Raw genomic sequence first — 49800 nt, forward strand, 5'->3', positions numbered from 1 at the left:
CGTCTTTCAACGAAACGTCATGCGACATTTCGTGTTATCCGGTATTAGCACCGATTTCTCGGTGTTATCCCCGTCTACAGGGCAGGTTGCCCACGTGTTACTCACCCGTCCGCCGCTAACCAAATAGAAGCAAGCTTCTATTTGATCCGCTCGACTTGCATGTATTAGGCACGCCGCCAGCGTTCGTCCTGAGCCAGGATCAAACTCTCCATAGAAAAGTTATCCTTAGCTTTCGTACGCTTTTCGCTTCGTTCAGTTTTCAAGGAACATCTCTGCCGCTCTTTGAGCGACTTTTTTAATATATCATTTACTATTTTTCTTGTCAACAACTTTTTTATTTTTTATTTTTACATGTTACCTTTAATACGGACGCTTAGTAATATATCACATTCCATCATCTTTAAGCAAGATGTTTTTTTATTTTTTTAAGAAAAACTGAGTAAGGAAAAATACCTCACTCAGTTTTTCTCAAAATTATTTATGACGCATTTGAGGGAACAACAATACATCGCGGATCGATGGTGAGTTCGTTAACAACATAACAAGACGATCAATACCAATCCCTAATCCGCCTGTTGGTGGCATTCCATATTCTAATGCTTCAATAAAATCTTCGTCCATCTCATGCGCCTCGTCATTTCCTTGTTCTTTTTCTTTCAATTGCGCCTCAAATCGTTCACGTTGATCGATTGGGTCATTTAGTTCTGTAAACGCATTTGCATGTTCACGCGCAACAATAAATAATTCAAATCGATCTGTGAAGCGTGGATCTTCTGGATTTTTCTTCGCTAAAGGCGAAATTTCAACCGGATGACCATAAATAAATGTTGGTTGAATAAGATGTTTTTCTACTTTTTGTTCGAAAAATTCGTTTACGATATGACCAAATGTCATATGTGGGGCTACTTCCACTCCATGTTCTTTCGCTAATTGACGTGCTTCTTCATCACTCATATGCTTCCAAAAATCAACGCCCACATACTCTTTGATCGCATCAACCATATGGAGTCGTTTCCATGATGGTGTTAAATCTACTTCATGCTCTCCGTATTGAATTTTTGTCGTTCCAAGCACTTCTTGGGCAATGTGCGCGATCATATCTTCTGTTAATTTCATAATATCTGTATAATCAGCATATGCCTCATAAAGCTCAAGCATTGTAAACTCTGGATTATGGCGCGTTGAAATACCCTCATTTCGGAACACACGACCAATTTCATATACTTTTTCTAATCCACCAACAATTAAACGTTTTAGGTGTAGCTCAATTGCAATACGCATATACAACGTCATATCTAAAGCGTTGTGATGCGTAATAAATGGACGAGCGGCCGCTCCCCCAGCAATGGAATGCATCATTGGCGTCTCCACTTCTAAATATCCTTTTTGATCTAAATAGCGACGCATCGATTGAATAATTAAACTGCGTGTAATAAATGTTTTTTTACTTTCTGGATTCATAATTAAATCGAGGTAACGTTGGCGATAGCGTTGTTCGATATCTTTAAGCCCGTGATATTTTTCAGGGAGTGGTCGCAACGATTTTGTCAACATTTCATACGAATGTGCCTTAATAGACAATTCCCCTACTTTTGTTTTGAATACGGTTCCTTGGACACCGACAATATCGCCCAAATCTGATGTATCAAAAATTTCATACTGCTCTTCACCAACGTCATCTTTGCGCACATAAATTTGAATTTGTCCTGTTAAATCTTGAATATGCGCAAATCCCGCTTTCCCTTTGCCACGCTTAGTCATAATGCGACCAGCGATAGAAACATGAATTTGCTTTTCTTCCAACTCTTCTTTTGATAAATGACCGTATAACGTAAACAATTCTTCTGCGTGATGCGTACGCTCGAATCGTTTTCCAAATGGATCGATCCCTTTTTCGCGTAACTTATGTAACTTTTCACGACGAACCAACAGCTGATCATTTAATTCTTCATGCGACATAAGAATTCACTCCAATAACCGTTTATTTTTTAAGAAATACTGCCAGCATAAGCTGCTGACAGTATGTTTTACGATTCTATTGCAACATGATGTTCTTTGGATTCAACTTCTTCGACAAAATTCATCAACAACGTCACAAGTTCATCACGCGTCTGGCATTCATTTATCGCATTGCGAACTTTGGCATTTCCACGAATGCCTTTTAAATACCATGCCGCGTGTTTACGCATCTCTTTTACAGCAATGTATTCATTTTTCAAAGCAATTAAACGATCTAAATGCAAAATACACACTTCGATTTTTTCACGCACAGACGGTTCCGGAATGAGCTCACCTGTTTCCAAATAACGAACAGTACGATAAATCATCCATGGATTACCGAGGGCAGCACGCCCAATCATCACTCCATCGACACCTGTTTGTTCTAACATTCGTTTGGCATCTTGAGGAGTCTGCACATCACCGTTACCGATAACAGGAATGTTAACCGCTTCTTTTACTTGTTTAATGACGTTCCAGTCCGCTTTTCCTTCATACATTTGTACGCGCGTTCGTCCATGAACAGCAACTGCTTGTCCACCTGCCCGTTCTACTGCCTGAGCATTTTCGACAGCATAAATATGATTTTCATCCCAACCGATTCGCATTTTTACTGTGACTGGCTTCTCTACTGCATCAACAACGGCTGCTACCATATCGTAAATTTTATTTGGATCTAATAGCCATTTTGCTCCTGCATCACATTTTGTAATTTTCGGTACGGGACACCCCATATTAATATCGATAATATCGGCGTTTGTATGTTGATCTACATATTTAGCTGCTTGTACAAGCGTTTCTTTTTCCCCACCAAAGATTTGTAAGCTTAATGGCTTTTCACGTTCATCGATATAAAGCATACCCATCGTTTTTGGGTTATTAAATAAGATCGCTTTGTCGCTCACCATCTCCGCACAAACAAGTCCAGCACCGAACTCTTTTACAGTTAGACGAAAAGCCGAATTACATACTCCTGCCATCGGTGCAAGCACGACAGGGTTATTGATTTGTACATTCCCAATCTTGAACATTAACCCCCCTCCTTTCCTGAAGGCATAAATAGTTCCGCTACTGCTTCTCGACTCTTCCATATACGAACTCCTTGATCGGATAACTGTTCAACATACGAACGTAAAGGACGTTGAACAGATGGAATAATTAAAGATTCATCTATTTCAAACAACGGGATGAGTACAAACGCCCGTTCAAGCATACGCGGATGTGGAATAATAAGTTGCTCTGTTTCAATATTTTCATGATTATATAGCAAAATGTCAAGGTCTAACGTGCGTGGACCCCAATGCACTTCCCGCTTGCGACCAAACTGTTTTTCAATGTCCATCGCGGCTGCCAACAAAGCAAATGGAGATAACGACGTAACCACCTTGACAACCATATTTAAAAAGCAAGCTTGGTCAACATATCCAACGGGATCTGTTTCATAAATTGAGGATGTCGCTAAAACGGAAATATGTGTATGATCACGTAACGCCATTACCGCTTTGCGCAAATATTCAAAACGGTCACCGATATTCGAACCTAATGCAATATAAGAAATATGTTCCATTTATTAACGTCCTCTCGTAATTTCAACCGCCACATATGCATAGTGACCTTTAATTGGCGGATTTGGTTTCGTTACTTTGACAGTGCACGATGACACCGTTGCATACGTGGATAAAATTTGCTCAGCAATGCGTTCCGCCACAGCCTCAATTAATTTAAATGGCTTTCCTTCAACAATACTTTGACATATGTCGTATATATGTGCATAGTTCACTGTTTTATTTAAATCATCGGTTATGCCTGCTTGTTTTAAATTTGTTTCGATGATGACATCAACATAAAAACGTTGGCCGAGTTTATTTTCCTCTGGGAACACTCCGTGATAACCATAAAATTCCATTTGTTGAACGTAAATTTTATCCCTCATGCTCCACCCCTTTTCCTAGCATCGCATCCATCATTTTAGCCATTCTAGCAATCGGTAAAACATCATGTACCCGAACGATGTGCGCCCCTTTTGCAATACCGAGGCAAACCGTCGCTCCCGTTCCCTCTAATCGATCATATACCGGCAAGTCGAGTACATGCCCGATAAATGATTTTCGCGATGTCCCTAACAAAATGGGATAATGGAGAACTGCAAGTTCATCTAACCGACGCATCACTTCCAAATTATGCTCTACTGTTTTGGCAAACCCGATCCCTGGATCAATAATAATTTGTTCATCTTTCACACCAGCTTGTTTAACTATATGGATACTTTCTTTTAAATCGTTAATCATATCGGAAATGATATCTTTATAGTTCCGATCGTGACGATTGTGCATTAATACAATTGGCACACCGTAATGAACAGCTACTTGAGCCATATTCGAGTCCGCTTTCGCTCCCCAAACATCATTAATTATCGTCGCCCCAGCTTCGATGGCTTGTTTGGCTACTTCCGCCTTATACGTATCAATTGAAATTGGCACATCCACCGCTTTAGCGACTGCTTCTACAATTGGAATGACGCGACGCAACTCCTCTTCAAGTGATACTTTTTCAGCTCCAGGACGAGTCGATTCTCCCCCAATATCAATGATGTGCGCTCCTTCAACTACAAGTTGCTTGGCACGTTCAACAGCTTGCTCTACATGATTATACTTTCCTCCATCAGAAAAAGAGTCGGGGGTAGCATTTAAAATTCCCATGATGATCGTTTGTTTTCTCAAATCAAGTTTATGCTTTCCGCAATAAATAATATCGCTCAATTGACGTACCCATCCTTTCTTTCATACCTTGTCCATAAATGTGTAGTAAAAGAGGCATACGCACGTTGGAGACGACTCGTCATTTCCCCACATTTCCCGGGATATACATCACCATCTAGCCGACAAACGGGCACGATTTCTTGAATGGAATTTGTTAAAAATATTTCATCTGCTTCTTTGAGTTGTTGCAGTGAATAATATCCTTCTTGTACATCGACTCCCCATGAACGCAACAAGTCGATGATAAACAATCGTGTTACACCGTTTAAAATACCTGTTTCTAGCGAAGGAGTGTACACGGTGCCGTCTTTTGCCCAAAAAATGTTCGAGACAATACCTTCTGCTACAAATCCTTCTTTTGTAAGAAAAATACCTTCTACATTTGGTTGATGACCAATTTCTTGTTTACCTAAAATATTGTTTAAATAATGGTGAGACTTTAAACGAATCGGGCCTTCCGGTGTATTCCGTCTCACTTGTAATGTTTTACACACTTTTTCTTCTGAAAACGTCGGAATCGGTTTCATATACATAATAATCGTTGGATCTGTATACGGTTCTACTTGCAGTCCAACGTCTCCGATTCCAGCAGATATATTTAGGCGAACATACGCATCACGATAACCGTTAGCCTTTAACAGTTGAGAAAGAATTGGCAACACATCATTTCGGGTGATGGAAAATGAAATATTTAACATATCAAGCCCATTTTGAATACGTGTCAAATGATCGTCAAGTAAAAACGGATGTCCATCGTATATACGAAACGTTTCAAACACTCCAAGCCCATACATAAACCCGTGATCAAACGGAGAAATGCGTGCATCTTCTTTTTTTACGATTTGTCCGTTTACATAAATAAACATATATCATCACTTTCATCTGTATAATGTAATAAAGTTTTTAAGCATTTCTAACCCATGCTCCGTCATAATTGATTCTGGGTGAAATTGAACCCCTTCAATTGGCAATGTTTTATGACGAATAGCCATAATCTCTCCTTCTTCTGTCCATGCAGAAATTTCAAAGCAATCTGGTAACGTCTCTTTTTTTACAATTAACGAGTGATAACGAGTAGCGACAAACGGATTAGGGATGTGAGTAAAAATCGTTTTTCCGTCATGAAAAATCGATGATGTTTTGCCATGCATTAAGCGTTCAGCGCGGACAACTTCCCCCCCAAACACTTGTGCAATCGACTGATGACCAAGACATACACCAAAAATCGGAATCTTCCCAGCGAAATATTCAATAGCTTCCATGCTAATACCCGCTTCGTTCGGACTGCATGGGCCAGGTGAAATCATTAAAAAATGCGGTTGAAGTTGTTCAATTTGCTCAATCATCACTTCATCATTTCGTTTGACAATTAGCTCTTCTCCTAATTGCCCTAAATATTGAACGAGGTTATACGTAAAGGAATCATAATTATCAATCATTAAAATCATTTGGCTCACCTCATGCTTAATTGTACGTGCTCTTCTTCGCTCAGCTCTTTTGCCTTCCATAAGGCAAATGCTTTCTTTAAACATTCTTTATACTCGTGTTGCGGTTGTGAATCAATGACAATTCCTGCTCCTGCTTGCACATACGCAAGACCGTCTTTCGCGATCATGGTCCGAATCGCAATATTTAACTCCATATCACCATTAAATCCGATCCAACCGATGGAACCTGTATAAATGCCGCGGCGAACAGGTTCAAGCTCCTCGATAATTTCCATCGTTCTCACTTTTGGAGCTCCCGTAATCGTTCCGCCTGGGAAAGTAGCTGATATGACATCGAATGCATCTTTTCCGGCTGCAAGCTGACCAGAAACATGAGAGACGAGGTGCATGACATGGGAATATTTTTCAATGACCATAAACTCATCTACTTTCACCGTTCCGTACGCACATACACGCCCAAGGTCATTCCGTTCTAAATCAACGAGCATTAAATGTTCCGCGCGTTCTTTTTCATTTGCTAATAGTGACTGCGCAATTTGTTCATCTTCTTGAATCGTTTTACCACGTGAACGTGTTCCTGCAATCGGGCGCGTACTTACATACTCACCTTTCTTTTTCACAAGTAGCTCCGGAGAACCGCTTACGATTTGAAATTCAGGGAAATGCATATATGCCATATACGGCGATGGATTTAATGTGCGTAATTTCTCATAAATCGTAAACGGATGTGTGAGTAATCGTTTCGATTGTCGTACAGACAAGTTCACTTGAAAAACATCACCTTGCGCAATATATGACCGCACTTTTTCGACAGCTTTCATAAACTGTTCTTCGCTCATTGAAACTGTTTCTTCTTTTTCGTAGTTCGGAATAAACGGACGTGGAACGTCGGAAACGTCGGTTGTCCATAGTTGCTCGTATCGCTCGAGACGTTCGCTTGCTTGTTGTTCTTCCCCTTCTACATAATGAGTAATGAAATAAAGGGAAGATTCACAATGATCATATACGAACACATCATCAAATACTAAAAAATATAAGTCCGGCATATTCAAGTCATCACATGCAATAGAAGGAAGATTTTCAATATAACGAGCACAATCGTAACTAATGTAGCCAATGGCTCCCCCTTGAAAATCAGGTCCTTCTTCTAACTTGTCTGTTTTCCATTGATTGAACCATTTTTTCAACGATTGCAATATGTTCCCGTCAAATGTTTCGGTACGATGCTTTTGCCATACTGTCAGTTTGTCGTCTTTGCCAATGATCACTGCAAATGGTTGCAAACCGACTATGCTATATCGGCCGTCTCGCCCGCTTTCAAGCAAGACATGATGCAACTGTTGCCGCGATAAATCTTTATATTGCGAAAACCAATCGCGTTGTGCGTATGTGACTTTTTTGATCATTGCTCTTCGCCTTTGCTTGCTCAAAGATGCCACTCCTCTCCATCAGTCCATACGCTTATTGTACAACGAACATATAGAAACAATCACGAAAAAAAATTCGGCAAGAATGTCCTTGCCGAATTACTCCTCAAACTGATACAATGGTGTGCTTAAATAACGTTCACCGTTACTCGGGATAATAGCTAATACTTTCTTTCCTTTTCCTAATTTTTTCGCTACTTGCAATGCGACATGAATGGCTGCGCCTGATGAAATCCCTCCTAAAATACCTTCTTGGCGAGCGGCTAGACGAGCGGCAGCAAATGCTTCTTCTGTCTTTACAGTAACGACTTCATCGTAAATGGATGTATTTAAAATATCAGGAACGAAACCTGCTCCAATTCCTTGAATTTTATGTGGACCTGGCTTTCCACCAGAGAGCACAGGAGAATCGGCTGGTTCAACAGCATAAATTTTAATGTTTGGATACGCTTGACGCAACACTTCTCCAGCCCCTGTAATTGTTCCGCCTGTTCCGATTCCAGCTACAAATGCATCTAGTTGATCACCCATTTGCTCAACGATCTCTTTTCCTGTTGTTAAGCGATGCACTTCTGGGTTTGCTTCATTTTTAAATTGTTGCGGCATAAAATATCCGTGCTCTTGTGCGAGCTGTTCCGCTTTTTGAATCGCTCCACGCATTCCTTCGCTTCCTGGCGTTAAAACAAGTTCTGCCCCGTAAGCACGAAGTAAGTTACGACGCTCTAAACTCATCGTATCAGGCATAACGAAAATGGCTTTATATCCTTTTGCAGCAGCAACCATTGCCAAACCAATTCCCGTATTTCCACTCGTCGGTTCAATAATTGTGTCACCAGGCTGAATTTTTCCTGCTTTCTCGGCTGCTTCAATCATCGCCAACGCAATACGGTCTTTCACGCTGCTTCCTGGATTCATAAACTCCAGCTTTAAGTATACATCTGCACTATCTTCATCAACGATGCGATTTAACTTTACTACCGGTGTTTGACCAATTAACTCTGTAATAGATTGTACTACACGTGCCATCTCATCCACCTCTAATCCCGAGTATTTTTATAGAATTTGTAACCAATTTATCAGTTATTTTCGAAATTGTCAATCATTTATTTTTGTTTTGCTAACTTTTTTAATTCTTCGAGATCTTCAGCTGAAAATGCATATGTTTCATTACAGAAATGACAAGACGCCTCGGCTTTTCCTTCTTCATCAATCATTTGTTGAATTTCTTCCGCCCCTAAGCTAATGATCGCATCAGCTACACGCTCACGCGAGCAACGACAAACGAATGAAACCGGCATTGTTTCAAGAATTTTTACATTTTGCTCGCCGCCAAGCAATGCATATAAAATTTGTTCCGGTGTTAAGCCACTTTCAATCATTTTTGAAATTGGTGGGATGGTAGCTAAATTTTTTTCAATATGTGCAATTGTTTTTTCTTCTGTACCCGGCATGAGTTGTAAAATAAAACCACCAGCCGCTAATATCGTATAATCTGGATTGACTAGTACACCAACCCCAACCGATGATGGCGTTTGTTCAGAGGAAACGAAATAGTATGTAAAATCCTCACCAAGCTCCCCAGATACAAGCGGAACTTGTCCTGTAAAATAGTCACGTAATCCTAAATCTTTTACAACAGTTAACGTTCCATTCGTTCCAACTGCCCGAGCAACATCAAGCTTTCCGTTTGCATTTAATTCAAAATGAACATGCGGATTAGATACATAACCACGTACATGGCCTTTGGCGTTACTATCAACGAGAATGTGTCCAATAGGTCCGCCACCTTCAATTTTAATTGTAATTTGGCTATCTCCTTTTAACATCGCCCCCATCATCACACCTGCTGTCATCGCACGACCAAGTGCTGCAGATGCTGTGGGCCATGTTTGATGTCTTCTCTGCGCCTCCCGTACTGTTTCTGTTGTTCGCACGGCATATGCACGCACTTGACCACCGTATGCTAGCGCTTTTACTAAATAATCTGCCATCGCTGTCACTCACCTTTCTTGTTTCGCTCATATAACAACTGTAATCCTTTTAACGTCAAAAATGGATCGACGATATCAATGACATTCGATTCATGAGCAATTAAAGATGCTAATCCACCTGTCGCAATAACTTTTGGAGGAATGACACTTTTTTCTTTCATTCGCGACACAATTCCTTCCACTTGTCCGACATATCCATATAAAATGCCTGCTTGCATCGCACTGACTGTATTTTTTCCAATAATGTCATCCGGACGGGCAATTTCAATACGCGGAAGTTTAGCGGCTCGAGAATAGAGCGCTTCTGTAGAAATCGTAATCCCTGGCGCAATAGCCCCTCCCATATATTGCTTATGTTCATTAATATAGCAATATGTTGTCGCAGTACCGAAATCGACAATAATGAGCGGCGCACCGTACAAATGAATGCCTGCTACCGCATTAACGATTCGGTCCGCTCCGACTTCTTTCGGGTTGTCGTACTTAATGTTCAACCCCGTTTTAATGCCAGGACCTACAATAAGCGGCTTAATATGAAAATATTTTGTGCACATGCGCTCTAATGCAAACATAATCGGGGGAACAACAGAAGAAATAATAATGCCATCAATGTCAGAAAAGCGCAAGCCGACATCTTGCAATAACATTTTGATCATCATTCCATATTCATCTTCTGTTTTGCTTCGGCTCGTTTCAATGCGCCAATGAAACTTGAGCTCATCCCCATCATATACACCTAATACTGTGTTTGTGTTTCCAACGTCTAATACAAAAATCATCACTCATCCCCACTTTTTCACAATTTGTTCCTTTTTTCATCATATCATAATCGTTTAACCCGACGGTAAAAAAAGATGCCTCTTATAAAAAGAGACACCTTTATTCTTCTTTTTTCGTTTGAATATTTACTTTTACTTCTTCTTGTTTATTGTCATTTCGATTTGGTAACGTACCATGTTCGAACAAATGTTTAATTTGCTCGGCATCAAGTGTTTCCACTTCAAGTAATGTATTGGCAATCAATTCTAATTTGTCACGGTTTTCCGTTAGTAAGCGTCTCGCCTTTTCGTAACATTCTTTAATAATGCGTTGCATCTCAAGATCAATTTCATATGCGATTTGGTCACTATAATTTTGCTCATTATGCAAATCACGACCTAAGAACACTTGACCATGAGACTGACCAAACTGCATTGGTCCAAGCTTATCGCTCATTCCAAACTCTGTAACCATACGGCGAGCAATACTTGTTGCGCGTTGGAAGTCATTATGCGCTCCTGTGCTGACTTCGCCAAATACGATTTCCTCAGCCACCCGTCCGCCAAGAAGCCCTGTAATTTTATCAAGCAACTCTGGTTTCGTCATAAAATAACGATCTTCTTTCGGCAACATGACCGCATATCCACCAGCTTGACCGCGTGGCACAATCGTTACTTTGTGGACCATTTCCGCATCCGCAAGCACCATACCAATGACAGTATGACCCGCTTCATGATAAGCGACAATTTTTCGCTCTTTTTCAGAAATAACGCGACTTTTCTTAGCAGGACCAGCAATGACGCGATCCGTTGCTTCATCAATATCGCTCATATCAATTTTTTTCTTGTTCCGTCGAGCAGCAACGAGTGCAGCCTCATTTAATAAGTTTTCTAAATCAGCACCAGAAAAACCAGGCGTACGCATCGCAATCGCTTTTAAATCGACTGACTCATCGAGTGGCTTATTGCGTGCATGCACGCGAAGGACAGCTTCGCGACCTTTCACATCTGGGCGATCGACCGTAATTTGTCGGTCAAAACGACCTGGGCGTAAAAGGGCAGGGTCTAAAATGTCAGGACGGTTTGTCGCAGCGATAATGATAATTCCTTCGTTTCCACTGAATCCATCCATTTCAACAAGCAATTGGTTTAATGTTTGCTCCCGCTCATCGTGGCCTCCACCTAAACCAGCACCACGTTGACGTCCAACTGCATCAATTTCATCAATAAAAATAATACAAGGAGCGTTTTTCTTCGCTGTTTCAAATAAATCACGTACACGCGAAGCACCGACACCGACAAACATTTCAACAAAATCTGAACCACTGATGGAGAAAAACGGAACACCAGCTTCTCCAGCAACCGCCCTCGCTAGTAACGTTTTTCCCGTTCCAGGCGGTCCGACGAGAAGAACGCCTTTTGGAATGCGAGCCCCGAGTTCGACAAATTTACGAGGATCTTTTAGAAACTCGACAATTTCAACAAGTTCTTGTTTTTCTTCATCCGCACCAGCAACATCTTTAAAGCGAACACGTTTCTTATCTTCGTTATACAGTTTCGCACGGCTTTTGCCAAAATTCATGACCCGACTGCCGCCGCCTTGCGCTTGGTTTAGTAAAAAGAAGAACAAAATAAAAATAATGATAAACGGAATAATGGACGTAAAAAACGTCACCCATCCGCTCGTTTCATCCGCAGGCAACACTTCTACTTTTGCCTGTTTTGCCGCCTCATCAATTCGCTGAAGAACTTGCGGGCTGTTGGCTACGTAAGTTGTAAAAAACTGTCCTTCTGCGTACGTTTTGAGTTGTCCACGAATTTCATAAACTCCTCGCTCTGGCTTCAACGAGACATACTTTACATCACCGTTTTCTAAATGGGTAATGAACGCATCGTACGTCATCCGCTCCGCCCGTTGATTGCCGCCATTCAAAAAGCTAACAACACCAATGACGACAAGAAAAATAAGTAAGTAAAAGATTGTATTACGGAAAATGCGGTTCATCTCCTACCTCCTCCCACACTTAAAACACGCTATAGTCAATAGTATCATAGAAAAACGTTCCAAAACAAACGATGTGCATGAAAAAATTATTTGCTGTACACTTCTGGTTTTAACACACCGATGTACGGAAGATTTCGGTATTTCTCACAATAGTCTAACCCATAACCGACAACGAATTCATCCGGAACGATAAAACCGACATAATCCGCCTCAATATTCGCTTTTCGACCAGACGGTTTATCAAGCAAAGTTACAATTTTAATCGATTTTGCTTTGCGATAACGGAATAAATCGGCTAAATAGCTTAACGTTAAGCCGCTATCAATAATATCTTCAATAATGAGTACGTCGCGCCCTTCAACCGATGTGTTTAAATCTTTTAAAATTTTGACTTCTCCTGATGATACCGTTGCATTTCCATAGCTTGATACATCCATAAAATCAATTTCTAAATATGTATCTACATGCTTAATTAAATCTGCCATAAACGGCATTGCGCCTTTTAGTACGCCAACCGCAAGCGGAAAGCGTCCTTCATATTCTTTCGTCAATAATGCCCCCAACTCTTTTACCTTTTGTTGAATTTGTTCTTCCGTAATTAAAATTTTTTCCATATCTTGATGCATACCCATATTCTTTCCTCCTACATCATTCATTGCTTTTTATAGTGTAATACAATATAGCGATTTTTTGTAATATTTGTTGCTGTATAAGCTGATTTTTTTACACCCGGAATCCATATAATGTTTCCGTTTGCATCTTCGACGATTGGCCATTGTGCCCGCTCGCTCGCTGGAATTTTTTCATCAATAAAAATACGCGATACCTTTTTCGGATGCTCCATTCCTTTTACTTTCATACGATCTCCATCATTTCGCGTTCGTACGCGAAGGGGTAGCCTTAACTGGTCAGCATCAAATACAACATAATTATCGCCTTCAACGAAAGGATAGTGATCAACCAACTGACTGATCAGTTGACATCCATTTGGTAATACGAGCGTATCAGGAACATGAAAAAGAAATTCATATTCATTCGTTTGTTCCTGTTGAAACGTAAATATACACACCTCATATTGACGAATAACTTTTAATCCGTTTGGAAAATGAAGCATACCTGAAGGATGTTGCCGTTTTAAAAATTGTAACGCTTGATTTATATGTATAGAAGATAATGACGATGGGACATTCCCATAAAGATAGTTTAATATTAGTTGAATCCCTCGTCTTTGTAAAGGTTTTGGCATGCTCATAAACGAAAGGATATCTATACGGACACATCCTTCTTTTTGGTCGGCAACATGTTTCAACGTTTCTTTTGTCAATTGTTCTAAAAACGCTTCATCTTCGCTCATCATCTCGCTAAACTGTTGAATATGTTCATGAACCCGACTGTTTTCCTGTTTAAAAAAAGGCAAAACGAAATGACGGAAACGGTTGCGCGTGTAATCATCTTTTTCATTGCTCGGATCTTGGCGAGGATGTAACCCGTTGTTTTGACAATATTGATCGATTCGCTGTCGATCAATACATAAAAAAGGACGAATAATATATCCATTACTAAATGGTCGCTTTACCGGTATGCCTGCATATCCTTTCGTTGTGCTTCCGCGTACTAGTCGCATAAGTACGGTTTCTATTTGATCATCACCGTGATGACCTAAAGCAACGTAATGCGCATGATATTTCGACATCACCTGCTTAAAGAAAGTATATCGACAGTCACGTGCTGCCTCTTGCACACCCTTCCCTGTTTGCTCCATATATGCCGGGACATTCAGTTGTGTTGCCTCACATATAATACTGCGTTGTTCGCAAAAATGTTTCACAAAATGCATATCTTCTTCTGATTGTTTTCCTCGCAACATATGGTCGACATGTGCGACAACAAGTTGAATATCGTAACGCTCCTTCTCGCTCCATAAAAAATGAAGCAATGCTAACGAATCTGGACCTCCCGACACGCCAACAACAACAGTTGTACCACGCTCAAGCAATTGATGCTTTTCGATAAATTCATGCACAACTTCTAGCATACTCTCCCTCTTAGTAACGTCGTTTTTTACAATGGTACCATATCTTATTGCCCACACTCAAAGCGAATGCAAAAAATTAAAGAATTTGAACATACAAATAAACCACATACATAAATAAAAGACAAACAAACAAGAACATCGTCTCTAATAAGCGGAATTTTTTCTTTCCTTTTACGCGCACCGTTCTTCCTTCTCGTTTTTCTTTCTGCTCAGTCGGCTGTTGCATACATTGCAGCAAATCTTTCCTCATTTCATGAGCGCAAGTATACTTCCCATCTAATGCACACCATAATATCTTCTCATATTTTTTTAAATAAGGATGAGAGGAGATCATAAGCTGTAGCTGCTCTCGCCCATTTTCTTTTCTTTCAAATCGTTTGGGATAGCACATATTCATCATAATCATCGCAACTGCAAATAAATCATACGAAGGCTCAGCTTTTCTCGTTCCCATGCCCCAATAACCTCGATCAAAAAACTCTGTAAATTCTTTAATCGCTCGCCCACGAATTGTCGTGCCACCTACATCAATTAATCGTACTTTTGGGACCGCCCCGGAAACAATTAAATTGTCTGGTTTTAAATCACCAAACACCCACCCTTTTTCATGTAATTTATGCAAATCGCCTAGTAGCTGTAATATAATAACGATTATCCATTCTTTCCCACGTTTCTGAATAAAAGTTAACAAATCATCCCCTTCAATATATTCCATTACATAAAATGAATAAATCTTTTTTTCATGTGGATGAAGCCAATCATCTACGTCTAATAAACAAGGCCCGAGGGCAATTCCCTGGACCTCCGAAAATCGTTTTAATACGTTTACCTCTGACATCATGGTCGTTGCTTCGTTACTTATCTTCAGCGCCACAAACGCTCGCCCTTCTTTCGCTAAATAAACAACGCCATTCGCCCCTTTACCGAGCGGTTTTATAATTTCATAGCGACGTTTATGCCACTTCCCTTGTATAACCGTCCCCGTTCGAATGTTACATAGATTGTTCGATGTATACATCGTCATCACCATCACGGGTAAATAAACTTTTTAATGAACGTCTTTTTTGGAATTGTTGTACCGCTTCGCGAATGGCTGGACCGGTTGGCGTAATACCACCAGATGTTAGTTTTGGAAATACACTTGAAATTGACTCCATTTTCGGCGTCCAATCTAAAATGCGATCCACCTCTCCCTTTTTCCCGGGAAATACAAAAACAGAAAATTCATTATTTCCCAAACGAGCATTTAAACTAATAGATAAATCTAATAACGCCTCTTTTACTGTTTGTAACTTTGTCTTCATACTTCCGCTTGTGTCTACTAATATTAAAACTTGTAAGTTAACGGTTTCCCCTAATTCTTCAACAACTTCCATCACTTCCCCTCTTTTTTCTGGCGGAAGCTGATCAATTGAAGCCTGGGAGCCTAAAATTTGTTTCAATTCTTGATTAATAACACCTTGTAACGTCTGTGTCATCGCTTTTCTTGTTACCATCTGTACGGTTTGCGATAATTGTTTAGCATATACGACTTGACTAATTCCACCACCCGATTGAGCAATACCTTCAATTTCACGTAGTCCTTGCTCATCAATAATATCTTGGTCAAGAACCCCGATTACATTAACTGTAATCCCTTGTTCTTTTGCTAATGCCGCCATAGCAATTGGATCCTCACCTTGATTAGAACAACCATCTGTAATTAATAAAATTTGACGCAACGTTCCTTTTCGCATATGTTTATCCCCTCCGAAAAAAGTAGTATACTTCCATCATCGACGCTCAGAGGGGATTTTATACCTTTTATTTCATATATTGATATGCTGGAATGACTGCCCATTTCGGTGTGTTATGTTTAATACGTGCAACAACGATCGTCATATCATCTTCAATTTCCCCACCATTAACACGGATCACTTCTTCTAAAAGCAATTCAGATACTTCTTGCGGATCATTTGTCTTTAATTCTTTAATTTTTCGTTTCATCCATACATCATGGTTCTCAATGTGGGAAACACCGTCAAAAATACCATCGCTCATCATAATGAGCAAATCGCCCGCTTTTAATTGTTCCTCAATCATCTCAAACTCTACCCCAGTAATAATTCCTATCGGCAAATTGCTCGACTCGATTTTCATGACGTTGCTTCCTCGTTTAATAAAGCTTGGCGATGAACCAACTTTTAAAAATTTTGTTGTCGCATTTTGCAAATCAACAATCGCTAAATCTAGCGTTGAAAAAATTTCTTCTGTCGTTCGCAAAGCTAAAATGGAGTTGATAGATTTAATTGCAATTCGTTCTTCAATCCCTGATTGTAAAATTTTTTGTAATAGTTTGAGCGTTTCTTTACTCTCATAATGTGCCCGTTCCCCATTTCCCATCCCATCACTAATAGCTAACGCATATTTTCCACCGCCAATTTCCATCATCGCATAACTGTCACCCGAGATGAAGCCTCCGCCCTTTGCAACATATGCAACACCTGTATCAATGACAAACGCTTTCGAAGAACTAAACGCAACACGACAATCCCCATTTGGATAGACAGAACAATCTTCTTTTTTTACAATGATCGTCTCACCTAAAATGTCAGATAGCATCGGTGCGATAAGCTTTTCGCATTCTCCCCTTCCATCGCAATATGGGATGACCATCTCAATGTCAACACTTCCTTTGTCCAAACTATAAATTTCTACATCGTTCACATCAACACCGAACTGTTGAAGGGCATGCAAAATCTGTTCTTCTTGCACATAATAATTTTCACGCTCTTTTTGAATTTCTTTTGCGAAATCTTCCATCACTTGCGACACACCTAATAACTGTTCCGCAACAAGCCTTCTACTTTCTTTCATTTGTTGCTTTAATTTTTTATTTGCTTTATAAAATGACACGTCTTTCTCAATGATCTGAACAACTTTATTTGCTTTCACACAATGTTTATTCCATTCGCGAAGCAACTTTGCGTTCGTCATTTGATCGTTTTCACTCGTCTCTTGCATAATTTTCTTCATGTAATCATATGTTTTATCAAAGTGGTTGAGCCAACATTGATCTTTCTTAAAACATGTTTGACATGTTTTAGCAGCAACATCGCTTAAGAAATAGTCAATTTCGCGCTCTTCTTCCTCTTCATGCGTAAGTACCCCATATGAAGAAAAACTTTTTGATAGCGCTTGAAACACGTGAGAAAATTGCTCGACTCGCTGAGCGGTAACATCGCGAATTTTCCGTACATATTGTTGTTGCTCATTCGTATGTTCAACCGTTCCTGGCACATATTTCGCCATCTTGCTCGTTAAAGATTGTGGAGTCATAAGAAACAGCAAAACGGCAAATAGAGACTCTACGATATTCGGGACAATGTCCGCCATTCCTTGACTGTAGAGAGTGATTAACAATGTTGCAACGATGAGGCCAAACGAAACACCTAACTTTCTCCCTTCTTTCAAAAGACCACCGAGCAACCCAGCAAACGCAAGCAAGCTCATTTGGTACAAATTCGATACATTCGCTAAACTTAAAATGAGGCCTGTAACGACACCAACAGTTGAGCCAACGGTCGCACCAGCGACAAAAGCAAATAACAACAATAAATATCGCGACGCAACATGTTCTAACGAAAGGGCATAAACCGACCAACCCACCATTCCGGTCAACATCGAAGAAATGAGGATGACAAAAGAAATAACTTCTTCTGGTTTTAACGTTTGTTTATACTTTTGATGATCAAACAACGGGACACATTGCAAAAAAATAAGCGTTAAAATAGAGGCAAGACCTGCTTCAATAAACATCGTCATTCCTTCGTATAGCGTCCATTCATGATCCCAGACGTAAATCATACCCATTTTCGCGAAAATGGAGGAAAAAAATACGACAACAGGCAATCTTTTCGGCAGAGCATCAATCCAGAAAAACAGCCGATAAAAGATAAGAAACATCACGATTGAAGCAACGATAAATAAAGAAGTGTAAAAAGAAACGGTCAACGATCCTGCAAATAAAGCGATAAACACAAATCCCAACTTATCGCGTCGAAGTAAATAAACTGCTGCAAAAAAAGGCAAAGCAAACGGTGTCATCTTTGTTAAAATGAGAGCTCGTCCAAGTAAAAAACCGATAACTAAAAATAAAAAGCCTTGTTGAAATAATAAATGACTTAAACGAACTGTAAACCTTTGAAACCATTGCGACAACGTTGTTCTCGTTCCACTTAAAGGTACTTCCGCCATTTGATTGACTAACTTCCGCTCTAATCTCTCCATGTTCATCCTCTCCCCTTTTCCATATATCTGTTTATTACTTGATATTATACAGACTGAATTATCAAAATTTTGTCAAAAAAAGAAGATGAATCATATAAATTTTTCGACGGAATATCACAAAAAATGGCTTATATAAACAAAAAGCACCAATTTCATGACGAAATTGGTGCTTTTATGACCCGTACGGGATTCGAACCCGTGTTACCGCCGTGAAAGGGCGGTGTCTTAACCACTTGACCAACGGGCCGCTTATGCAATTTGGTAGCGGCGGAGGGAATCGAACCCCCGACCTTACGGGTATGAACCGTACGCTCTAGCCAGCTGAGCTACGCCGCCACGCAACGACACTTGTAATGTTACTATGTTCCTTCGATAAAGTCAATAGTTTTTTCATAAAAAGCAAACGAAAAAGCATCCACTGACGAAATGGATGCTTGTATAAACTGCCTCATGTCCCATTCGGCAGCAAGTTAACCACGTCGAGCACCACGTCCTCCTCGTTTTGATTCGGTATGGCGTTTAAGGGATGCTAAACGATCTTCACTTTCTTTTAAGAAACGGCTAATTTTCTGCTCAAAGCTTTCTTTTGAAGCGCGATCGTTTCCTTTATTGCGCGGACGTGAAGCTTGTTCCTTTGCCTTTTTGATCGATAAGCCAATTTTTCCATCCTTCTCAACATTAATGACACGAACTTCGACAACATCGCCTACTTTAAGATGTTCATTGATGTCTTTTACGTAGCTGTCGGCTACTTCACTAATGTGTACTAAGCCTGTCGCGCCTTCTGGTAACTCAACAAACGCTCCAAATTTTGTAATGCCCGTTACTTTTCCCTGTAACTTGCTGCCTACTTCAATTGACATAAAAAAAGTGCTCCTCCTTAAAATCTGAAAAATCGTTTCTTTCATTATACATAATGAAAAAAACAAGTGTCAATAAGCCTTCTGCCTATCTTACTTACTCCTCAGGAGTAATAAAAATGATTTCTCCTTCTTTCGACAAAAAATATTGTTTTCGAGCCAATTCGGCAATATATTTATCATCATTTAATTTTTCGACTTCTTCTTTCAATCTTTTTTCATCTTGTTGCAGCGTGCGTAACTTTTCTTCTAACTGTTCTTTCGTTTTCAGTTGTTCATCAATTGCAGAAGATTGTACCATCATCGTATATAAAAATAGCGAAGAAGCGGCTAACGCCACCGTTGCCACAATACTAAAACGCACCATCTTCTTTTTACGACGTCGCGCCTTCTTATGTTCTTGTTTTTCTTGTTGAATGACATACGACGTTTGTATTTTCTTCACTTTACTTCTCTGTGGGGCGCCCATATTTTCACCGCTCCTTCTTTCATTACCCTTTTTTTCTAAATGTATTCGCTACTTTCAATAAAAACCCTTTTCCCATATGAAAGAAACGACCTACAGCTGCTTGAAAGCGAAAAGGAGTTCTTTTCCAAATGAAACGTCCGATCCATATAAATGGTCGCAATAAAAATTGTATACATCCATAGATTACTTTATATAAAATTTTACCAACTGACAAAACAACATGACAAGTAGTGATGAATAAAAAAATACAAAAACGGTAAAGAAGTCGGAGCGGAAGGATGATGATATAATAAAACATTCGGACGATTAGACGATATAACGTTACAAAAATGTGAATAATTTTTTGCAACAAACGAACGTACATACGTTGGAATAAAGCTTGATAAGTAGCATATCCACATAATATGGAAAAAAAAATGTACAAGCGAACTTGCCCATTGTTAATGACTAATAATGTGTAAAATACATATAACGCTTGCACGACCCAAAAAAGAATGTCTGCAATCCATACGATGAACCGATGACGCTCGGAACGATTGAATATGTGCGCGTATGTGTCAAAGCATGCCCCAATGATCATTCCGGTTCCGATCATCGCAAGCAAAGTTGTAAACTGCATATGCAAACTCATTTAAACAACTTGCTAAAGAATCCTTTAGCTTTCTCCGCATGATGCTCGTCTAAATAAATGATTTCAAAAATTTTACCTTTAATTGAGACAATTCCTTTGTCTACATCTAAGTTTTTCATTTGCAAATTTTGCCCTTTCACAGACAAAAAACCCATTACCGTTTCTAGTAAAAATTCTTCGTTATCGAAACTTTCTACTTGTTTTACACCGGTAATTTCTAACGTGCGCCGACTGCGCATGATAATGTCGTGTTCTTGAATCGGCCCTTTACTTCCCATGTTTTGAGTCATCAACGTCTCCCCCTCACAACGATCGTTTGTACAAGTGTATGAGGGGGAGAAATAGTTTAGAACAAGCTATTGTACTCGCTCTTCTTTTACAATTTCATATAGCGCACTCGCATCTTCTTTTTTGGCATGTTCTTGCAATTCAACCACTTTCACTGTCACATGTTTTTGGCCAAATTGAATCATAATTTCATCGCCTATTTTTACTGTTGAACTTGCTTTCGCTTGCTGACCGTTAATAAATACACGCCCTTGATCAGCGACTTCTTTTGCTAATGTTCTCCTTTTAATGAGCCGAGAAACTTTCAAAAACTTATCGAGTCGCATATTACAGCCCCTCCCTTTTCGCTTCTTCCCATATTTCATCTAATTGGTCTAACGAATATGTATTCCATTCTTTTCCTAACTGTTTCATTTTCTTTTCTATATATTGAAAGCGACGATAAAATTTTTCGTTCGCCATCGCTAACGCTTCTTCAGGATTTACTTTATAATATCGGCATACATTGATCAACGCAAATAGTAAATCCCCGAATTCTACTTTTAGTCTTTGTTCATCCATGTGATGAGCTTCTTGCTTTACTTCATTCATTTCTTCTTCCACTTTCAGCCACATCGACTCTACTTCCGACCAGTCAAACCCAACTGTTGCGGCTCTTTTTTGATATTCATATGCGCGCAACGTACCTGGTAACGCCTTGGCAACATCGTCAAGCAATGAATGGAATATATGTTCCTTTTCTGCTTGCTTAATTGCTTCCCAGTTACGTACGACCTGTTCCGCATGCTCGACATGAACATCTCCAAATACATGCGGATGACGGCGAATCATTTTTTCTGTAATAGATCGGATGACATCATCAATCGAAAACATTCCTTCATCTTCGCCAATTTGGGCATGAAGCATAACTTGCAATAATACATCGCCAAGCTCTTCAATCATATTTTCATCATCTTGCCGATCAATCGCATCAAGAAGCTCATACGTTTCCTCAAGCAAATACTTTTTCAGCGATTCGTGCGTCTGTTTCCGATCCCAAGGGCAACCGTTAGGCCCACGCAACGTCGCGATCACACGTCTTAACGTAGTAAAATCATGATATAACAACTCATCATCATCTACTTTTGGCACATAAACACTCGTTAAATTGCTTACGGTTATAACCCGATCTAGTTCGTATAGTGGCACTTTTTCGATGCGTTCTTGCTTGCTTCCTGCCGCATAAATAATAAAAACCGGATAATCGTGTGGTAATTTCTCTAATAAGGCTAATTTTACATCAGAAGCAATAAATGAATCATATACTTGGCAAAAAATGATATGATTTCTTAATTGAATTTCGTCCGGTTGAAACGAAGTAGCATCAATGAATTGAAACCCTTCAATCGGATCGAGACGAACAGCGGTAAATAACGCATCAAGAAAACTTTGTCCACCCTCTACACGAACAGAAATATGATCTTGTTTTTCAAGCAATAGCTTTACTGTGCGCTCAGCAACAAGCGGATGTCCTGGAACAGCGTATACAACATCCCCTTTTTTCACTTCTTCACATAAATATTCCACAATATGTTCGTATACTTGTTCAAACTGATCATATTTTTCATACATCTCGTCAAACGATTGAACGTGTATTCCTTCCTCCTCTAGTTGTGCGACAACAGGATGATCTTTTGTTCGTAAAAAGATGCGATTCGCCTGCTTTAGTGTACGGTACACCCCGAAAGACAACTGGTCTATATCTCCTGCCCCAAGACCGACGATTGTAATTGTACCCATGACTATCCAGCCTTTCTTTGTTTCATATTTATTAAATAACGCCCAAACGGAAAAGCTAATAAGTCGTTTTCCGCAAAAACTTCTTTTTTAACGATCATTATAATATAAACAAACGCCCCGATAAAAACGCCAATGACCGCTTGAAATGACGAAAATAAGCGCCCTTGATAAACTGGCAACTCGTTCGTCAATATGATATATCCAGCTAAAACTATTGCCATCATCATTGCAGCCTTTATCGTTTGAATGATTATAGAACGCGAAAGCAGAGGACGAGACATTCGCTTTTGTACATAAAAAAAGGCGATGGCGCACATGACAACATATGCAATAAATGTCGCTACAGCTGCTCCGATTGTATGCCATAAAGGAACGAACACGACATTTAGCAACCATTTTGCTATCATGCCGATACAAACGACGAAAAGCGGGCGAAATACATCTCCAAGTCCCTGCAAAATAGCAATAAACGTTAATGTTAAAGAAGTAAAAAGAATAGAAATAGATAAAATCGTCAGTTCGATTGCACCAACATGATCTTTAAACAACATCATATTCGCTTGTTTTAATATACAAACTAAACCAACTGCAGCCCCCATTCCGATGACAAACGCCAAGCGAACAGCCGTATATATTGCATGACGTTCCTTTTGTTCGCTCGATAACATCGGCACAAGCGCTAATGAAAAAGATGTGGCCGCTACAGTCCCAAGTTGAATAAATGGTTGACCGCGATCATAAATCCCCTTCGCCGTTTTAGCTAGCTCATGCAAGCCGGCTTGTTGTAATAAAGGTAAAAGGGAAAATGAATCGACGAGCTGAATCAAAATAAGTACCATATTTGCTAAACAAATCGTCACTCCGTGAACGGCTAAAAATAAAAGAACTTTTCTTTTTTCTTTTCTTGGAAGCCATAGCCGGGTATGAACATTCATTCGCTTTCGCAACATATATGCAACGAGTACAACGAGGGCAGCAAAACTCCCCATAAGTGAACCAACCATCGCCCCAGCCCCTGCTTCATAAACGGTAAATCCACGATGAAGCAAAAGGGAAGAAAGGAATAAAATAAAAAACACACGTACGAATTGTTCCACTACTTGTGAAACAGCTGTCGGAACCATCTCCCCTACCCCTTGAAAATATCCTCGAGAAACAGAAGTAAACGGGAGAAATAAAAAGGCAAATGAAATGGCTCGAATGAGCGAAGCTAATTGGTGATCCCCCATGACCATCGCTAGCGATGAAGCCCCAAAATAAAGAATAGAAAACATAATAACGCTCATACATGATAAAAAATAAAAAGAAAGCCGGACGACAGCAAACGTATATGTTGATTGTTTATTTTCAGCAATAAGTTTTGAAATCGCAACTGGATAACCATACGTTGACAAGGCGATAAAAATGCCATAAAAGGGGTAAACTTGTTGATAAATATAAAATCCAATATCGCCTACAATATTTTGATACGGAATTCGGTAAAAAGCACTTAATATTTTTGTAAATAAGGCAGCGACCGTCAACACAAGTGCACCGCGCAACCAATCCCTTTTTTCCATATACTTCACCTTTTTTCGATTACATATAATTATACATCAAAAAAAGGTAGCGAGATGCTACCTTTATTGTTCCATTTGCCGAGCAAGGAAACTCGCCGCAGTTTCTGCTGCTTTATGCTCTACTTCACCAAGCGTCTTATCTTTCGAGAAAATAATGACTGCTCCGATTGGATCTCCTCCAGCAATAATTGGTGCAACCACGTATGATTTCATATGTTCCTCATGACCTTGGGCAAATGATACACTTTTTTCTTCTGTATGCAAAATAGACTGACGATCTTCCATCACTTTCTCAACAAGCTCACTTACGCTTCTATTTAAATACTCCTTTTTCGATCCGCCTGCTACGGCAATAAATACATCGCGATCACAAATAAGAACAGGTTGTCCTAAACTGTCAAAAAGAGCCTCAGCGTACTCTTTTGCAAAATCACCTAGCTCACTAATCGGCGAATACTTTTTCAAAATGACCTCGCCATCTCGGTCAACAAATATTTCAAGCGGGTCTCCTTCACGGATGCGAAGTGTTCTGCGAATTTCTTTCGGAATTACAACTCGTCCTAAATCATCGATTCGTCGAACAATACCTGTTGCTTTCATCTATCGATGCCTCGCTTTCATCTAGTGATTAAAAATGGCACTGGTGAAGCAGTTGAATAATTCACCATTGTTGTGATTAGTATCCGTCACAAGCGAAGTTATATACACAGTGAAGGGGGATTTTTTTTAAAAAGTGAAAATCCCCCATCTTCATCATTGCCACTTATTTATAAACAATAAACATGAAGCAATCAATTATTTTTTAGCATATTTTAACCCTTTTAGCAACTCATAAACGATCATTAACCATTGTTGCGGTTTCATTCCTTTTACATGAACGACAATTTTGAAGCAATCTCCATCCATGCCGAAACCAACATCTCTGCCATACGGCTCGCCGAGCTTAAACAATTGACTGACATCAATTTGTTTTGTCGTTTCTTGTGAAAATAAAATTGTAATTTCTTGCTTCGTCTGCTTAATGGACTGAATGAGATGCTGTTTCGCGTATATTTTTATTTCGGCAATTTGGAATAAATAGGCCACTTCGTCCGGATAATCACCGAAGCGATCTAACATTTCTTCCCGTAATTGCTCGAGCTCTTCTAACGAATCAAGCCCACGAAATCTCTTATACATCTCGATTTTTTGTTGTTCGTTTGTAATGTAATGCTCTGGGATATACGCATCTATTTCTAAATCGATCTCCACTTCAAACGGCTTTTCTTGCTTCGTTCCTCGTCGTTCTTCAATCGCTTCTTTCAACATTTGAGAATAAAGCTCAAAACCGACGGAATCAATAAATCCATGTTGTTGTGCCCCTAGTAAGTTTCCTGCACCACGAATGGATAAGTCGCGCATCGCGATTTTAAAACCGGATCCTAGCTCTGTAAACTCTTTAATGGCTTGCAATCGTTTTTCTGCTACTTCATTCAACACCTTATCTTTTCGGTAAGTAAAATATGCATAAGCAATGCGATTAGAACGTCCTACACGCCCTCGCAATTGATATAGTTGGGAAAGACCCATTTTATCTGCATCATAAACGATCAACGTATTCACATTTGGAATGTCAACACCTGTTTCGATGATCGTCGTGCTCACTAATACATCATACTGACCTTCTAAAAACGCAAGCATGACCGATTCGAGTTCATGTTCGGACATTCTTCCGTGCGCATATGTCACGCGAGCATCAGGTACGAGCGCTGAAATTTCTTCTGCCTTCCGATCAATGTCTTCAATGCGATTATAAAGAAAAAACACTTGTCCTCCGCGCGCCATTTCGCGTTCAATCGCTTCTCGCACAATGATCGGGCTATATTCCATCACATATGTTTGTACAGGAAAACGATTTTCCGGAGGTGTTTCGATGACAGATAAATCGCGGACACCGATAAGCGACATATGCAACGTACGCGGGATCGGTGTAGCGGTTAATGTTAATACGTCGATATTTGTTTTTAGTTGTTTAATTTTTTCTTTATGAGCAACACCGAATCGTTGTTCTTCGTCAATAATTAATAAACCTAAATCTTTAAATGATACGTCTTTAGATAAAAGCCGATGTGTTCCAATAACCATATCAATCGTGCCGTCTTTTAAGCCTTGAATCGTTTCCGCCTGTTGTTTTTTCGTACGGAAACGGCTTAATAAACCGATGTTAATCGGATAACCCTGAAAACGTTCACGAACTGTTTCGTAATGTTGTTGCGCTAAAATTGTCGTTGGTACGAGAAATGCAACTTGTTTTCCATCCATAATCGCTTTAAATGCTGCTCGCAACGCAACTTCTGTTTTTCCGTAACCAACATCTCCACATAACAACCGATCCATCGGACGTTCGCTTTCCATATCGCGTTTAATTTCACGAATTGATCGAAGCTGATCTTCTGTTTCTTGATATGGAAACGCTGCTTCAAACTCTCGTTGCATTTCATTGTCAGGTGAAAACGCATACCCTTTGCTCGCTTCGCGCTCGGCATATAACTTCATTAAATCTTCGGCAATATCTTGAACAGATGACTCGACTTTCTTTTTTACTTTCTTCCACTCTGTTCCACCTAATTTATAAATTTTCGGCTCTTTTCCTTCTGAACCAACATATTTTTGAACGAGGTCCATTTGATCAACAGGAACATATAACGTATCATTCCCTTGATATTGAATATGAATGTAATCTTTATGAATGCCGTTAATCTCTAACGTTTCGATTCCTAAGTATTTTCCGATCCCATGATTAACATGAACGACATAGTCACCGACTTTTAAATCTGTATAACTTTTAATTCGTTCGGCGTTCGACAACTTTTGACGCCGCAAAGGACGCTTCATTCGCTTTTTAAATAGCTCTTCTTCTGTAATGACGGCCAGTTTTTGCATCGGCAATTCAAAACCTGCAGCTAAACTAGACGGAACAATTTGACATTTCCCATGTAACAATGCATCGTCTTTCCCCAATTGAACGGCATTAATCTCATAATCTTCTAACGTCTGTTTCAGTTTTTTCGCTCGTTCTTCATCTCCTGCTAGTAATACAACAGCATAATTCCCTTTTTGCCATCGCTCGATTTCTGCCTTCAACAATTGCATCTGACTATAAAACACTTGCATTTGTTTACAAGATACATTAACAACGTTTTGGGGATGCGTGTATGGAATATGACGTAAAAATAAAGATAAATAAATCGTTGATCTCATCCGTTTTTGCAATACTTCTGGGAACGAATGAGAAATCGAGACACTTTGCACAATTTTTCCTTCCTCTAATAAATTTGTGTACCATTCTGCCTCTTCTTGCTCCAATTTTTCTGCTACTTCTTGAATGCGACTCATTTCATCAATGACAACAACACCGTGCTCCGGAATATAATCTAGCAAACTTGCAGCCGAAGGATAGAAGAGTGAGAAATATTTGTACATTTCTTCAATTGATTTCCCGTTTTTCAACTGCTCTAATTCAAACGACACATGTTCAAATAAACGATTTTTCGTTTTTTCATCGTGAATATGTTGCAGCGTATCATGAAATTGTGCCTGTAACTGTTGAATCGCCTGATTTATATTTTGTTGTTCAACGATCAATTCTGTTGCCGGTCCGATTAATATTTCGTCCATTTCAGCAAATGAACGTTGATCGTCGACTGAAAACGTCCGAATCGACTCGATCTCTACGTCAAATAGTTCAATACGATAAGGAAGATCGGCTGTAAGCGGATAAATATCAATAATGCCCCCTCGGACGCTAAATTCCCCAGGAGTCGAAACAACAGATACACGCTCATATCCCATTGCAACAAATTGTTTCAAACAATGTTCCACATCCATTTGCTCACCGACGCGAAAATGAAGTTGATAACGTTGCCATACATCTTTCGGTGGCAATAGTCGTCGAAGCGCAGCAATAGGAGCAATGACGATTCCTTTTTTTCGTTCACACCAATAGTTTAACACTTCTAAGCGTTGCGCCCGTAATTCTGGACTAGCTACAGCTAATTCAGCTGCAATTAATTCGTTGACAGGATAAAGAAACACTTCTTCTTCATCAATTAATTGAATGAGATCGTCATATATTTTTTGCGCTTGAAATAAATTGTGCGTCACAATACATATAGGACGCTCAGTGTTTTCGTATAAAGAAGAAATGAAAACAGAACGAGCAGAGCCAGATAAACCGGTGACAAGCTGCTCCTTTAATCCATTGCGAATCCCTTCCGCAACCGATTGCATGTCCGCATGGTTGATAAAATATTGTCGTAACCCTTGCAAAAAATTCCCTCCTCTCCAAACATAAATACAAAAATGCTTTGGGTGCCCCAAAGCCAATCATTGAATAAATTTTTCATATTGATGAAGATCCGGATTCCGATCTAACGCCTCTTGACAATCTTCGCAAATCGTCTTAACATAAATTTCCCCTGTAGGAATATATTGGATCATATCTAATCTTTCTTCTTCTGTTAGTCGATGAAAGCCCAATTGCTCACTCTCTAGCTCGAGTGCATCAATGGTTCCAATTTTCACGCCACAGTGTCGGCAATAATAGTGTAATGCCATACTTGCCCCTCCTAAATGGTTGTTTTAATCGAATACATTTTGAACCATTTAGTCGGGAATTATTCATTACTTGTTAAATTCGTTCATCACTTGCACAAACGGAATTTGCAACGACCGTTCGCACGCATCCGCCGCCTTCTGAATAGCTTGCTCGATTTGTATTTTCTCTTCCTCTGTCCATCGGCCTAATACATAATCGCTCACTTTCATGCCGTTTTTCGGTCGATCGATGCCAATGCGAATGCGTTTAAATTGCTCTGTTTTCAAGTGATGAATAAGTGATTTCATGCCATTATGACCGCCGGCGCTTCCCTTTGGACGCAAGCGAACCGTTCCGGTTGGCAAATCTAAATCGTCATAAATGACAATGACTTCATCGACACCAATATCATAATAATCCACCAACGGTCGAACACATTCGCCCGATAAGTTCATATATGTAAGCGGTTTGCATAATATAACCTTTTCACCTAAAACGATGCCACTTGCAAGTATACCTTGGAACTTTGTTTGATTAAGCACGAGCCCCCAGCGACGGGCGAGCTCGTCAATCACCATAAACCCTACATTATGTCTCGTTTGCTCGTATTCTTTCCCTGGATTACCTAAACCAACAAACAGTTTTGCCATTTCCCCTGCTCCTTCTCTCCATACTGCAAAAGACGTAACCAATGATGGCTACGTCCGTCACGGCGTTGTTTCCCGTCCTTCTTCCGATTCTGGTTTTCCCGGCTCTTGTTCCTCACCGCTATGAATTTCTTCTTCTTGTTTTGGTGGCAAGATGGACGCAATTACTTCTGTCGGATCGTGATTAATTTTATAAGCACCGTTTGTTTGAATATGTGAAACTGTAATAACATCGCCTACTTGCAAATTCGTTATATCTACATCAATGGATGGCGGGATGTTTGACGGTAATGCTCGAATGGACAATTGATGCATCGCCTGTTGCAATACGCCCCCATCTTTGACGCCAGCTGCTTCACCAATGAGATGAATAGGAACGTCAACATCTATTTCTGTTTTTGCATCAACAGCTAAAAAGTCAATATGAATAATATCATGGCGAATCGGATGTTTTTGCATATCACGAATGATAATGCGAATATGATTATCATTTATTTTTGCGTCTAAAAGGCCGGTGCCACCTGTAGCCCGCAACTGCTTCAAAAACTCAGCCGCATCAACAAAAATCGGTTGGCTATTCGTCGTTTTTCCGTACAAAACGGCCGGAATATGACCTTGTTTTCGCATTTGTTTTACATAAGAGCGTCGATGATCTGAACGTAATTGAAGTTGTAACAATGAAATCACCTTCCTATTTTAGAATCGCTCATAGCTTCCCCTAAAATAGGAAGGTCTAAACATCATTAATCGAACAACGCGCTAATCGATTGTTCTTCGTGTACGCGAATAATTGCTTCACCGATAAGAGGAGCAACGGACAGTTCAACAATTTTATTCGTTTTCTTTTCTTCAGGAATAGCAATTGTATTCGTGACAACAAGTTCTTTAATTTTCGAGTTTTGGATTCGTTCAATCGCTGGACCTGATAAAACTGGGTGCGTACAACACGCATACACTTCTTTTGCCCCATGCTCAGCTAATGCATTTGCTGCTAAAGTAATTGTACCAGCTGTATCAATAATATCGTCCACTAAAATCGTTGTTTTTCCTTGTACATTCCCAATAATGTTCATAACTTCTGCTACATTTGGTTTTGGACGACGCTTGTCAATAATGGCAATCGGTGCTTTTAAACGATCTGCCATTTTCCGTGCACGCGTCACGCCACCATGGTCTGGAGAAACGATAACGATATCATCAAGCTGCTTTTCTTTAAAGTAATCTGCTAAAATCGGAACTCCCATTAAATGATCGATTGGAATATCAAAAAATCCTTGAATTTGCGGCGCGTGCAAATCAAGCGTAATGACGCGAGACGCACCAGCTGTTTCTAACAAATTAGCAACTAATTTTGCCGTAATCGGCTCACGAGAACGCGCTTTGCGATCTTGACGAGCATATCCGTAGTACGGCATAACAATGTTTATTGTTTTAGCAGATGCTCGCTTTAATGCATCTATCATAATAAGTAACTCCATTAAATGCTCATTCACAGGAGCGCTTGTTGATTGAATAACATAAACATCGCATCCCCGAATGCTTTCCTCAATGTTAATTTGAATTTCCCCATCACTAAAACGAGAAACAGAGCACTTTCCTAATTCTACACCAATTACTTTTGCGATTTCTTGAGCTAAGATCGGATTAGAATTTAACGAAAATAACTTTAAATTCGAATTCAAATACTGAGACATGGGTCAATAAACCTCCATTAGGATTTTTTCTTCGCCTGTAGACGTTCAACATAATGTTCTTTATTTGTTTGTCGAGCACGAGCAATAGCTAGAGCTTGGCTTGGTACATCGTCGGTAATTGTTGAGCCGGCCGCTACATACGCCCCACTTCCTACTACAACAGGAGCAATCAAATTCGAATTACAGCCAATAAACGCGCCATCTTCAATTTTTGTCACGTATTTATTCATACCGTCATAATTTACTGTAATGGTTCCACAGCCAATGTTGACATCCGCACCTACCTCAGCATCTCCAATATAGCTTAAATGCGATGCTTTACTTCTATTCCCAAACGTCGCTTTTTTAATCTCAACGAAATTTCCAATTCTTACATCATCACCAATTTTAGATAGTGGACGAATATGAGCAAATGGGCCGATCGTTACGTCTGACCCTACTTCACTATCATGTACAACCGAATGCCGAATCGATGTGTTATGACCAATACGGCTATTTTTAATTTCACTATTCGGTCCGATCATGCAGTTTTCACCGATCACCGTATGCCCCTCAATCCATGTCCCTGGATAAATGATTGTATCCTGTCCAATGCTTACATCAGGTGCTATATACGTATGCTCAGGATCGATGATTGTCACACCATTTGCCATATGTTTGCGATGAATGCGCGCCCGCATAATTTTTTCTGCTTGTGCAAGCGCAATGCGGTCATTTACACCTAGCGTTTCTTCAAACATCGGTGTTTCATATGCTGAAATGATTTCGCCTTGTTTTTTCAAAATTTCGATCACATCTGGTAAGTAATATTCTCCTTGCGCATTGTCATTTGATACTTTCGTAAGCGCTTCAAATAATGCACGATTATCGAAACAATACGTCCCTGTATTAATTTCTCGAATCTTTCGCTCTTCTTCTGTTGCGTCTTTATGTTCTACAATTTTTTCAACATGTCCATCTTTATTACGGACGATGCGACCATATCCTGTTGGATCTTCTGCAAGGGCGGTTAAAATCGTTGCTTTCGCTTTCGTTTGCAGATGATGATGTAAAAGCGCTTCCATCGTTTCTGAGGTGATCAATGGTGTATCCCCGCAAACAACGAGAGTCACACCATCTTTATCAGCTAAATGAGGTGCTGCTTGCATTACGGCATGCGCCGTCCCAAGCTGTTGTTCTTGAATGACATATTCACTTTGATTGCCAAGCTGTTCTTTCACTCGTTCTGCTCCAAAACCAACAACGGTAATTAGTCGATCTACATGCAATGTAGAAATCGCATCCACTACATGTTGTACCATCGGCTTGCCACAGACAGGGTGCAACACTTTATACAGCTTTGAACGCATACGCGTCCCCTGCCCAGCCGCTAAAATGATCGCATATCGTTTCATCGTAAGGCCTCCATACCTCTCTTTATCCATATTGAATATATATCAATTATGTATGTATTTCAAGGAAACATTGTCATCTACCAAAAAAATTCATCATTTTCATCATATGTTCTTTACGAATAGAGTAAACATGATTTTTCATATAAAAAGGACCCTTTTTTAAGCGAAAGGGTCCTTTCTTATGATTACGAAGCACCTGCTTCTTCAAGCTCTTTTTCCAACTCACCAGCACGGTGATATTCAGCTAAAACAGCCTCTTGGATTTTCCCGCGGGTTGTTGAGTTAATTGGATGAGCGATGTCACGGAATTCCCCGTCAGGAGTACGCTTGCTTGGCATAGCGACAAACAAGCCGTTATTGCCTTCAATCACACGGATATCATGAACGACGAATTCATGATCCAACGTAATCGAGGCAATCGCTCTCATACGTCCTTCGGTATTCACGCGGCGTAATCTCACGTCAGTTACTTCCATTCTGTTCACCACCTTTTCCCTATATAAGAACTTAAGTGAATTTATTCCACACTGTTTTTTATTTTCCTGCTAACATGAAAAAAATTTTTTTACGATTGTTTGACAAGTGCAACCACTTCAATTTCAATTAACGCATCTTTCGGTAAGCGCGCAACTTCAACAGCAGAACGCGCTGGTTTATGATTACAAAAATATTGTCCATATACTTCATTCATCGCCGCAAAATCGTTCATGTCTTTTAAAAATACTGTTGTTTTCACAACCGTTTCTAAGGACGCTCCTGCTGCTTCAAGCACTGCTTGTAAATTTTTGAACACTTGATGCGTTTGTGCTTGAATATCTCCTTGTACCATCTCTCCTTCTGGTGTTAAAGCAATTTGACCAGAGCTGTAAAACATGTTGTTAACAATAATGCCTTGTGAGTATGGTCCAATCGCTTGTGGAGCTTGATTTGTGTGTACAACTTTCATGCCTCTTCCTCCTGTATGTAAAAGTCGTTTTATTTATTTGACAAAATGAAAGTAGTTTCCTTCTTCTACTGTAATTTGTTTTTCTTTCACATTAACCGATGTCAGTTTCACAAGGGAAACGTATTCATCGACAAGTCGTTCTTCTGCTTCTTCCGACTCAACGAGCACACCAATACCAACAACATTGGCGCGAAATTCTGCAAGCAAACTAATCATGCCATTAATCGTTCCGCCCGCTTTCATAAAGTCATCTACAATTAATACGTTGGCTCCTTCTTTTAAACTTCGCTTCGATAGCACCATCGTTTGAATACGTTTCGATGAACCAGATACGTAATTGATACTGACCATTGACCCTTCCGTCACTTTACTGTCGCGACGAATAATGACGACAGGTACATTTAAAAAGCTCGCAACAGCATAGGCTAGGGGAATCCCTTTTGTTGCAACTGTCACAACAAAATCAATTTGTTCATGCGCAAACGCAGAAGCATATAATCGTCCAATTTGGTTAACGATGCGCGTATCACCAAGTAGATCAGTCATATATAAATAACCTCCTGGCAATAAACGATCGGGATCTGCTAGGCGTGTACATAATTGTTGAATAAATTGTTTCGCTTCTGCTTCTGACATTTTCGGTACGTATTGTACTCCCCCTGCTGCCCCAGGAAGCGTGCGCAACAAACCGATCCCTTGTTGTTCAAATGTCTGCTTAATAATAGCCAAATCTTCGCTAATTGACGATTTCGCTGATCCGTATCGTTCCGCAAAAAAGGTAAGCGGGACGAGCTGATGTGGATGGTAAAGCAAATAATGCGTCATATCTACAAGCCGACTACTCCGCCTTAATTTCATGTAATAACCTCCTTATTGTTCGTGTCTTTCTCCAATTAATCGAACAGCATATACTTGTTCACAAAAACCGCGCAAACCGTTATATACTCGTTGTAAACGTGAATCGTGTTGAATAAGTCCAAATACGGTTGGTCCGCTTCCACTCATTAACGATACATCTGCACCAAAACGTTTCATTTGTTCTTTAATTTGCGCTACTTTAGGATGCATGTTTAATGTAACACTTTCTAAAACGTTCCCAGCAAGCGCACAAATTTTTTCATAATTTTTCTCTTTAATCGCCGCAACCATACCATCTACATCTGGATGATGAACAGATTGTAATTGTAAATTTCGGTATACATCTGCTGTTGATACACCGATTGTTGGTTTTGCTAAAATGACCCAACACGGTGGGGGGGCCGGAATATGCTCAATTTTTTCCCCACGTCCTCTCGCAACCGCTGTCCCCCCATATACGCAAAACGGAACATCCGATCCGATCTCCGCTCCAATTTCTGCAAGTTCGTCTAAACTTAAACCTAGTCCCCAAAGTTTATTCAAACCGCGCAACGTTGCCGCTGCATCGCTACTTCCACCTGCAAGACCTGCCGCAACAGGAATATGTTTCGTGATAGAAATCGCCACACCACGACGAACACCTAGCTTTTCTTTCAGAAGTTTAGCTGCTTGATATGCTAAATTTCGTTCATCATCTGGTACAAAGCGATTGTGTGAAATAATTTGAATCGTATCACTATACAAATCCGTTAACTCCACACGGTCAGCTAAATCAATCGTTGTCATCACCATATTTACTTCATGGTAACCGTCTGAACGCTTATGTAACACATCTAGAGATAAATTAATTTTCGCTGGTGCTTTCACTAACAACCTCAAACTGTTCACCTACTTTTCCGACTTCAAACTCCTATCGACATTTTACCACAAAAAATAGTGAACAAATACGTACCTTTTCCATACACATAAAAAAAGAGACCACCGATATTGGTCGCCTCCTTAACCATCATGAATGTGAGCTGCTCATCGCTACTTGTTCATCATCTAAAAATGTCAGCTGTACCGTTTCCGTCAACACATCTGCATAACTATATGATACACGTTCAAAAGCGTTTTCTTCTTGATCCAGTTCAACAACAAATACGGACGGATATGTTTGGGCTAACACGCCGCAACGCTCGACTGTCTTTCGACGCCCACCGTTCGCTTTTAACGTCAATCTTTTACCGAGATTCGAATCCAACACTTTTTTAATTTCCGACAATGTTTTTCCCATCGTATCCACCTCACTATTAAGTAGTATAACAAACGAAATGTAATAAGTCAAAAAATAAGAATTATATCAACAAAGAATATTTTATGTCAATACTTTTGTCTTTATTATGGACAATAATAAAAAAATTATGTACAAAAAGTGTTAAAAAATAAAATGATATTCTTGTCTTTTTACCACGATGGCAAAAAGACAAGAAGTATGTTATGTTTGCTCATCTATCGTCCGAAATGGCATTCCCGTTCGCAAGACGCCTCGCGTTTCAACACCGCCCAGTCCCTTCTCCCCCGTTAATGTATTTCGTAGCACATCCCATACGTTGACACGATCCATAAAAGGAGTGAAGCTAATGCGTGAAACGATATATACAGGGTCAAGTGCATGAATATTGACACGCGCAGGGGAGCTTGCAAAGTTAGCACCTGCTCGAATAAGTGATTCAAAATGAGATTGACACGCTCCAGCGAAAATCACAAGTTGGTCGAGATTCGGGATTTTTTTTCGGGCCTGCTTCACCGTCTGTACGAAATATTTCGAATGACGATACGCTTTTAAATCATCGATCGCTCCTTTTGATTTTGAATACGCATCATGCCCAGTTACAACTAAAATATCAGGACGAACTTGTTCAAGTAGTGGAATAATGCGATCAGGCATGTCTGTTTCATGGCAATGGACACCATATACCGGAACTCCAATTCGCTCATACAACTGCATACATTTTCGTAAATAAAGCGGATCACCGTCTATATGAAGCACTCGGCCAGGAAGTTGAAAAAAATCCATTTTTACTTCGTATCCACCTGTTGATTCATATTCGCTTTTTTCTCGTAACAAACGATAATCTTGACGCAACAATTTGTAACATTGCTCAATATGTTGTTTTTCTTCTTCTTTCCGTCTCTTTTTTTCACGTTCATCAATAACAACTAAATCGGAAAAAGGAGCATCAGCTATGAGTCGAACATCTTCTCCATATAAGATCGCTTCTTTTTCTCCCTCTTGTTCTTTAATATCAATAACTCGAAACAAAACATCACATTCATACGATTTCCGCGCAACAATGTCCCCAACTTGAATCATACACGTCCGCCCTTTCGTCTGTTTTGTTTGTAACATATGCAACGAAAGGATAGAACGTGTAAAAAAAGAGGCGTTATGCCTCTTGATAAAAAATGTGATATAGTTGTTCGCTTAATGTAGCAAATTCAGCAATGTTGAGCGTCTCTCCTCTACGTTTTGGATCAATACGAGCATTTTCAAGAGCTTTTTCAATTTGTACTTTTTTCTCCTTGCCGTTTGGCAATTGGCTCATTAAATTATTTAAAATCGTTTTCCGCCGTTGTCCAAAACTCGCACGAACGACCATAAAGAAAAAATCTTCATTTATAACAGAGACAGCAGGTTGTTCGCGCTTCAATAACCGAATGACTGCAGAGTCCACATTCGGTTTTGGCATAAATACAGTTCGTGGCACATGCATCACTGTTTCAGCTTGTGTATAATATTGCACAGCAACCGTCAAAGAACCATAATCTTTCGTTCCTGGTTTTGCTGCCATGCGCTCGGCTACCTCTTTTTGTAACATAACGACCATACCGCGAATAGGTAGACGATCAGTCAACAGTTTCATAATGATCGGTGTTGTGACGTAATACGGTAAATTAGCAACAACCATAATATCGTCAACATCCATAAATTGTTCTGCAATAACTTGTTGCACATCTGCTTTTAAAACATCTTGATGAATAATGGACACGTTCGGATATGGAGAAAGCGTATCAGCTAAAATGGGAAGAAGCCGTTGATCAATTTCAAATGCGACTACTTTTTTCGCTCGTCGCGCTAGTTGCTCTGTAAGCGCCCCGATTCCCGGTCCAATTTCAATGACACCTGTTCGCTCAGAAAGCTCAGCAAAATCGACGATACGATGTAAAATATTTGGCTCAATCAAAAAATTTTGCCCAAGACTTTTTTTGAACGAAAACCCATATTTCTCTAAAATTTCTTTCGTGCGAGTCGGTGTAGCAATATCTTTATACATGTTGTTCCTCCTGCATGACGTGCTTCATCGCTTCTATAAATTGTTCTTTTGAAATTTGAAACATTTGTAACCGTTTATGCAGCTGTTTTCCGTTTGTATATCCGATTTTTAATAATTGTCCTAACCGTTCACGGCGAGCGCGTGCTAGTGGACCACCAATTAATCCTGCATCGACAAGCTGTTGGAATGAAATTTCTTCTTTCGGATCAATCATTTCTTCATACACGCTTAATAGCGCTGTGCGGATCGCTTCAACAGAAGCATGCTCAACCCCTAGACCTTTACCGTGTTTCCCTCGCGCTTCTTCACGCGTTAAAAATGCATGTTTGCATCCCGGAACACGTTCAGCAATTGTTTTCCGAATTTTTTCACCCGGATAATCAGGATCCGTAAAAATAATCACCCCGCGCTGTTGTTGTGCTAAACGAATACGCTCGATCGTTTCATCATTAATGGCTGCTCCATTCGTTTCAATCGTATCAGCATCTACCGCACGACGAATCGCTACTGTATCATCGCGCCCTTCGACAACGATAATTTCCTTAATTTTCATAAAATCCTCCATCTTTCAGTCGTTCTTCACCCATTATAACGAAAAAAACAGAGGATCGTGAAATCCTCTGTCGTTATTTTATAATTTTTATTTTCACACGTTTCGTTCCCCAGCGATATGCAGCTGATTGATCTGGGAAAAATACGTCGATTTTATATCCCTTCACATTTGCACCTGTATCGGCTGCAACAGCGTATCCATATCCTTCTACGTATACTTTCGTTCCAAGCGGAATGACCCGCGGATCAACCGCAATCACTTTTGCGTTTGGATTTGAACGCAAGTTGACACCCGTTGCCGTTGTACCAGAGCATCCACCACAATATGCTGTGTACGCTGTAGCAATCACGTAAAGTTCCTCAGCCGCTTCATTACCTCCACGAGAAGCTAATATTTTCGGAGCTGGTTTCGTTCCAATCGCAACAATACGATTTTTGCTTGGCTTGATCGTCTCTGTTTTAATAAGCTTTCGCGATACTTCTTTTCCGTTTTTTAGAATAACTTCATATTGCTTAGCGACAAGCCCTTTTTCTCCTTCGCTAATTACCTTTTGCTTACCTTTTTCTAGTTGTGCGTCTTTCTTTTTCACAACTGTATAATTTACTGGTTCTTCCACTACATCGGTGACTTTTTCAACTCGAACAATGTTTATTTTTGTGTTTGGTTGAATCATTTCATTCAATTTGGGTTGAACGCGATCCATCTCCCGCAATGTGATATGCTGTTTAGCTAAAAAGTCAGCGACCGTAGTCGAAGTAGACCAAACTTGTTGTTGTTTGCCGCCGTCATTTAATGTAATTGGAAATGCTTTGCTTACTACAATCTTCATGTTTTCTTGCACTTGTTCATGAACGTTCGGTGATACTTGATCGTAATCACGAAGTTCGATTTGTTGAATATGCAATACATCCTTGACAGTTTTAGCCGTCGTTCTTAATTTCTTTTCTACCCCATCAACAATGAGTACAATCGGCTTGCTGGCTTCCCATTTGACAGTCAAATGATCAACAATTTTTGTTTGTGGGGAAGGGGAGATAGCATCTTCTTGTTTTAACTTAATATTTTGTTCTTTCAATAACTCAGCAACTGTATTGGCGTGTGTACGCACTTTTTGCTCTTTTCCATTCGTATATAACGTGACTGTATCTTTTGTCCATTCATAACTCGCATATCCTGTCATGCTACATAGAGCCAAAAATCCCCCTGTAGCTAGCGCAATCTTCTTCTTTGATGCTGATTGCAATAATGTTTTTACATACGTAATCAAAATAAAAACGCCTCCTTTTCCGATAGATAACCGTGACGACCCTCCCTTTCTATGAAGCTTATTATCTATTATTCAAAATATTCTTTCATAAGGGAAGAAAGACTTGTCGACAAGCTTATTCTATGCTTGTGAAAAAAGATGTAGAACGATCACGTTTCATCTTTTCTTTAGACAAGTCTTCCAATCAATCGACACGTTTCTCTATCAAATAATGCCGAATAATCGCTTGGCGTTGTCGGACGTTTTTTGAGCAACTTCTTCAAAAGATAACCCTTTTAATTCGGCGATCGCTTCAGCAACATACTTTACATAGCTTGGTTCGTTCCGCTTCCCCCGAAACGGATGCGGCGTTAAATATGGACAGTCCGTTTCAATAAGTAGCCGATGAAGCGGAATTTCTTTTGCTACTTCTTTCGGCTTTTTCGCATTTTTAAACGTAACAGGACCGCCGAACGAAATATAAAAATTCATATCTATACATTGGCGTGCTACTTCTATACTGCCGCTAAAACAATGCATCACGCCTCCGACTTCCTCTGCGTTCTCTTCTCGTAAAATATGAACGATATCAGCAGTTGCATCACGATTATGTATAATAATCGGGAGCTTCACTTTTTTCGCTAAACGAATTTGTTTTCGAAACACTTCTTTTTGTACTTCTTTCGGTGATTGATCCCAATAATAATCTAACCCCATTTCACCAAGTGCGACGACTTTCGGATGTGATGCTAAATGTTCAATCATAGTGAGATCTTCATCCGTCATATGAATTGCATCAACAGGATGCCATCCGACAGCTGCATAAATAAAAGAGTATCGCTCAGCTAATTCTATTGCCCGCTGAATGGTCGGGCGATCAAAACCGACAACGACAATATGTGACACACCTTCTGCACGTGCTCGCTCAATGACTTGTTCAACATCTTCGTTAAATTGTGTCGCATTTAAATGTGCATGTGTATCAAATAACATATAACCCCTCTTTTCTTCCGATGTTCAGTTTACCACACAATATCGTTACATAAATCACAGCTATATAACAATTGCATTACAAAACAGAAACAAAGAGGTGTCTTTGCAACACCTCTTTACTTTACTTTTGCTCCGTTTGGAAGCGATCCATCCACTGTTGCCAATGATAATACACCATCTTTTTCTCCTGCTAAAATCATGCCTTGTGATAACTCTCCGCGCAATTTCACAGGTTTTAAATTTGTCACGCAAATAACTTTTTTCCCGATCAAATCTTCAGGTTTGTAATATTTCGCAATGCCCGATACAACTTGACGTTTTTCATATCCTAAATCAAGTTGCAGTTTAAGCAGACGATCTGCTTTTGGAATCGGCTCAGCGTGAACAACTTGTGCCACACGCAAATCTACTTTCATAAAATCGTCAATTGTAATTTCTTCACCTGTTTCCTCGCTTTGTTCTTGTTTTTCTTCTGTATTTGCTACTGTCCCTTTCATTTGTGATTGAATGTATTGTACTTCCTCTTGAACGTCTAAACGCGGAAACAGTGGTGCACCTTTCGCAACCGTTCGCTCCTGTTGTGAAGCGCCAAACGTTTGTAAACTATCCCAACTCATCAGCTGTTCATCTTGAATACCAAGTTGAGCAAACATCTGTTTTGGCGTTGCCGTCAAAAACGGCTGCAATAAAACAGCTACATAGCGGAGAGATTCTGCTAAATGTGACATGACGGAAGCCAATTGCTCACGTGCAGCTTCGTCTTTTGCTAGTACCCATGGTTGTGTTTCATCAATATATTTGTTCGTGCGACTAATAAGCTGCCAAATAGCTGTTAGAGCTTGGGAAAATTGCATTTGTTCCATCGCTTCCTCATACTGTTTTACCGTATCATATGCCGTTTGCACAAGCTGTCCGTCAAATGATGTGTGCGTGCCGCTATATACAGGAATGCGACCGGCAAAATATTTTTCGATCATCGCTACTGTCCGATTTAACAAGTTTCCTAAATCGTTCGCTAAATCATAGTTAATGCGTTCGACAAAACCTTCTGGTGTAAACACACCATCTGACCCAAACGGCACTTCACGAAGCAAATAATAGCGCAACGCATCCAATCCATACCGATCAATTAACGTAACGGGATCAACGACATTTCCTTTCGATTTCGACATTTTTCCGTCTTTCATAAGCAACCAACCGTGTGCAAACACTTTTTTCGGAAGCGGAAGATCTAAAGCCATCAACATAATTGGCCAATAAATTGTATGGAAGCGAACAATCTCCTTGCCAACGAGGTGAACATCAGCCGGCCAATACGTTTTATATTTTTCATCGCTGTCTGTTCCATATCCCAACGCAGTAATATAGTTTGACAACGCATCAATCCATACATAAATGACGTGCTTCGGATCTCCAGGAACAGGGATACCCCAGTCAAACGTCGTTCGTGACACAGCTAAGTCTTCTAATCCCGGTTTGATGAAATTGTTGATCATTTCATTTTTCCGCGATTCTGGCTGAATAAATTGTGGGTTTTCTTCATAAAACGCTAATAAACGATCGACATATTTGCTCATGCGGAAAAAGTACGATTGTTCTTTTACTTTTTCTACAGAACGCCCGCAGTCTGGACAATTCCCTTCAACTAATTGTCGCTCGGTGTAAAACGATTCACACGGGGTACAATACCATCCCTCATATTCGTCTAAATAAATATCCCCTTGTTCTAAAAGGCGAGCAAAAATTTTTTCAACAACTTGTTTATGGCGTTGTTCCGTCGTACGAATAAAATCATCATAAGAAATATCAAGCTTTTTCCACAGCTCCTTAATCCCTGCAACAATTTCATCGACGTACTGTTGTGGAGTAACCCCTTTTTCTTCCGCTTTTCGCTGAATTTTTTGACCATGTTCATCCGTTCCTGTTAAATACATCACGTCGTAGCCACGCATCCGTTTATATCGCGCCATTGCATCACCAGCAACTGTCGTATAAGCATGACCGATATGTAATTTATCGCTCGGATAGTAAATAGGTGTAGTAATATAAAACGTCTTTTTCGTCACTTTTACCCCTCCTTGTTGCACGTGTAGTAGAAACGCTCCCGCCCAAAGGACGAGAGCGATTACATACTTGTATTCTTGATCAATACATCTATTCCTCTTATCTCACCAAAATATACATAAAAATAGAGAGCGCTGTCAACTATTCGACATGAGATTGTCGGTAAACAGCTCACTTGTGTCGAATTTTGTCGAAAAAATAACGAGGATTTTGTCGAATTTATGTTGAATTTTGTCGAATAATCCTTATAATAAGGTTTGTATCGTCTTGAAAAGTAGTTAAAAACTGTTATGCATCTCTTGTAAAATCATTTGGTTTTTGTCATTTCAACTATAATTTTGTCGAATTTTATATGCAACGACATGTAAAACATACATTTTTTTTTATTGTTGCATATAAAAGGATTGACGCTTAATGGAAAAGTTGTTATGATAAATCCATAGAGATTTTGTCGAATATTGACGAAAAAAGATGAAAAAAAGGAGAGGAGAAAGAATATGAAATCAACAGGTATTGTTCGTAAAGTCGATGAATTAGGTCGTGTTGTTATTCCAATCGAATTGGCCGTACATTAGGAATCGCAGAAAAAGATGCGTTAGAAATTTATGTAGATGATGAACGCATCATTTTGAAAAAATACAAGCCAAACATGACTTGCTTAGTTACTGGGGAAGTATCTGATGACAACTTTAAACTTGCTGATGGAAAAATCATTTTAAGCAAAGAAGGCGCAGAAGCATTATTACAAGAAATTCAAAACCTTCTTCAACAATCAAAATAAAAAGTTTCTCTAGATTTTTCTAGAGAAACTTTTTTACTTATGATACGCTTCATATATATCCCGTTTTGGCAATTGTCGATCTTTCGCTACTTGTTTAATTGCTTCTTTCGAAGTATATTGTTTCGCTTCCATGTAATAGTTGACATGTTCAACAATCGTTAAATTATCCCACCATACTGATTCTTCATCTGGCATATGATTCCCTTCCACAAGAAGGCAAAACTCTCCTCGCACTTCATGATGCTCTGCCCAATGGATCACTTCTTCAATCGTTCCGCGAATAAATTGTTCGAATTTTTTTGTTAATTCACGCGCTATAGCCATTTTTCGATTCCCGAATATATGATGCATGATCGTTAACGTTTCATGGAGACGATGCGGTGCCTCATAAAAAATAAGCGTATCTTTTATATGTTTTAATTGTTCAAGTTCTTTCTTCTTTTCTTTTTTATGACGGGATAAAAATCCGTAAAAATAAAAATGAGTTGTCGGTAGTCCAGAAGCCGTTAGCGCTGTGATGGCTGCATTCGCACCGGGAAGAGGCACAACTTTACATTGGGCTTGTAACGCTTCAACAACAAGTTCGTGACCTGGATCAGAAATGGTTGGCGTCCCTGCATCACTAACTAAGGCAACGTGTTTGCCTTGCAAAAGAGAGGCAATAATATGCTCCCCTCTCGCTTGTTTATTATGTTCATGGTAACTCACAAGCGGCGTATGAATGTCGAAATGATTCAGCAGTTTTTTCGTTTGCCGTGTATCTTCAGCCGCAATGAAATCGACCGTTCGTAACGTTTCAATCGCGCGTAACGTCATGTCCTCTAAATTGCCAATCGGCGTCGGGACAATATATAAAGTCCCTTTTTCATCTTCACCGATAAAACTTTTTTGTTCGTTCATATCATCTCATTCCCCATATAAAATATGTTTTAACTCGCTCGTGTACTCGCCATTTTGTGCATATACGACGAGAGGTGGTAATATTTTCAATCCTCTATTCCCATCTTTCGTTCCTTCAATTAAAATGGTATTTGCTTCTTTCCCTTCCTTTGGATAAACAAAACGTAAGCGCTTCGGCTCTAAACGGTATTGTCTCATTAATGTCACGATATCTAATAACCGCTCCGGCCGATGGACAAAAGCAGCTTTCCCACCTTGTTTGAGCAATTGACTGCTGACGCGGATAACATCCTCTAGCGTGCAATAAATTTCATGACGTGCAATAGCAAAATGTTCATTTTTATTGATCTCTTCCTCATTTGGCGTTGGAAAATAAGGAGGATTACACGTCACGACGTCAAATTTGCTATGTCCAACATAAGCCGGCATATGTTTAATATCTCCGTGAATGATTTCAATTTGCTCTTCTAATTCGTTGTATTGCACGCTTCGTTTCGCCATGTCATAAATCTTTTCTTGAATTTCCACACCTATAATTTTTCCTTTTGTTCGTTTACTTAATAGCAACGGGATGACGCCATTCCCTGTGCATAAATCAACTAAATTACCTTTTTGAATCGGGACATATACAAAATTTGCTAACAACACCGCATCAAGTGAAAACGCAAATACAGATGGGCTTTGAATAATTTTCATATCTTCTGCTAACAAATAGTCAAGCCGTTCGTCTTCACGCAACATATTTCATCCCTCTTTCTACAACAAAATAGCCTTCCAGACCATTCGTCAGAAAGGCTATTTTTTATTTAAAAATGACAAACAAAACAAGCAATCTCCATCGGTCCGCAAACTGCCGTAATGTACATTACAAATGTGAAAACCTTCTTGATACAGACGAGCTAAGTTGTCATATCCTTCACCGATATCAACTAATTTTGCCTTCGTTTGTTTTTTGCCTTGTTCCACTTTTTGCTCAGATAATTGTTCGAGACGTCTACGCAAATGATCATTTTCAACTTGAAGATGATGATTTTCTTCGATTAGCTCTCCAAGATAACTTTTCAGCTCCCCTAGCTGTTTATACAAATGAGCAATTTGCTCCTCGATACTTGTTACAGATTGAAAAATCTCTTTTTTATTCACGCGCCATCCACCCCATCACTCTGTGGCTTGAGTAGGAAGAACTTTTTCTTTTATCAATTCGTCAATTGTATACTCGACCACCCGTTCTTTTTCAACTAACTCAACTTGTAGCACTCGTTCTAAAATATTTAGTCCAACCACTTTCCCTAATCCAAGGGGAGTTTCAATCATTTCTCCTAAATCAGGTAGCTGTTCTTTCGCAGTCTCATATTCGTCGTTTTCATATTTTAAACAGCACATTAATCGACCGCATAATCCTGATATTTTTGTCGGATTTAACGATAAATTTTGATCTTTCGCCATTTTTATAGAAACAGGATCGAAGTCGCCTAAAAACGTCGAACAACAAAGCATACGCCCACACGGACCGATACCACCTAACATTTTCGCTTCATCGCGAACACCAATTTGTCTTAACTCAATTCTTGTACGAAAAATAGCTGCCAAATCTTTGACAAGTTCACGAAAATCAACTCGTCCATCAGCAGTAAAATAAAAAATGATTTTATTACGATCAAATGTATATTCCACATCGACGAGCTTCATCTCTAGTCCGTGTTCTTCTACTTTTTTCAAACAAATGTCGTACGCTTCTTCTGCTGCTTTTTTATTTTCTTCTACAACAAGTTTGTCTTTTTGATCGGCCAAGCGAATAACTTTTTTTAACGGTAAAACAATATCTTTTTCATCGACTTGTTTTTTAGCTACAACAACTTTTCCAAATTCAATACCACGAACCGTTTCAACAATAACATAGTCACCGTTTGAAATTGGTAAGTCTCCCGGATCGAAATAATAAATCTTTCCTGCTTTTTTAAAACGAACGCCTACAACTTCATACAAACGCAGATCCCTCCCGCAACTGCAATACTAACTGTTCCATTAAAAGCTGCGGATTCATATTCGTATGCAACCGCGCTTTTGCCTGTAAAATCGCTCTCATATGTTGAGCAATTTGCTTTTCAGAATAAAGAAAACGCGACTGCTGAAATTCATTCATGCAATCATCATATGCAATTTGTTGTTCTTCTCCAAGTAATACATATAACAAGTCTTTATATAAATATAATAATAAGTCTAACCCTATATTCATTTGCTCTTTATTTGTAAAATGAGTGAGCCAATGTTGCTGAATGACAAGCAACGCTTGTACATATTGCTTGTTTAATGCTTCATATAATTGTACCACTATTTTTCGTGCTTGTGCAAACCAATCATCTTGGCTTAGCTGAAGTGCTTCTTCCAAACTGTTCGTTACTCTTGCAGCCAATATAGCTAACCCCCGCGCTACACCTTGTTGTTGTAAATAAGCGTATATTCGCTCTGTTGGCAATGGATGAAAAGAAATCACTTGGCAACGTGAAACAATTGTCGGAAGTATGCGATGAAGCTGCTCTGTTAACAAAATCGCTACCGTTTTCGCTGACGGTTCCTCTAAAAATTTCAATAAACTATTGGCTGCTTGAACAGTCATTTGATCAGCATGTTCAATAATATATAATTTACGGCTCGATTCAACAGCCGTTTTTGTAAACTCCTCTTGTAACTGTTCAATTTGTTGTTTTTTGATGGAGTTTCCATCTGGGGAAACAAGATGAACATCTGGATGATTACCAGATTGAATGCGTCGACAGTTGACACATGCTTCACAAGGCTCATCATATACATTTGCTAAACAAAAAAGGCGTTTAGCAAATAAAAGAGCCGCTTCCTTTTTGCCTGTCCCTTTTTGCCCTTCAAATAAATAGGCGTGAGCCACTCTTTCTTTTCTAGTGCTGTTAACGATCATTTTTGCTACATGTGGTTGATTTGTTTCAAGCGTTTTCCAAGACATAACAACCCCCTCACTTTCTAATCAAAGGCTCCATCAGTGCCCATACGTCTTCAAACACTTTTGTTACAGACTGCGTAGCGTCTACTTTTTTTATACGATTTGGAAAACGATCTAATAACATCATATATCCGTCACGTACTCGTTCATGAAACGCTAGCTTCTCTAAATCAAGTCGATTGACTTCACGCAATCCATTTTCGCGAATGCGCGCTAATCCAAGCGCTGGGTCAATATCAAAATAAATCGTTAATATAGGCATCCAATTCTCAACGGCGAACGCATTAATAGCTAATATCTCATCTATCCCTAAACTGCGCGCTACACCTTGATAAGCTAGAGAACTGTCAATAAAGCGATCACAAAGAACGATCTTTCCTTCTTTCAACGCAGGAATTACTTTTTCAACTAAGTGTTGTCGCCTCGCTGCAGCATAAAGCAAAGCTTCTGTTCGCGCATCCATTCGTTCATTATGAGGATGTAAAATGATCGCACGAATTTGCTCAGCAATATCGATTCCTCCTGGCTCACGTGTCGCCACAACATCAACATGTTGTTCGGTTAAATAATCCTTTAACATGCGGACGATTGTTGTTTTCCCTGCTCCCTCGGGACCTTCAAATGAAAAAAATAAATAGTTCATATCATACCTCCTGAAACACTTCGATGTAATCTCCGTCTATATCTGTTTGAAAATAGGCATTGTTTTTCTTCAAATGTTGAATGATCTCAATATGCTGCTTTGTTACAATTTCCCCGATAAGTAAAATAGGAATCCCAGGTGGATAAGGGACGACCATTTGAGCGCAAACACACCCGATTGCATCACGAAGCAAAATTTTTTTTGTTTGGCGACCTTTCGTCCATTCGTAACTTACTGCTTGACAATGCTTTGGTAACTGGAATTGCACTCGTTCGTTTTTTAGTTCACTACGAATGGATTGCAGCACACGCTTTATACGATTTGCGACGTCTGGTAGTTGTTTCATTTTTGCAAGCGGGTAGACAAGTAATACGTTATACGGATCAGCCATTTCTGTAAATATTCCGTTTTTTTCTAGTAACTGTTGTAACTCATATCCTGAATGTGCGCTACGTGTTTGTAACGTAATCTTTAATAAGTCTGTTCGGATAAGCGGATGTCGTGATTCCACAACATGAATTGCTTCAATTGTCTGCAATTCTTGTTTAAATAATTGAATTTGAGCGATTATTTCATCAATCGTTTCACGCGTTTGTCGCGCTACATAAGCCCGTGCCAAATCGAGCGAAGCCATAATTGGATAAGACGGGCTACTCGTTTGGAAAACTTGCAAAAAGTATCTCAACATACGTTCATCAATAAGGTCGCTATTAAAGTGTAGAAAAGATCCCATTGTCATTGCTGGAAGTGTTTTATGGGCCGATTGTACAACAATGTCGGCTCCACACTCAACAGACGATTTTGGAAAAGGTTCTCCGAGCACAAAATGAGCACCATGTGCCTCATCAACTAAAACTGGCACTCGATAAGAATGTGCCAATTGAACGATTGTTGTTAAATCAATCGCCATACCGTAATAGTTTGGATTTGTTAAAATGAGTGCAGCAGCATCAGGATGCTCGCGCAACGTATTACAAATTGTTTCAAAAGACACAAAAGACATCACTTGAACATCTTCATCAAACTCTGGGGAAATAAAAATGGGTGTTGCCCCAACAAGATGTAGCGCATGCAAAATAGATTTATGACAATTGCGTTGTACGATGACTTTTTTATTTTTTTCACACGCGGCTGCAATCATAGCCAAATTACCAGCCGTAGAACCGTTAACTAAAAAATATGTGCGTTTTACCCCGTACAAATTTGCCGCTAACTGTTGCGCTTGTTCAATTGCTCCTGTTGGATGATGTAAATCATCTAAATGTGAAAGCTCAGTTACATCTAAATGCAACAATGGCGCAAAAGAAAAAAGAGCTTCTTCATAAAACACAGCTCCATATTTATGCCCTGGCACATGAAATGAAATAGGTTGTTTTGAGGCATGTTCGCATAAAAGCGTATATAAAGGTGTGTTTGTCTGATCCATCTTTATCCGCTTCCTCACTCATGTTGTTTTATACATTTATATTAAAATAAAACAGGCCCTAATCATAGTAGGGGCCTTGAGTTATGAATATATTTTATTCTCTCCTATTTTTTTCAACCGATCAACGTAAAATTTATATTTCTCATCATTCGTTTCAGTTTGAATGAGATCGTTATGACAATCCATACATATGAAATGATGAAAAATATAAATTCCATTTTTATTTTGTTCGTTACATATCATACAAGTTTTACTATAAGACATCCGTTCTCCACCTCCCGCTAACAGTTTTCCCAGTTTCATATAACAATATACTTAAAAAACGATCATTTGGTGCGGGAAGGTAAAAAAAGATAAAAGACCAAGACTAAATTGTCTTGGTCTTTCTATTTGCCCGGCAACGCCCTACTCTCGCAGGCGGTGTCCCGCCAACTACCATCGGCGCTGGAGAGCTTAACTTCCGTGTTCGGGATGGGAACGGGTGTGACCTCTCCGCCATCGTCACCGAGCAA

Annotated in this window: 49 protein-coding genes, 2 tRNA genes, 2 rRNA genes and 2 pseudogenes; 1 reads left to right on the plus strand and 54 read right to left on the minus strand. The window is 39.6% G+C overall.

The genetic code is table 11. From position 1 onward, the window contains the following. The 45 genes and pseudogenes from ASC42_RS11355 to metG all read right to left on the minus strand — a co-directional run. A 16S ribosomal RNA gene (locus tag ASC42_RS11355) occupies positions 1–215 on the minus strand; the annotation flags it as partial. Between the two features lie 259 nt (positions 216–474). Beyond that, a complete protein-coding gene (gene lysS, locus ASC42_RS11360; protein ID WP_055441852.1) occupies positions 475–1959 on the minus strand; it encodes a lysine--tRNA ligase in 1485 nt (494 codons plus the stop codon). A 68-nt stretch (positions 1960–2027) separates the two neighbouring features. After that, entirely contained in the window at positions 2028–3029 is a 1002-nt protein-coding gene (dusB, locus tag ASC42_RS11365; protein ID WP_032101683.1) for a tRNA dihydrouridine synthase DusB, read from the minus strand. Next, positions 3029–3565 (minus strand): 2-amino-4-hydroxy-6-hydroxymethyldihydropteridine diphosphokinase, encoded by a 537-nt coding sequence (gene folK / locus ASC42_RS11370; RefSeq protein ID WP_055441853.1) that lies wholly within the window; start codon positions 3563–3565, stop codon positions 3029–3031. Before folK ends, dusB begins: the two co-directional genes overlap by 1 nt. 3 nt (positions 3566–3568) lie before the next feature. Next, complete coding sequence (folB, locus tag ASC42_RS11375) at positions 3569–3931, minus strand: dihydroneopterin aldolase (protein ID WP_055441854.1); 363 nt, start codon at positions 3929–3931, stop codon at positions 3569–3571. Beyond that, positions 3921–4697 carry a dihydropteroate synthase gene (folP, locus tag ASC42_RS11380; protein WP_245191203.1) on the minus strand — a complete coding sequence of 259 codons (777 nt, stop codon included), beginning with the start codon at positions 4695–4697 and terminating at the stop codon, positions 3921–3923. Before folP ends, folB begins: the two co-directional genes overlap by 11 nt. A gap of 56 nt (positions 4698–4753) precedes the next feature. Continuing rightward, positions 4754–5623, minus strand: a complete 870-nt coding sequence (gene pabC / locus ASC42_RS11385) for an aminodeoxychorismate lyase (RefSeq protein WP_055441856.1) — start codon at positions 5621–5623, stop codon at positions 4754–4756. A gap of 12 nt (positions 5624–5635) precedes the next feature. Further along, the gene (gene pabA / locus ASC42_RS11390) at positions 5636–6205 is read right to left on the minus strand and encodes an aminodeoxychorismate/anthranilate synthase component II (RefSeq protein WP_055441857.1); all 570 of its coding nucleotides are present in this window, start codon (positions 6203–6205) and stop codon (positions 5636–5638) included. A gap of 5 nt (positions 6206–6210) precedes the next feature. Beyond that, positions 6211–7611: an anthranilate synthase component I gene (gene trpE / locus ASC42_RS11395; RefSeq protein WP_055441858.1), complete on the minus strand. Its 1401-nt coding sequence runs from the start codon at positions 7609–7611 to the stop codon at positions 6211–6213. Positions 7612–7731: 120 nt separating this feature from the next. Beyond that, positions 7732–8658 (minus strand): cysteine synthase A, encoded by a 927-nt coding sequence (gene cysK / locus ASC42_RS11400; RefSeq protein WP_055441859.1) that lies wholly within the window; start codon positions 8656–8658, stop codon positions 7732–7734. A 77-nt stretch (positions 8659–8735) separates the two neighbouring features. After that, positions 8736–9623, minus strand: coding sequence for an Hsp33 family molecular chaperone HslO (gene hslO / locus ASC42_RS11405; RefSeq protein WP_055441860.1), 888 nt, complete (start codon positions 9621–9623; stop codon positions 8736–8738). Positions 9624–9628: 5 nt separating this feature from the next. After that, a complete protein-coding gene (locus ASC42_RS11410) occupies positions 9629–10402 on the minus strand; it encodes a type III pantothenate kinase (protein ID WP_032101691.1) in 774 nt (257 codons plus the stop codon). A gap of 100 nt (positions 10403–10502) precedes the next feature. Next, positions 10503–12386: an ATP-dependent zinc metalloprotease FtsH gene (gene ftsH, locus ASC42_RS11415; protein ID WP_055441861.1), complete on the minus strand. Its 1884-nt coding sequence runs from the start codon at positions 12384–12386 to the stop codon at positions 10503–10505. A gap of 86 nt (positions 12387–12472) precedes the next feature. Further along, entirely contained in the window at positions 12473–13018 is a 546-nt protein-coding gene (gene hpt / locus ASC42_RS11420; protein WP_032101693.1) for a hypoxanthine phosphoribosyltransferase, read from the minus strand. 20 nt (positions 13019–13038) lie between these two features. Continuing rightward, positions 13039–14421 carry a tRNA lysidine(34) synthetase TilS gene (gene tilS / locus ASC42_RS11425; protein WP_055441862.1) on the minus strand — a complete coding sequence of 461 codons (1383 nt, stop codon included), beginning with the start codon at positions 14419–14421 and terminating at the stop codon, positions 13039–13041. 76 nt (positions 14422–14497) lie between these two features. After that, complete coding sequence (locus tag ASC42_RS11430) at positions 14498–15451, minus strand: serine/threonine protein kinase (protein ID WP_082435728.1); 954 nt, start codon at positions 15449–15451, stop codon at positions 14498–14500. Continuing rightward, positions 15414–16169: pseudogene (locus tag ASC42_RS11435) on the minus strand (vWA domain-containing protein); the annotation flags it as partial. The pseudogene ASC42_RS11435 and the gene ASC42_RS11430, both read right to left, overlap by 38 nt. Before the next feature lie 55 nt (positions 16170–16224). Next, complete coding sequence (gene spoIIE, locus ASC42_RS11440) at positions 16225–18690, minus strand: stage II sporulation protein E (RefSeq protein ID WP_055441888.1); 2466 nt, start codon at positions 18688–18690, stop codon at positions 16225–16227. Positions 18691–18865: 175 nt separating this feature from the next. Next, positions 18866–18937: transfer RNA gene (locus ASC42_RS11445), tRNA-Glu, on the minus strand. A 12-nt stretch (positions 18938–18949) separates the two neighbouring features. After that, positions 18950–19026, minus strand: a tRNA-Met gene (locus ASC42_RS11450). 134 nt (positions 19027–19160) lie between these two features. After that, entirely contained in the window at positions 19161–19553 is a 393-nt protein-coding gene (locus tag ASC42_RS11455) for a S1 domain-containing RNA-binding protein (protein ID WP_006323664.1), read from the minus strand. Positions 19554–19647: 94 nt separating this feature from the next. Further along, positions 19648–20019 (minus strand): FtsB family cell division protein, encoded by a 372-nt coding sequence (locus ASC42_RS11460; protein WP_055441864.1) that lies wholly within the window; start codon positions 20017–20019, stop codon positions 19648–19650. 22 nt (positions 20020–20041) lie between these two features. Further along, complete coding sequence (gene yabQ, locus ASC42_RS11465) at positions 20042–20638, minus strand: spore cortex biosynthesis protein YabQ (protein ID WP_245191202.1); 597 nt, start codon at positions 20636–20638, stop codon at positions 20042–20044. Between the two features lie 8 nt (positions 20639–20646). Further along, a complete protein-coding gene (gene yabP / locus ASC42_RS11470) occupies positions 20647–20940 on the minus strand; it encodes a sporulation protein YabP (protein WP_055441866.1) in 294 nt (97 codons plus the stop codon). Positions 20941–21006: 66 nt separating this feature from the next. Then, entirely contained in the window at positions 21007–21264 is a 258-nt protein-coding gene (locus tag ASC42_RS11475) for an RNA-binding S4 domain-containing protein (RefSeq protein ID WP_032101700.1), read from the minus strand. Between the two features lies 1 nt (position 21265). Then, on the minus strand, positions 21266–22717 hold the full coding sequence (gene yabN / locus ASC42_RS11480; protein WP_055441867.1) for a bifunctional methyltransferase/pyrophosphohydrolase YabN: 1452 nt from the start codon (positions 22715–22717) through the stop codon (positions 21266–21268). A gap of 2 nt (positions 22718–22719) precedes the next feature. Beyond that, positions 22720–24276, minus strand: a complete 1557-nt coding sequence (locus ASC42_RS11485; protein ID WP_055441868.1) for a putative polysaccharide biosynthesis protein — start codon at positions 24274–24276, stop codon at positions 22720–22722. Between the two features lie 63 nt (positions 24277–24339). Then, a complete protein-coding gene (spoVT, locus tag ASC42_RS11490) occupies positions 24340–24876 on the minus strand; it encodes a stage V sporulation protein T (protein ID WP_032101702.1) in 537 nt (178 codons plus the stop codon). Between the two features lie 195 nt (positions 24877–25071). Then, positions 25072–28584, minus strand: a complete 3513-nt coding sequence (gene mfd, locus ASC42_RS11495; RefSeq protein WP_055441869.1) for a transcription-repair coupling factor — start codon at positions 28582–28584, stop codon at positions 25072–25074. Positions 28585–28641: 57 nt separating this feature from the next. Next, positions 28642–28872 (minus strand): anti-sigma-F factor Fin, encoded by a 231-nt coding sequence (gene fin, locus ASC42_RS11500; RefSeq protein WP_055441870.1) that lies wholly within the window; start codon positions 28870–28872, stop codon positions 28642–28644. A gap of 66 nt (positions 28873–28938) precedes the next feature. Next, a complete protein-coding gene (gene pth / locus ASC42_RS11505) occupies positions 28939–29502 on the minus strand; it encodes an aminoacyl-tRNA hydrolase (protein WP_055441871.1) in 564 nt (187 codons plus the stop codon). A 57-nt stretch (positions 29503–29559) separates the two neighbouring features. Then, positions 29560–30186, minus strand: a complete 627-nt coding sequence (locus tag ASC42_RS11510; RefSeq protein WP_072242743.1) for a 50S ribosomal protein L25/general stress protein Ctc — start codon at positions 30184–30186, stop codon at positions 29560–29562. A gap of 56 nt (positions 30187–30242) precedes the next feature. Beyond that, on the minus strand, positions 30243–31193 hold the full coding sequence (locus ASC42_RS11515; protein ID WP_035021116.1) for a ribose-phosphate diphosphokinase: 951 nt from the start codon (positions 31191–31193) through the stop codon (positions 30243–30245). Between the two features lie 17 nt (positions 31194–31210). Continuing rightward, positions 31211–32587 (minus strand): bifunctional UDP-N-acetylglucosamine diphosphorylase/glucosamine-1-phosphate N-acetyltransferase GlmU, encoded by a 1377-nt coding sequence (gene glmU, locus ASC42_RS11520; RefSeq protein WP_055441872.1) that lies wholly within the window; start codon positions 32585–32587, stop codon positions 31211–31213. A 185-nt stretch (positions 32588–32772) separates the two neighbouring features. Continuing rightward, positions 32773–33063, minus strand: a complete 291-nt coding sequence (gene spoVG / locus ASC42_RS11525; RefSeq protein WP_003398210.1) for a septation regulator SpoVG — start codon at positions 33061–33063, stop codon at positions 32773–32775. Positions 33064–33152: 89 nt separating this feature from the next. Further along, on the minus strand, positions 33153–33533 hold the full coding sequence (locus tag ASC42_RS11530; protein WP_032101709.1) for a RidA family protein: 381 nt from the start codon (positions 33531–33533) through the stop codon (positions 33153–33155). A gap of 33 nt (positions 33534–33566) precedes the next feature. After that, positions 33567–34391: a pur operon repressor gene (gene purR, locus ASC42_RS11535; protein ID WP_032101710.1), complete on the minus strand. Its 825-nt coding sequence runs from the start codon at positions 34389–34391 to the stop codon at positions 33567–33569. A gap of 12 nt (positions 34392–34403) precedes the next feature. Further along, positions 34404–35270, minus strand: coding sequence for a 4-(cytidine 5'-diphospho)-2-C-methyl-D-erythritol kinase (ispE, locus tag ASC42_RS11540; RefSeq protein WP_055441873.1), 867 nt, complete (start codon positions 35268–35270; stop codon positions 34404–34406). Between the two features lie 127 nt (positions 35271–35397). Then, positions 35398–35667, minus strand: a complete 270-nt coding sequence (gene veg / locus ASC42_RS11545) for a biofilm formation stimulator Veg (protein ID WP_055441874.1) — start codon at positions 35665–35667, stop codon at positions 35398–35400. Positions 35668–35868: 201 nt separating this feature from the next. Then, positions 35869–36747, minus strand: a complete 879-nt coding sequence (yabG, locus tag ASC42_RS11550) for a sporulation peptidase YabG (protein WP_055441875.1) — start codon at positions 36745–36747, stop codon at positions 35869–35871. A gap of 73 nt (positions 36748–36820) precedes the next feature. Further along, positions 36821–37708: a 16S rRNA (adenine(1518)-N(6)/adenine(1519)-N(6))-dimethyltransferase RsmA gene (gene rsmA, locus ASC42_RS11555; protein ID WP_055441876.1), complete on the minus strand. Its 888-nt coding sequence runs from the start codon at positions 37706–37708 to the stop codon at positions 36821–36823. After that, positions 37701–38273 (minus strand): ribonuclease M5, encoded by a 573-nt coding sequence (gene rnmV / locus ASC42_RS11560; protein ID WP_055441877.1) that lies wholly within the window; start codon positions 38271–38273, stop codon positions 37701–37703. Before rnmV ends, rsmA begins: the two co-directional genes overlap by 8 nt. Positions 38274–38334: 61 nt before the next feature. Beyond that, on the minus strand, positions 38335–39528 hold the full coding sequence (locus tag ASC42_RS11565) for a resuscitation-promoting factor (protein ID WP_055441878.1): 1194 nt from the start codon (positions 39526–39528) through the stop codon (positions 38335–38337). Between the two features lie 204 nt (positions 39529–39732). Continuing rightward, positions 39733–40500, minus strand: coding sequence for a TatD family hydrolase (locus ASC42_RS11570; RefSeq protein ID WP_055441879.1), 768 nt, complete (start codon positions 40498–40500; stop codon positions 39733–39735). A gap of 116 nt (positions 40501–40616) precedes the next feature. Continuing rightward, positions 40617–42566, minus strand: coding sequence for a methionine--tRNA ligase (metG, locus tag ASC42_RS11575; protein WP_055441880.1), 1950 nt, complete (start codon positions 42564–42566; stop codon positions 40617–40619). A gap of 495 nt (positions 42567–43061) precedes the next feature. On the opposite strand from metG, the pseudogene ASC42_RS11580 reads away from it, so the two are divergent. Then, a pseudogene (locus ASC42_RS11580) lies at positions 43062–43345 on the plus strand (AbrB/MazE/SpoVT family DNA-binding domain-containing protein). A gap of 33 nt (positions 43346–43378) precedes the next feature. On the opposite strand, the gene rsmI reads toward ASC42_RS11580, so the two are convergent. From rsmI to rrf, 9 genes are all read right to left on the minus strand, one after another. Next, the gene (rsmI, locus tag ASC42_RS11585; protein ID WP_055441881.1) at positions 43379–44245 is read right to left on the minus strand and encodes a 16S rRNA (cytidine(1402)-2'-O)-methyltransferase; all 867 of its coding nucleotides are present in this window, start codon (positions 44243–44245) and stop codon (positions 43379–43381) included. A 6-nt stretch (positions 44246–44251) separates the two neighbouring features. Then, the gene (locus ASC42_RS11590; RefSeq protein WP_055441882.1) at positions 44252–44986 is read right to left on the minus strand and encodes a tRNA1(Val) (adenine(37)-N6)-methyltransferase; all 735 of its coding nucleotides are present in this window, start codon (positions 44984–44986) and stop codon (positions 44252–44254) included. Between the two features lie 54 nt (positions 44987–45040). After that, the gene (yabA, locus tag ASC42_RS11595) at positions 45041–45388 is read right to left on the minus strand and encodes a DNA replication initiation control protein YabA (protein WP_055441883.1); all 348 of its coding nucleotides are present in this window, start codon (positions 45386–45388) and stop codon (positions 45041–45043) included. A gap of 15 nt (positions 45389–45403) precedes the next feature. Next, on the minus strand, positions 45404–46231 hold the full coding sequence (locus ASC42_RS11600; protein ID WP_032101721.1) for a PSP1 domain-containing protein: 828 nt from the start codon (positions 46229–46231) through the stop codon (positions 45404–45406). Next, the gene (gene holB, locus ASC42_RS11605; protein ID WP_055441884.1) at positions 46224–47222 is read right to left on the minus strand and encodes a DNA polymerase III subunit delta'; all 999 of its coding nucleotides are present in this window, start codon (positions 47220–47222) and stop codon (positions 46224–46226) included. The genes ASC42_RS11600 and holB overlap by 8 nt, the downstream gene beginning before the upstream one ends. Before the next feature lie 10 nt (positions 47223–47232). After that, positions 47233–47862 (minus strand): dTMP kinase, encoded by a 630-nt coding sequence (gene tmk, locus ASC42_RS11610; RefSeq protein ID WP_055441885.1) that lies wholly within the window; start codon positions 47860–47862, stop codon positions 47233–47235. Position 47863: 1 nt separating this feature from the next. Beyond that, positions 47864–49288 carry an aminotransferase class I/II-fold pyridoxal phosphate-dependent enzyme gene (locus ASC42_RS11615; protein ID WP_055441886.1) on the minus strand — a complete coding sequence of 475 codons (1425 nt, stop codon included), beginning with the start codon at positions 49286–49288 and terminating at the stop codon, positions 47864–47866. Between the two features lie 81 nt (positions 49289–49369). Continuing rightward, on the minus strand, positions 49370–49591 hold the full coding sequence (locus ASC42_RS14385) for a sigma factor G inhibitor Gin (protein WP_342413238.1): 222 nt from the start codon (positions 49589–49591) through the stop codon (positions 49370–49372). An 89-nt stretch (positions 49592–49680) separates the two neighbouring features. Beyond that, positions 49681–49797: ribosomal RNA gene (gene rrf, locus ASC42_RS11625) — 5S ribosomal RNA — on the minus strand. Between the last annotated feature and the right edge of the window lie 3 nt (positions 49798–49800).

Origin of the sequence: Anoxybacillus suryakundensis (assembly GCF_001418025.1) — a bacterium.
Classification (GTDB): Bacteria; Bacillota; Bacilli; order Bacillales; family Anoxybacillaceae; genus Anoxybacillus; species Anoxybacillus tengchongensis.

Bases quoted from the DNA above. Each gene is read 5' to 3' on its own strand.
- lysS (WP_055441852.1), bottom strand. From the start codon at position 1,959: ATGTCGCATGAAGAATTAAATGATCAGCTGTTGGTTCGTCGTGAAAAG.
- dusB (WP_032101683.1), bottom strand. From the start codon at position 3,029: ATGTTCAAGATTGGGAATGTACAAATCAATAACCCTGTCGTGCTTGCA.
- folK (WP_055441853.1), bottom strand. From the start codon at position 3,565: ATGGAACATATTTCTTATATTGCATTAGGTTCGAATATCGGTGACCGT.
- folB (WP_055441854.1), bottom strand. From the start codon at position 3,931: ATGAGGGATAAAATTTACGTTCAACAAATGGAATTTTATGGTTATCAC.
- folP (WP_245191203.1), bottom strand. From the start codon at position 4,697: ATGGGAATTTTAAATGCTACCCCCGACTCTTTTTCTGATGGAGGAAAG.
- pabC (WP_055441856.1), bottom strand. From the start codon at position 5,623: ATGTTTATTTATGTAAACGGACAAATCGTAAAAAAAGAAGATGCACGC.
- pabA (WP_055441857.1), bottom strand. From the start codon at position 6,205: ATGATTTTAATGATTGATAATTATGATTCCTTTACGTATAACCTCGTT.
- trpE (WP_055441858.1), bottom strand. From the start codon at position 7,611: ATGATCAAAAAAGTCACATACGCACAACGCGATTGGTTTTCGCAATAT.
- cysK (WP_055441859.1), bottom strand. From the start codon at position 8,658: ATGGCACGTGTAGTACAATCTATTACAGAGTTAATTGGTCAAACACCG.
- hslO (WP_055441860.1), bottom strand. From the start codon at position 9,623: ATGGCAGATTATTTAGTAAAAGCGCTAGCATACGGTGGTCAAGTGCGT.
- ASC42_RS11410 (WP_032101691.1), bottom strand. From the start codon at position 10,402: ATGATTTTTGTATTAGACGTTGGAAACACAAACACAGTATTAGGTGTA.
- ftsH (WP_055441861.1), bottom strand. From the start codon at position 12,386: ATGAACCGCATTTTCCGTAATACAATCTTTTACTTACTTATTTTTCTT.
- hpt (WP_032101693.1), bottom strand. From the start codon at position 13,018: ATGGGTATGCATCAAGATATGGAAAAAATTTTAATTACGGAAGAACAA.
- tilS (WP_055441862.1), bottom strand. From the start codon at position 14,421: ATGCTAGAAGTTGTGCATGAATTTATCGAAAAGCATCAATTGCTTGAG.
- ASC42_RS11430 (WP_082435728.1), bottom strand. From the start codon at position 15,451: ATGGTGATGACGATGTATACATCGAACAATCTATGTAACATTCGAACG.
- spoIIE (WP_055441888.1), bottom strand. From the start codon at position 18,690: ATGGAGAGATTAGAGCGGAAGTTAGTCAATCAAATGGCGGAAGTACCT.
- ASC42_RS11455 (WP_006323664.1), bottom strand. From the start codon at position 19,553: ATGTCAATTGAAGTAGGCAGCAAGTTACAGGGAAAAGTAACGGGCATT.
- ASC42_RS11460 (WP_055441864.1), bottom strand. From the start codon at position 20,019: ATGGGCGCCCCACAGAGAAGTAAAGTGAAGAAAATACAAACGTCGTAT.
- yabQ (WP_245191202.1), bottom strand. From the start codon at position 20,638: ATGCAGTTTACAACTTTGCTTGCGATGATCGGAACCGGAATGATCATT.
- yabP (WP_055441866.1), bottom strand. From the start codon at position 20,940: ATGACTCAAAACATGGGAAGTAAAGGGCCGATTCAAGAACACGACATT.
- ASC42_RS11475 (WP_032101700.1), bottom strand. From the start codon at position 21,264: ATGCGACTCGATAAGTTTTTGAAAGTTTCTCGGCTCATTAAAAGGAGA.
- yabN (WP_055441867.1), bottom strand. From the start codon at position 22,717: ATGGGTACAATTACAATCGTCGGTCTTGGGGCAGGAGATATAGACCAG.
- ASC42_RS11485 (WP_055441868.1), bottom strand. From the start codon at position 24,276: ATGGAAAAAAGGGATTGGTTGCGCGGTGCACTTGTGTTGACGGTCGCT.
- spoVT (WP_032101702.1), bottom strand. From the start codon at position 24,876: ATGAAAGCAACAGGTATTGTTCGACGAATCGATGATTTAGGACGAGTT.
- fin (WP_055441870.1), bottom strand. From the start codon at position 28,872: ATGGCATTACACTATTATTGCCGACACTGTGGCGTGAAAATTGGAACC.
- pth (WP_055441871.1), bottom strand. From the start codon at position 29,502: ATGGCAAAACTGTTTGTTGGTTTAGGTAATCCAGGGAAAGAATACGAG.
- ASC42_RS11515 (WP_035021116.1), bottom strand. From the start codon at position 31,193: ATGTCTCAGTATTTGAATTCGAATTTAAAGTTATTTTCGTTAAATTCT.
- glmU (WP_055441872.1), bottom strand. From the start codon at position 32,587: ATGAAACGATATGCGATCATTTTAGCGGCTGGGCAGGGGACGCGTATG.
- spoVG (WP_003398210.1), bottom strand. From the start codon at position 33,063: ATGGAAGTAACTGACGTGAGATTACGCCGCGTGAATACCGAAGGACGT.
- ASC42_RS11530 (WP_032101709.1), bottom strand. From the start codon at position 33,533: ATGAAAGTTGTACACACAAATCAAGCTCCACAAGCGATTGGACCATAC.
- purR (WP_032101710.1), bottom strand. From the start codon at position 34,391: ATGAAATTAAGGCGGAGTAGTCGGCTTGTAGATATGACGCATTATTTG.
- veg (WP_055441874.1), bottom strand. From the start codon at position 35,667: ATGGGAAAAACATTGTCGGAAATTAAAAAAGTGTTGGATTCGAATCTC.
- yabG (WP_055441875.1), bottom strand. From the start codon at position 36,747: ATGATTCAAGTTGGGGACATTGTTGCGCGGAAATCGTATGAATGTGAT.
- rsmA (WP_055441876.1), bottom strand. From the start codon at position 37,708: ATGTATAAAGATATTGCTACACCGACTCGCACGAAAGAAATTTTAGAG.
- rnmV (WP_055441877.1), bottom strand. From the start codon at position 38,273: ATGGAGGATTTTATGAAAATTAAGGAAATTATCGTTGTCGAAGGGCGC.
- ASC42_RS11570 (WP_055441879.1), bottom strand. From the start codon at position 40,500: ATGTTATTTGATACACATGCACATTTAAATGCGACACAATTTAACGAA.
- rsmI (WP_055441881.1), bottom strand. From the start codon at position 44,245: ATGAACGAACAAAAAAGTTTTATCGGTGAAGATGAAAAAGGGACTTTA.
- ASC42_RS11590 (WP_055441882.1), bottom strand. From the start codon at position 44,986: ATGTTGCGTGAAGACGAACGGCTTGACTATTTGTTAGCAGAAGATATG.
- holB (WP_055441884.1), bottom strand. From the start codon at position 47,222: ATGTCTTGGAAAACGCTTGAAACAAATCAACCACATGTAGCAAAAATG.
- tmk (WP_055441885.1), bottom strand. From the start codon at position 47,862: ATGAACTATTTATTTTTTTCATTTGAAGGTCCCGAGGGAGCAGGGAAA.
- ASC42_RS11615 (WP_055441886.1), bottom strand. From the start codon at position 49,288: ATGGATCAGACAAACACACCTTTATATACGCTTTTATGCGAACATGCC.
- ASC42_RS14385 (WP_342413238.1), bottom strand. From the start codon at position 49,591: ATGAAACTGGGAAAACTGTTAGCGGGAGGTGGAGAACGGATGTCTTAT.